Annotated in this window: 49 protein-coding genes and 6 pseudogenes (2 of these 55 cut by a window edge); 39 read left to right on the top strand and 16 right to left on the bottom strand. The window is 35.8% G+C overall.

Annotation, left to right across the window (positions count from 1 at the left end; genetic code table 11):
- The 3 genes and pseudogenes from LIT25_11970 to LIT25_11980 all read left to right on the top strand — a co-directional run.
- On the top strand, positions 1-10 hold the end of the coding sequence (locus tag LIT25_11970; GenBank protein USK35938.1) for a hypothetical protein. 173 nt of this gene lie to the left of the window's left edge; the window shows 10 of its 183 coding nt (coding positions 174-183); its start codon lies off the left edge, out of view; the stop codon is at positions 8-10.
- A 313-nt stretch (positions 11-323) separates the two neighbouring features.
- A pseudogene (locus LIT25_11975) lies at positions 324-777 on the top strand (phosphatase PAP2 family protein).
- Between the two features lie 595 nt (positions 778-1372).
- A complete protein-coding gene (locus tag LIT25_11980; GenBank protein ID USK35939.1) occupies positions 1373-2794 on the top strand; it encodes an FAD-dependent oxidoreductase in 1422 nt (473 codons plus the stop codon).
- Positions 2795-2882: 88 nt separating this feature from the next.
- Here the strand turns inward: LIT25_11980 and LIT25_11985 are convergent.
- A pseudogene (locus LIT25_11985) lies at positions 2883-3059 on the bottom strand (DUF2238 domain-containing protein).
- 163 nt (positions 3060-3222) lie between these two features.
- Between LIT25_11985 and LIT25_11990 the strand changes: the two are divergent.
- A complete protein-coding gene (locus LIT25_11990; protein ID USK35940.1) occupies positions 3223-4356 on the top strand; it encodes a galactosyldiacylglycerol synthase in 1134 nt (377 codons plus the stop codon).
- Between the two features lie 173 nt (positions 4357-4529).
- Here LIT25_11990 and LIT25_11995 read toward each other — a convergent pair whose 3' ends face one another.
- On the bottom strand, positions 4530-5399 hold the full coding sequence (locus LIT25_11995) for a metallophosphoesterase (protein USK35941.1): 870 nt from the start codon (positions 5397-5399) through the stop codon (positions 4530-4532).
- Between the two features lie 169 nt (positions 5400-5568).
- Positions 5569-6126: a hypothetical protein gene (locus tag LIT25_12000; GenBank protein USK36251.1), complete on the bottom strand. Its 558-nt coding sequence runs from the start codon at positions 6124-6126 to the stop codon at positions 5569-5571.
- A gap of 161 nt (positions 6127-6287) precedes the next feature.
- On the opposite strand from LIT25_12000, the gene LIT25_12005 reads away from it, so the two are divergent.
- Positions 6288-7406: a UDP-glucuronosyltransferase gene (locus LIT25_12005; GenBank protein ID USK35942.1), complete on the top strand. Its 1119-nt coding sequence runs from the start codon at positions 6288-6290 to the stop codon at positions 7404-7406.
- 106 nt (positions 7407-7512) lie between these two features.
- Positions 7513-7788 (top strand): annotated as a pseudogene (locus tag LIT25_12010) (alkaline phosphatase family protein).
- Here LIT25_12010 and LIT25_12015 read toward each other — a convergent pair.
- Positions 7782-8153: an endonuclease/exonuclease/phosphatase family protein gene (locus LIT25_12015; GenBank protein ID USK36252.1), complete on the bottom strand. Its 372-nt coding sequence runs from the start codon at positions 8151-8153 to the stop codon at positions 7782-7784. The pseudogene LIT25_12010 and the gene LIT25_12015 sit on opposite strands and share 7 nt — an antisense overlap.
- A gap of 99 nt (positions 8154-8252) precedes the next feature.
- Here LIT25_12015 and LIT25_12020 point away from each other — a divergent pair.
- A pseudogene (locus LIT25_12020) lies at positions 8253-8591 on the top strand (alkaline phosphatase family protein).
- A 208-nt stretch (positions 8592-8799) separates the two neighbouring features.
- Here LIT25_12020 and LIT25_12025 read toward each other — a convergent pair.
- Positions 8800-9144: a tyrosine-type recombinase/integrase gene (locus LIT25_12025; GenBank protein ID USK35943.1), complete on the bottom strand. Its 345-nt coding sequence runs from the start codon at positions 9142-9144 to the stop codon at positions 8800-8802.
- 196 nt (positions 9145-9340) lie between these two features.
- Between LIT25_12025 and LIT25_12030 the strand changes: the two genes are divergently transcribed.
- Complete coding sequence (locus LIT25_12030; GenBank protein USK35944.1) at positions 9341-9649, top strand: hypothetical protein; 309 nt, start codon at positions 9341-9343, stop codon at positions 9647-9649.
- Positions 9650-10334: 685 nt separating this feature from the next.
- Here the strand turns inward: LIT25_12030 and LIT25_12035 are convergent.
- The gene (locus tag LIT25_12035; GenBank protein USK35945.1) at positions 10335-10880 is read right to left on the bottom strand and encodes an XRE family transcriptional regulator; all 546 of its coding nucleotides are present in this window, start codon (positions 10878-10880) and stop codon (positions 10335-10337) included.
- 151 nt (positions 10881-11031) lie between these two features.
- Here LIT25_12035 and LIT25_12040 point away from each other — a divergent pair, with 151 nt between their 5' ends.
- The 4 genes from LIT25_12040 to LIT25_12055 all read left to right on the top strand — a co-directional run bounded on the left by LIT25_12040 (position 11032) and on the right by LIT25_12055 (position 13746).
- The gene (locus LIT25_12040; GenBank protein ID USK35946.1) at positions 11032-12393 is read left to right on the top strand and encodes a D-serine ammonia-lyase; all 1362 of its coding nucleotides are present in this window, start codon (positions 11032-11034) and stop codon (positions 12391-12393) included.
- 181 nt (positions 12394-12574) lie between these two features.
- Positions 12575-12763 carry a helix-turn-helix domain-containing protein gene (locus tag LIT25_12045; GenBank protein USK36253.1) on the top strand — a complete coding sequence of 63 codons (189 nt, stop codon included), beginning with the start codon at positions 12575-12577 and terminating at the stop codon, positions 12761-12763.
- 185 nt (positions 12764-12948) lie between these two features.
- Positions 12949-13566, top strand: a complete 618-nt coding sequence (locus LIT25_12050; protein USK36254.1) for an IS3 family transposase — start codon at positions 12949-12951, stop codon at positions 13564-13566.
- A 42-nt stretch (positions 13567-13608) separates the two neighbouring features.
- Complete coding sequence (locus tag LIT25_12055) at positions 13609-13746, top strand: hypothetical protein (GenBank protein ID USK35947.1); 138 nt, start codon at positions 13609-13611, stop codon at positions 13744-13746.
- Between the two features lie 361 nt (positions 13747-14107).
- Here the strand turns inward: LIT25_12055 and LIT25_12060 are convergent, their stop codons facing one another.
- The 4 genes and pseudogenes from LIT25_12060 to LIT25_12075 all read right to left on the bottom strand — a co-directional run bounded on the left by LIT25_12060 (position 14108) and on the right by LIT25_12075 (position 18083).
- Positions 14108-14929, bottom strand: a complete 822-nt coding sequence (locus LIT25_12060; protein ID USK36255.1) for an endonuclease — start codon at positions 14927-14929, stop codon at positions 14108-14110.
- A gap of 36 nt (positions 14930-14965) precedes the next feature.
- A pseudogene (locus LIT25_12065) lies at positions 14966-15886 on the bottom strand (S8 family peptidase).
- A 250-nt stretch (positions 15887-16136) separates the two neighbouring features.
- Complete coding sequence (catA, locus tag LIT25_12070) at positions 16137-16784, bottom strand: type A chloramphenicol O-acetyltransferase (protein USK35948.1); 648 nt, start codon at positions 16782-16784, stop codon at positions 16137-16139.
- A 684-nt stretch (positions 16785-17468) separates the two neighbouring features.
- Positions 17469-18083, bottom strand: coding sequence for a TetR/AcrR family transcriptional regulator (locus LIT25_12075; protein USK35949.1), 615 nt, complete (start codon positions 18081-18083; stop codon positions 17469-17471).
- Between the two features lie 171 nt (positions 18084-18254).
- On the opposite strand from LIT25_12075, the gene LIT25_12080 reads away from it, so the two are divergent.
- The 5 genes from LIT25_12080 (at position 18255) to LIT25_12100 (ending at position 22988) form a co-directional block, all read left to right on the top strand.
- Positions 18255-18941 carry a CoA transferase subunit A gene (locus LIT25_12080; protein ID USK35950.1) on the top strand — a complete coding sequence of 229 codons (687 nt, stop codon included), beginning with the start codon at positions 18255-18257 and terminating at the stop codon, positions 18939-18941.
- On the top strand, positions 18925-19584 hold the full coding sequence (locus LIT25_12085; protein ID USK35951.1) for a 3-oxoacid CoA-transferase subunit B: 660 nt from the start codon (positions 18925-18927) through the stop codon (positions 19582-19584). The genes LIT25_12080 and LIT25_12085 overlap by 17 nt, the downstream gene beginning before the upstream one ends.
- A 21-nt stretch (positions 19585-19605) precedes the next feature.
- Positions 19606-20361: a 3-hydroxybutyrate dehydrogenase gene (locus LIT25_12090; GenBank protein USK35952.1), complete on the top strand. Its 756-nt coding sequence runs from the start codon at positions 19606-19608 to the stop codon at positions 20359-20361.
- 20 nt (positions 20362-20381) lie between these two features.
- Positions 20382-21566, top strand: a complete 1185-nt coding sequence (locus tag LIT25_12095; protein ID USK35953.1) for an acetyl-CoA C-acetyltransferase — start codon at positions 20382-20384, stop codon at positions 21564-21566.
- A 111-nt stretch (positions 21567-21677) separates the two neighbouring features.
- Complete coding sequence (locus tag LIT25_12100) at positions 21678-22988, top strand: MFS transporter (protein ID USK35954.1); 1311 nt, start codon at positions 21678-21680, stop codon at positions 22986-22988.
- A gap of 332 nt (positions 22989-23320) precedes the next feature.
- Here the strand turns inward: LIT25_12100 and LIT25_12105 are convergent, their stop codons facing one another.
- Positions 23321-23692 carry a VOC family protein gene (locus LIT25_12105; GenBank protein ID USK35955.1) on the bottom strand — a complete coding sequence of 124 codons (372 nt, stop codon included), beginning with the start codon at positions 23690-23692 and terminating at the stop codon, positions 23321-23323.
- Between the two features lie 677 nt (positions 23693-24369).
- Here LIT25_12105 and LIT25_12110 point away from each other — a divergent pair.
- Positions 24370-24930 carry a hypothetical protein gene (locus tag LIT25_12110; GenBank protein USK35956.1) on the top strand — a complete coding sequence of 187 codons (561 nt, stop codon included), beginning with the start codon at positions 24370-24372 and terminating at the stop codon, positions 24928-24930.
- Positions 24931-25314: 384 nt separating this feature from the next.
- Here LIT25_12110 and LIT25_12115 read toward each other — a convergent pair whose 3' ends face one another.
- Positions 25315-26730, bottom strand: coding sequence for a PQQ-dependent sugar dehydrogenase (locus LIT25_12115; GenBank protein USK35957.1), 1416 nt, complete (start codon positions 26728-26730; stop codon positions 25315-25317).
- Between the two features lie 303 nt (positions 26731-27033).
- On the opposite strand from LIT25_12115, the gene LIT25_12120 reads away from it, so the two are divergent.
- Positions 27034-27315 (top strand): hypothetical protein, encoded by a 282-nt coding sequence (locus tag LIT25_12120; protein USK35958.1) that lies wholly within the window; start codon positions 27034-27036, stop codon positions 27313-27315.
- 1005 nt (positions 27316-28320) lie between these two features.
- Here the strand turns inward: LIT25_12120 and LIT25_12125 are convergent.
- Entirely contained in the window at positions 28321-28527 is a 207-nt protein-coding gene (locus LIT25_12125; GenBank protein USK35959.1) for a DUF1657 domain-containing protein, read from the bottom strand.
- Between the two features lie 747 nt (positions 28528-29274).
- Positions 29275-29664 (bottom strand): DUF421 domain-containing protein, encoded by a 390-nt coding sequence (locus LIT25_12130; GenBank protein ID USK35960.1) that lies wholly within the window; start codon positions 29662-29664, stop codon positions 29275-29277.
- Between the two features lie 710 nt (positions 29665-30374).
- Between LIT25_12130 and LIT25_12135 the strand changes: the two genes are divergently transcribed.
- The 6 genes from LIT25_12135 to LIT25_12160 all read left to right on the top strand — a co-directional run bounded on the left by LIT25_12135 (position 30375) and on the right by LIT25_12160 (position 36682).
- The gene (locus tag LIT25_12135; protein USK35961.1) at positions 30375-30542 is read left to right on the top strand and encodes a hypothetical protein; all 168 of its coding nucleotides are present in this window, start codon (positions 30375-30377) and stop codon (positions 30540-30542) included.
- Positions 30543-31229: 687 nt separating this feature from the next.
- The gene (locus tag LIT25_12140; protein ID USK35962.1) at positions 31230-32615 is read left to right on the top strand and encodes a hypothetical protein; all 1386 of its coding nucleotides are present in this window, start codon (positions 31230-31232) and stop codon (positions 32613-32615) included.
- 213 nt (positions 32616-32828) lie between these two features.
- Complete coding sequence (locus tag LIT25_12145) at positions 32829-33071, top strand: GNAT family N-acetyltransferase (protein ID USK35963.1); 243 nt, start codon at positions 32829-32831, stop codon at positions 33069-33071.
- 293 nt (positions 33072-33364) lie between these two features.
- Complete coding sequence (locus LIT25_12150) at positions 33365-34216, top strand: SDR family NAD(P)-dependent oxidoreductase (GenBank protein ID USK35964.1); 852 nt, start codon at positions 33365-33367, stop codon at positions 34214-34216.
- A 95-nt stretch (positions 34217-34311) separates the two neighbouring features.
- Positions 34312-35598 carry an FAD-dependent monooxygenase gene (locus LIT25_12155; GenBank protein USK35965.1) on the top strand — a complete coding sequence of 429 codons (1287 nt, stop codon included), beginning with the start codon at positions 34312-34314 and terminating at the stop codon, positions 35596-35598.
- A gap of 487 nt (positions 35599-36085) precedes the next feature.
- Entirely contained in the window at positions 36086-36682 is a 597-nt protein-coding gene (locus LIT25_12160; protein ID USK35966.1) for a TetR/AcrR family transcriptional regulator, read from the top strand.
- Between the two features lie 165 nt (positions 36683-36847).
- On the opposite strand, the pseudogene LIT25_12165 reads toward LIT25_12160, so the two are convergent.
- Positions 36848-37135, bottom strand: a pseudogene (locus tag LIT25_12165) (integrase core domain-containing protein).
- A 109-nt stretch (positions 37136-37244) separates the two neighbouring features.
- On the bottom strand, positions 37245-37568 hold the full coding sequence (locus LIT25_12170; protein ID USK35967.1) for a DUF4158 domain-containing protein: 324 nt from the start codon (positions 37566-37568) through the stop codon (positions 37245-37247).
- A 1011-nt stretch (positions 37569-38579) separates the two neighbouring features.
- Here LIT25_12170 and LIT25_12175 point away from each other — a divergent pair.
- The 14 genes from LIT25_12175 to LIT25_12240 all read left to right on the top strand — a co-directional run.
- A complete protein-coding gene (locus LIT25_12175; GenBank protein ID USK35968.1) occupies positions 38580-41156 on the top strand; it encodes a DUF4855 domain-containing protein in 2577 nt (858 codons plus the stop codon).
- Positions 41157-41423: 267 nt separating this feature from the next.
- Entirely contained in the window at positions 41424-44795 is a 3372-nt protein-coding gene (locus tag LIT25_12180; protein ID USK35969.1) for a discoidin domain-containing protein, read from the top strand.
- A 500-nt stretch (positions 44796-45295) separates the two neighbouring features.
- Positions 45296-46306, top strand: a complete 1011-nt coding sequence (locus LIT25_12185) for a Gfo/Idh/MocA family oxidoreductase (GenBank protein ID USK35970.1) — start codon at positions 45296-45298, stop codon at positions 46304-46306.
- Positions 46307-46341: 35 nt separating this feature from the next.
- On the top strand, positions 46342-47313 hold the full coding sequence (locus tag LIT25_12190) for a Gfo/Idh/MocA family oxidoreductase (GenBank protein USK35971.1): 972 nt from the start codon (positions 46342-46344) through the stop codon (positions 47311-47313).
- A gap of 103 nt (positions 47314-47416) precedes the next feature.
- The gene (locus LIT25_12195) at positions 47417-48250 is read left to right on the top strand and encodes a sugar phosphate isomerase/epimerase (GenBank protein USK35972.1); all 834 of its coding nucleotides are present in this window, start codon (positions 47417-47419) and stop codon (positions 48248-48250) included.
- Positions 48251-48364: 114 nt separating this feature from the next.
- The gene (locus tag LIT25_12200) at positions 48365-49471 is read left to right on the top strand and encodes a Gfo/Idh/MocA family oxidoreductase (GenBank protein ID USK35973.1); all 1107 of its coding nucleotides are present in this window, start codon (positions 48365-48367) and stop codon (positions 49469-49471) included.
- Between the two features lie 64 nt (positions 49472-49535).
- Positions 49536-50294, top strand: coding sequence for a sugar phosphate isomerase/epimerase (locus LIT25_12205; GenBank protein ID USK35974.1), 759 nt, complete (start codon positions 49536-49538; stop codon positions 50292-50294).
- Positions 50295-50318: 24 nt separating this feature from the next.
- On the top strand, positions 50319-51182 hold the full coding sequence (locus LIT25_12210; protein USK35975.1) for a sugar phosphate isomerase/epimerase: 864 nt from the start codon (positions 50319-50321) through the stop codon (positions 51180-51182).
- A 214-nt stretch (positions 51183-51396) separates the two neighbouring features.
- On the top strand, positions 51397-52221 hold the full coding sequence (locus LIT25_12215; protein ID USK36256.1) for a MurR/RpiR family transcriptional regulator: 825 nt from the start codon (positions 51397-51399) through the stop codon (positions 52219-52221).
- Between the two features lie 349 nt (positions 52222-52570).
- On the top strand, positions 52571-53839 hold the full coding sequence (locus tag LIT25_12220) for an ABC transporter substrate-binding protein (GenBank protein ID USK36257.1): 1269 nt from the start codon (positions 52571-52573) through the stop codon (positions 53837-53839).
- Positions 53840-53902: 63 nt separating this feature from the next.
- Positions 53903-54826 (top strand): sugar ABC transporter permease, encoded by a 924-nt coding sequence (locus tag LIT25_12225; GenBank protein USK35976.1) that lies wholly within the window; start codon positions 53903-53905, stop codon positions 54824-54826.
- A complete protein-coding gene (locus LIT25_12230; GenBank protein USK35977.1) occupies positions 54826-55755 on the top strand; it encodes a carbohydrate ABC transporter permease in 930 nt (309 codons plus the stop codon). The genes LIT25_12225 and LIT25_12230 overlap by 1 nt, the downstream gene beginning before the upstream one ends.
- A 207-nt stretch (positions 55756-55962) precedes the next feature.
- Complete coding sequence (locus LIT25_12235; GenBank protein USK35978.1) at positions 55963-56562, top strand: DUF624 domain-containing protein; 600 nt, start codon at positions 55963-55965, stop codon at positions 56560-56562.
- Positions 56563-57093: 531 nt separating this feature from the next.
- Positions 57094-57671, top strand: the 5' portion of a protein-coding gene (locus LIT25_12240; protein USK35979.1) for an N-acetylmannosamine-6-phosphate 2-epimerase. It continues 142 nt past the right edge of the window; 578 of the gene's 720 nt are visible here — the first part of the coding sequence; it begins with the start codon at positions 57094-57096; its stop codon lies beyond the right edge, outside the window.

Here is a 57671-nt window from a genome sequence, read left to right on the forward strand (position 1 = left end):
AAATCAATAAGGCTATGTATTAAAGCAATCCTTTATGGATTAATGGTATTTTATTAATTTCAAGGCGTTCTTTGGGACATTCTTTATACACATTTGTGTTATGAATTTCTCTGAAGAACGACTTTTTTACGTTTATTAAATTTCTCCAGAAAAGATCTTTAGATTAGTCAGGCCAGAAATTTAATTGGATCAATTAATAGTTAAACATTTGAGATTCTGACTAGACCGCATTCCCTTATTCCAAAATTCATTTACCCGATTTTTACATATTTCTTACTTAGGAGGGAATTTTATTTGTATCTATATAATAAGGAGATAATTTTATGGACTACAAAGTATTTCAGTCAATCAATCAGCTTTCCGGACGTTGTTCTCCAATTAATTTGCTGTTGATTAAATTGTTTTATTTTAAACCACGTCCGTTTGTGAAACGTCGCGTCGGCATACTTATTCCTTCAAAAATGGATTCTTCATTTCCAAGTAAACATACTCTGCTTGTATTTGCTATATCTACTTCTATCTTTCTTTATGACCGGGTCAATCATGTGGGTATTATCTGTGGTGACGGGTTTCTCGCGTATTTGGGTTGGACATCATTATCCGTCTGATATTATCGGAAGTGCCTTTATTGCCACCATGACCAGCATCATATTAGATAAAATTGCCCGCTGCGTAATTTATTTTGGCCGTCAATCGCAGCTATATTTAGTCGAAATCATGTGTGATTATTCTTTGTTTTTATACAGTAACAGTCTTACCAAGAGAAAAATTTTTTAGGATTTTACTGTTTCCAATTTCTTCACATAAAAATTTATTTATTTGTTGTTTATGTCAATATATTAATTTTAAGATAACTTACGTGGGTACGATAAAATAAAGAAATTGAACAAAGTTTCAAGACTTTACTTGGATATTTTAATGAAGCTGGAATCTCTGTTGATTGGCAAATTGAGTCTTATTTCCTTCCTAAAGGCTACTATACTAGGAAAAGCAATATACCAATCATCGAAAGCCATCAAAAGATCCATCGTGTCACATAATCGAAAGATATTTATGTTTGTATATTAGATAAATTTTATAATAATGTACCCATTTATTTTCGGCACTAAATGGATCAGCACGATTTATAATCGGCTTAGGTTAAATAATGAATTAACATAAAATCTCTGAAGAAATGTACCCAACGTCCAAGAGTAATATTTAATAAGGGAGGTATATCGTTCAAAAGTACCTCTACAAGAGATTATATACGGACGTGTATCCCAAACTTTGTATTACAATTCCAGAAATTCTAGAATGATACTTTGTCTTTTAAAAAAAAACAATTTGAAACAGTAAACACTCGCACAATCTACCTGTAGGGAGCAGAGTTATGACTAAAAGATCTCAAACTTCAATTAGTAGAAGAGATTTCATTAAAATATCAAGTGTTTTTTCAGATATAGCCTTGCTTCAAGCATGTCAAATTAAATTCTCAAATGTATTTGAAGGTACTTCTATTAACAATCCAAAGAAAAATGTCGTGATTGTTGGAGCAGGAATTAGTGGTTTAGCTGCAGCTGCACATCTTTCCAAAGAAGGAATAAACGTAACTGTACTAGAGGGGAGAAATAGAATAGGTGGAAGAATATGGACGGATCGTTCCATAGATAACATTCCATTAGATATGGGAGCTTCTTGGGTTCATGGAATTAAAGGTAATCCTATTTATGACTTAGCTAAGAAAAACAAAATAGATACATCTATAACTAATTATGATTCGCATTGGATTTTCAACTTTAATGGTGATGAATTAAGCGAATCGGAAGAAATAAAGTTAAAGAAACAATCAGAAAAATTTGTTGAATTTATCGAAGAACAACGTTCCAATTTGCATCAAGATAAGTCTCTTACCAGTTTTATAAACCACTTTATTACAGAAGAAGATTTATCTGAAAAAGAGCAACTGTTATTGAATTATTATGTTAATACTACAATAGAACACGAATATTCTGGAAGTAGCTATAATCTTTCTGCCTTAAACTTTGATAGTGGTGAAGAATTTCTGGGAGAAGATGTAATATTTCCAAACGGATATGACCAAATAATTCAGTTGTTAATTAAGGATATTAAAATAAATATAAATGAACGTATCTATAAAATTAACTATGAAAAAGATTTTGTGAAAGTTTATTCAGAAAAAAGTTTATTTTCAGCAGATTATGTAATTGTAACCGTTCCTCTTGGTGTTTTGCAGAAGAATGATATTTTGTTTATTCCTGAATTGCCTGAGCAAAAGAGAAAAGCAATAAATAAACTAGGAATGGGGATTTTGAATAAGATTTATGTTAAGTTTCCAAATGCTTTCTGGAGTAAGAAACCTCACTTATTGGGATATGTTTCTGAAGATAAAGGGCAGTGGGGAGAATTTTTGAATATATATCATTACCTTAATGAACCTATTTTACTTGCTTTGAACGCAGGAGATTTCGGTAATGCAGTGGAAAATAGGCTTGATCAAGAAATTATTTCAGAGCTGATGATTATTTTAAGGAAAATATTTGGTCCTTCTATTCCAAATCCTATCTCTTGGAAAATTACACGGTGGGGGAAAGATCATTTCTCCTATGGAGCATATTCCTTTATTAAAGTAGGAGCGTCAGTCGAAGATTATAAAATACTCTCAGAATCAGTTAACAATAAATTATTTTTTGCTGGAGAAGCTACTGTAACTGATTATCCAACCACTGTTCATGGGGCCTATCTTTCAGGAATTAGAGAAGCTAATAAAATCCTCGAAGAAATTTCCAAATAACAGATTAGCAGAATTTGTAGAGAATAATCAAAAAGTAGGGGAAGAACATTACAAAAAATTAATTGAACATGCATTTGTTAGCATGGTTTGTAGTGAGGCTAAACTTATTGTACTTTGCAATTATGATGATTAGTCCTGCAACGGCTCGAAATAACTCTGATGCCCATGACATATATCCTGTAGGCTTGATAACAGACCATATAAGAACTACCGTAACAACCAGTAGTAAAAATAGATGAATCTTTGTACTTCTAAATTTATTCACTTTTTTCACTTCTAAAGAAAGGTTATATACTTGAGTATTTGAAAAACAGCAGTTGCCGTACAGACCAAGTGAAATCATCCATCAATTCCAAATGGATATTGTTTAATCATAAGCTAAATTGCAAATCCTAAATTTAAAAAGAAATTAAGTAAGGGTGTGCATTGTGAGAAAAAAAGTGCTATTACTATCGGAAGCCATTGGTACTGGCCATACAAAAGCTGCGGAAGCGTTGATGCAAGGAATTTCCCATATTGCTCCTTCTATCCATACAAAAGTTTTAGAGGTAGGGCAGACACTTCATCCTTTTACTACAAAGCTGCTGGTTAACTCATATCTCAAAATGATCATACAGTCTCCTTCATTATGGCGGAAAATGTATCACTATAACCAAAACAAGCCTCTTTGCAATTGGAGGAAATTTGCCATTTATCAACTGTTTCATCGCCATATTGAAGCTCTTCTTAATCAGGAAAAACCTCACCTTATTATCTGCACCCATCCATTCACTAGTTCATCTGCATCCCGACTAAAGAGGCTGGGTCATCAGTTTACTCTTTGCACTTTAATAACAGATTTTCATGTTCATGGTGCATGGGTTCATTCTGAGGTAGATGTCTATTTGGTATCGAGTGAGGATGTGCATGATCAATTAATAAATATGGGGATTCCCAAAAATCGTATTGCTGTCACGAATTTTTGGACCAAGAAAAATAAACAGGAAATGCGAAAAAAATTAAAATTAAAAAACATTCCTTCCGTAATGATCATGGGAGGGGGATTGGGATTAGGCGGAATTCAGAAACTTGCCCATTCTCTATTGAAATGGAAAGAAAAAATTCAGGTAATAATATGTACTGGAAACAATGAGAACCTTAGAAGTTCCTTATCAAGAGATGGAATGTTCCATCATCCTCATGTTCATATTTTGGGGTTTGTTGATCGTATTGACGAGTGGATGGACGCTACTGATTTCCTCATAACAAAACCTGGTGGATTAACCTGTTTCGAGGCATTATCAAAGGGGCTGCCTTTATATATATTTCAACCGATTCAGGGTCATGAAGAAAGAAATTGCGATTTTTTAGTAAATAATCATTTGGCTATTAAAATCGATAACACAATTGATATCGACAATATAATCGAAGAATTACTCTTTTCTCCCCCAAAAATGCAGGTTACACATGATAGAATGATGGAATTTCAACAAAAAGCAGACTCGCTGGCAAGCGCCGAATTTATTGTTGACCTCCTTTTTCGATCAAATGTACCTGCAAATATTCGATGTCAAAATAAATAATAACTGTTCTCTAATTGAGTAAAACGAATCAACCTTTTGCATAATCTAGTATGTATTGATAATACCGATGCGGATTAGTTTGATGCTTGGCAAAGAAATGATATGTTTTTTGATAAAAGTGGTTTTCAAAATGTTTTTAAAATTAAACCACCCTATCATATTCCAAGGGTGGTTTAAACTGCATCCGCTGGTTTCTCTATATTTTCTGAAACTTTATCTAAAATCGATATAGGAATTAAATTGTGAATCGTAATCTCAGGGCGGCTTCCTACTCGAATATTCACTCCGGTTTGCCCTAAACCTTCACTTATATAAAACGGTTTTCCATCGTGATGATGCAAACCTTTTACCATGTTCATCCGAACTAATTTTCCCATTTTAATTAAATGATATGGTTTTGGCCAATGAATTTGCCCGCCGTGAAAATGACCAGAAAGCAAGTAATCAAAATGATTGTTTTTCATGCTAAGAACTATATTCGGATCATGCGTTAATACAAGATTATAGCCATTCAAAATTCCACGATATGATTTGTCAATGTCACTTCGATTTGTACTAAAGTCATCGATCCCAATAATGTTCAATCGCTCGCCATTAATCATGAGTACGTCATTCTCGTTTTGCATGGTTTTACATCTATATTCCTGTAATGTTTGCTTTAAATTAAGGAAGTCGGGATGACGCAGTACATAATCATGATTCCCAAAAACTGCATATATTCCGTGCTTTGGTTTTAATTCATTAAACACTTTTAAATAAGGAACTAACTTTGGGATGCTTCGTTTTCGGTCTAAAAAATCACCTGTTAAAGCAATTAAGTCAATCGATTGATTTCGAAGACTTTTATATAGTTTTTCAGGAGTAATAGATATATTTTCAAGATGCATATCGGAAATATGCAATACGCGAACTTCTTTTGATTGATCAGAAATGGCATTATTTATTGAAATATTGTTAATCGCAACAGTTTGAGTATTTTTATAACCTTTATAAAATAATAAAAATATGAAAATCGCAATAATGAGTGGTAACAAAATAAACAATGATATCCCCTCCTCCAAAACAATTATAGGCAAAAGGAGGGGGTATTGTAACCTGTAATTAATGGAGATACTTCCAGTGACATTATTTCTGCACAAACTGTCAAAATCATTTCAGGTGCACTCAATGGATCAGTTTCTGACAATTAAAATTCTTTTGTTAGAATTTCTCTTATATGTTTCCGTATTTTTTTAATAAGGAATTCTTTGACATAAATAAGTAGTTTGGAGACGGAATTTTTTGCCGTTTTGTTGATCGTCTTGTTGTTGAAATGTAATATATGGGAAAAAACGCCAATTGTTTGAAGAGGTTATAGGTGGGACTCAAAATAGTGAAAATCTCAAATCCTAACCTTGTACACCCCTTGTTAAGCAAGGTTATGCCAATAATCCCTTTAATCTCATCTATATCTTTATGCTGGTAAACATATGTCGCTAAATGAGGTAATGATTCTTTTACCCTTTTATATAATATCATGGCTTTTTTTAGATCATTGTCAACAGTTAGGAGCTCTTTTAATAATTGAACATTATGAAGATGAATTTTCACGAGTACATCATTCTTTTTGATCATGGTTCCATCTGATAGAACCACTTCATGGCCTTTGTAACGTGTCAGCCTTACTCGGAATAAAGCGGGCTGCTCTTTCGTTTTTAAGTATTGCAAACGAGTAAATGAAAAGTACAAAGGGTCTAATATACTCCAAGCTGAAAGTATATAATGCCTTATTCTCATGGTTCTTCTCCTTGTAAATGGTGTTAAACCCTTTTTTATTAACTCTAATTATTTTAACTAAAATTCCTCGATAATATGATGGAAATTAGAGGGGAGGTAGAATGATTCCTCACGAATAACACAAACTACTTTAAAATGAACGGGGGAAATAATTCGTGATAAAGGTACTTTTCTTGCCATTCTTGCAGATATCCTCTGGTCATCATCATGTAGCAGATGGAATGATAGAATCCCTATCTGAAAAAAATGGCATATTTGACTGTGAAAAAATTGATATTTTATCTTATCGTTTCGGAAAAATAGAAGCTTTAGTGTCATCAATTTATTTAAAATGGATCCACCTCTTTCCTAGGTTGTATAGCTGGATATATCGAAAATCCGTTTATGAAAATGAAATGGACCATAATCGATACCGCATGTATGAACACTTGTTTTTACTTTCGATGGAAAAATTAATTGAAGAAAAAAAACCTCACCTCATAATATGCACGCATGCATTGCCTTCTTATATGCTGAGCCAATTAAAAAGGAGGAAAAAGCAAACGATTCCTGTCGTCAATGTTTATACCGATTATTTCATTAATCACATATGGGGAATCGAGGAGATCGATTATCATTTTGTACCAAGCAGAGAGTTAATGGACTATTTAATAGACAGGGGAATTGAATCTGAGCGGATTTTTGTAACTGGGATACCAATCCATTCAAAGTTAAAGGAATTGAAAAAGGAAACGAAAGAACGTAACCAATTTTCGATACTAATTTCAGGGGGTAACCTTGGTGCCGGAGCCATCCAATCATTTATTCAAAAGCTTCATCCGGCAGGTAATATTCATTACCAGGTTTTATGCGGTAAAAACAAAAAACTTTTCCAATTTATTACGGAGATGAATGATCCAATGATCATTCCATTATCATACATTTCATCAAAAGAGGAAATGAATCAATTGTATCATGAGGCGGATGCGATTATAACGAAGCCCGGCGGAGTCACGATAAGCGAATGTTTATTTAAAAAAATCCCTATTTTTGTGTATCATGCCTTGCCTGGTCAGGAGGAAATCAATTTATGCTATCTGAAGAAGCAAGGTCTCGTGTTTCAATTAGAAGATTGGAATTCACAATCTAATCTTGAAGAACAAATTCTATCCATATTGGTTTGCGAACAACATCAAAACTCGTTAAATGAACAACTAAATGCCTATCATCAACAACTATCAAAGCAGGATCTATCAGTAATGATTGAAAATATTTTAACTAAGCATAGAATATAGGCCATGTCTAACATGAAATATCTTTTCAAATAGAAGGGATCAATATTCTCTCTAGCTCTTTATAAAAAGGGATTTTGTTGTAATTTAAATTATAGGGTGTGAAGAAATGGCACCGGAACAATCTCAGAAAAAAAGAATCGTCATGCTTATGATTGATACATTAATGGATCCATCTATACAGGCTGCAATTAAGAATGGAAAAGCTCCAGCCTTAAAATTTTTTATTGAAAATGGCCGATACTTCTCAAATCTTGTTAGTCCATTTCCAACTATGTCAGTCAATGTTGATAGTACTTTATTAACAGGTGTATATAGTGATAAACACAAAATCCCAGGCTTACTTTGGTATAACGAAAAGGAAAAAAGAATTATCGATTATGGTGGTGCGTCTTGAAATTCACGGGTTATTTTTCTCCATCCTTTTGACTCTGGTTTCATATTCCAATCACCCATAATAATCATTGGATGAGGCGTCTTAAGATGTTGGTTGACAATAAAGTCGGTTTGCTTTTGATGCAGAATGGGATTAAGGCTTAAATGGGTTACATTGATTTGAAATAATTTTTTGTTTATCTCAATCGTGGCGTCGAGCAATGACCTTCCTTCGATGAGTCCTGGTATGAAATTAAAAAGATGCCTCTTTTCGTTTACGATTGGATAGCGAGACAGAAGGGCATTTCCATACTGCCTTACAATCGTTGAGTTTTTAGACGTTATAGACAAAGAAGGGCTGAAAGTCTGATTCATGTTTAATTGTTTTGCAAGCCAACTAATCTGGTCTTCATAATCACTTCTTTTTGAAAAATGCTTATCAACTTCGTTCAGTTTCATCCTGATGGGGATTATTCCGATGAGTATGAGCAATCTTGGTTTATAGAGGGGGAAAAGGAGATCTTAGACCTCACCATTACAGATAAAAGTATCGTATATGGCGATTACCCTGATGCCTTAGCAAGATTATATTCATCTTTTTTCTCGCATGAGGGTGAATTTATCATTGTAACCGCAAAACCTGGTAATGAATTCTTAGGGGAGAGTTCTCCGACACATGTTGGCGGGGCAAGTCACGGAGGTTTGCACAAACAAGATTCTTTAGTGTCCATGATTGTTAGTGGTACCGATTCAATTCCAAGGCATATGCGCATATTAGATATTAAGGAATGGCTTTTGACGTTAATCTCATAAAAATACCTTATAGCTTTCCTTTTAATTCGAAAATGATCGTTAATTTACCAATTATATTTTCCCTCTCTTATCACACAATAAAAATGTCTTCAAATGTAATTGTATGACAAGGAGGATAATGGATGAACAATTTTCAAATGCTTTCTTCAATCTTTAGAAGGCGTCCCATGATAGTATTGTTACGCCAGTGGTACATTCTTGTTTCATTTTATTCGTAAAGTTTATTCATATATGATTCATATTTTTCCATAGATGATTGATCTATTTTCTTACTTACATGAGCATAAACATCTGATGTAATTTGAATGCTCCCGTGTCCAAGGCGATTTTGTACATATTTCGTGTCTGCACCTGATTCTAATAATAGGACTGCATGAGTGTGTCTTAAAGAATGAATGGGAAGTTGATCAATACCTGATCTCTTTAATATTCTGTTGAATGCATTGAAAAGAGAAGACTTAGGTAACGGACTTTGGTTGAAATTGCAAACTCCACAACAGACCTTTAATTTTATAGGGGGTAAGTTTCTAAAGAATCGCCCCCAAGCAGACATTGATCATGGGAAATCCATTAGCAAGTGCAGAATTTATCGTTAACAAACTTCTTTGAAAATTTTTCAAAAAGAAATTAGATGTCTAAATAAGAATCACCCTAAAGATTTCCAACATAATCAAATCATTTTTTGTAAAAACTAGATATTGGAAGGTGAAAAATTCATTTTCCAATTCTTTTTAAGGAAGTGATTGAAATTGAATAATTTTCAGTGGATTAATACGCTTTTTAATTTAGGGAGAAGCCAACCCTTTTTAAATATGTTTGGCAGAAGAAGAAGAAATAGAGGGATGGTCTGGGCTTCTATAGTAGGTTTAGGAATTAGTGCAGCTGTATTTGGATTAAGAAGAAATCAAAACAGGAATTTATTGAGCCCCATTCAAAATTTAGTTAATAATTTTCGACAAAATAATTTACAAAATCCTGTTTCAATTTCAAATAAAACTGCATTTGCTGAGTTTTCAAATGAATTAACACCAAATATAAATATGAACAAAAACAAATAAACAAGAAAGCCCATTTAATCGATCATAAAATAAGTTAATATTCTTATTTCATCGGAAACCGATTCTAAGTAAAAATGATCAAACTTTTTTATAAAACAGTGATTACATTAAACATAATAAGAGCCTGTTTTGATCAAACTTTTTTCAAAAACAGGCTCTTTTATATTTGGTAAATCAACGTTAATAGAACTACTTTTAATCAAACATTTTTATAAACCAACAAAAGTAGTTTAATTTACAATAAAGTCGTTTAAAAAATAATAAAGTTGTTTAAAAAACGACAGTCATGCTATTCAACAATCGGGCCAGATCGTATTATGAGCTTAACTAGTTATTTCTGGTTGACCTCTTTTTTATGAGGATTATTCTTGAAGTAGCCGGGGTAGAACGTACGGGCCAGTGGGACTTGATCCCGTCCGCAAAACTGTTCACCCCCTACTTGTAGAAACATGTGTGAGGCTGGTTGGGACATTGATCTCGTATAACAAGCGAAGAAATGATACTACAAGGGTGTTTAGGGGTACCGGCAATTATAAGTCTCTACTTTTTTCTCCATAAAAAATACCCCCTCCTAGTAGACAGATTAATGCCCTTTTTTAAAAGTGTCTACTATTACGGGAGCATACCAATTCAAGGAAAGCGCCCGATTGTGGAAGAAGATCATTACATTTAACATTTTTCTACATTAAAACACAGGCGGGGTAACTGAAAATAATACAACTGCATCTTGACTAAAATTATTTTCCCATTTATGTTTCAAATTTGCTGGTATTTTCACACTATCACCAGCATCTAAGAGATATTCTTCTTCACCTAAATACACCTTAATTTTTCCTTCCAAAATAAATGCTACTTCCTCGCCTCTATGTTCTAGAAGATTTTCTGACGAAGAAGTATTCGAAGGAACTTTCATAATCGCTGTTGCTAAATTACCCGTAAAATTAGGTGACAATAACTCATAAGACAAATTATCAATGATCATTTTCTTACGTTTACTAGACCTAACGATTAAATCCTCCGTAATTGTTTCTTCAAGTAAAAAACTAAAAGTTGGAACATTCAGGGTTTTAGCTAAGACCTTTAGGGTTTGAACTGAAGGATTCGCCAAACCTCGTTCAATTTGGCTTAACATTGAAGGTGTAATTTCAGCTAATTTTGCTAACTCTCTACTACTCAATCCTTTAGCTTTTCTATATTTTTCAACTTTCTTACCAATATCTATATTTTCCATAATCGATACTCCTCAACGAAATGTTAAATTAAATTTAAATAAATTAAATTAAAATTAACATAAAGATAATTGTGTGTTAAACTGTATTAAAATTTATTTAATTATAATTTATAACACAACTCGTTACAAGAAAATTAGGAGGATCAAACAAATGAAAGAGATTGAAAGCAAAGAAATACAAACATGGAAAGACCAATATCCTTTACTAAACAAGCTCATTTCGATGGATGAAGTATTTTGGCTCAATCCAAATGTCGAAAAATTTCAAACGGGAATTAAAAAATCCCCACTTACTCAAGAAGATGTAAGAGATGCAGAGGAAAGGTTGAAACGTTTTGCTCCATATATCGCCAAGGTTTTCCCTGAAACAAAAGGATCGAATGGTATCATAGAATCTCCTTTAGTGAGAATTCCTGCCATGAAACAATCCTTAGAACAGGATTATCAACAACCTATATTAGGAGAATTATTACTAAAATGTGATAGTCACCTTCCTATATCAGGATCTATTAAAGCAAGAGGCGGGATTTATGAAATTCTCAAACATGCAGAAGAATTAGCTTTTCAACATCAATTGTTAACGATTCAAGATGATTATTCGATTTTTGATAGTGATAGGTTTCGAACCTTTTTCTCACAATATTCAATCGCAGTAGGCTCGACTGGAAATTTAGGACTTAGTATTGGCATCATCAGTGCAAAGTTAGGTTTTAATGTTTCTGTTCATATGTCAGCTGATGCAAAACAGTGGAAAAAAGACTTGCTTAGAAGCAAAAATGTCAAAGTTATTGAATATAAAGCTGATTATAGTAAAGCTGTAGAGGAAGGTCGAATCCAAGCAGATAGTGACCCAACATGTTATTTTGTGGATGATGAAAATTCTCACGACCTATTTTTAGGATACGCAGTAGCTGCATCTCGATTGAAGAAACAATTAGAAGAGCTAGAGATAATAATAGATGAAAATCATCCTTTGTTTGTTTACCTTCCTTGTGGAGTAGGTGGAGGTCCTGGAGGCGTAGCTTTTGGTTTGAAATTATTGTATCAAGACCATGTTCACTGTTTCTTTGCAGAACCTACCCACTCACCGTGTATGTTACTCGGTTTAATGACTGGACTTCATGATAATGTTTCTGTACATGATGTTGGTATCGATAATGTAACAGACGCGGATGGACTTGCTGTAGGAAAGCCATCTGGGTTTGTGGGTAAAACTATGGAACCTTTTTTAAGTGGTAATTATACGGTTAGCGATGAACAGTTGTATAAGTTGCTAAAAGAACTAGTCGATACAGAGGGGATCCATTTAGAACCTTCTGCACTAGCAGGCATGATAGGACCAAGTAAATTATGTAAAGAGGGCATCGATTATTTACAGAAGCATAGTTTAACGGAAAAGATGAGTAAGGGTACACATATTATTTGGGGGACTGGTGGAAGCATGGTTCCTGAAGAGATGATGACACAATATTATCAAAAAGGGTTGAAATTAGCGTTAGAGGAACAGAAGTAATTTAACACGGGGTAGTTTAACCCCGTGTTTTTATGTTTGAAATTTCAGTTCTTGTTAAACTCCCTCGGTAAGCTGAGGATTTCTAACGAATGCTCGCTTATTCGATATATCATTTAAGAAAAAAGCGGTGGATTTATATCATTAAAAGAAGAATTATGCTGCTGTTTCCAGAGAATTAAACATTCATCGAAAAAACATACAACGGTGGGTTAAACAGTTTAGAGAAGATGGGATTGTTGGTCTTAGAGAGAAACGCGGAAGAAAAAGTGGGTTTGGTAAAGTCTCTTTATCTACCAATGAAAGTCCTCAAAAGAAAATAAAGCGATTAGAAGCTGAGAACGAACTGTTAAAAAAGCTTTTAAATATGTGAAAGGGAGAATTGATTTAGAACCTAGTAACCTATTTCAAATCATTGATGATTTATCAAAACAAACTCATTCTATACAGCTACTTTGCCATCTGGCTAAAGTATCAAGAAGTGGATACTACAAGTGGGTAAAGCGAAAAGCATAACCTTCGGAAAAGCAGGTAGAGGATGAGAAATTAAAGCAGCAAATAATAGAATGCCATCAGAAACATAAGGGCATCTATGGCTATAGAAGAATACAAATTTGGCTAAAGAGGACCTATGATATTCACATTAATCACAAAAAAGTCCAACGATTACTAAGTGAGCTAGGTATTAAAGCAATTATCAGGAAAAAACGAATTTATTATGGTAAGAAAGAACCTTTTCTTATCTCAAATAATTATTTAAATAGAGCCTTTTACGCTTCTCGCCCTAATGAAAAGTGGGTAATTGATATTACGTATCTCATTTTCAATGGACAGAAACTATATTTGTCTGCCATCAAAGACCTATATAATAACGAAGTTGTTGCGTACCAAATTAGTAGACGCAATGATTATAAACTAGTCTTGGATACGTTTAAAAAAGCCATAAAAGGAAGGAATGTAAAAGGAATCCTTCTCCATAGTGATCAAGGATACCAATACACGTCCCATAACTATAATCAGCTACTCACAATAAATAAAATGAAAGCTAGTATGTCTAGAAAGGGCAATTGTTGGGATAACGCTAGTATGGAAAGTTTCTTCAGTCATTTAAAAACAGAGTGTTTTAACCTGTATACTTTTAAAACTTCACAAGCTCTTTCTCATAGAGATCTCTGATGGGGAACATCTTACAGATTACATGACGGAAGGAGATCGTATATGTCTTTTGATGTCATAATTATCGGTACTGGAACGGGTAATTGTATTGAGAAGGGAATTGTTCAAGAAAATGGCGCTTTAATTGAAGAATATAGACAAAAAATTATTAAACTTTTTTATAAAAAGGTGTGCCTATAAAATATGTTTAGAGACGTTTTGATCAATCTTCTTTCAAAACAGTCTTTTTTATTTTTACTAAATCAAGTTGGCTAGTTCAATCAAACTTTATTTTAAACCAACAGCAGGGCAAAGAAATAAAAGAAGCCTGTATCAATGATTACTTGGTAATCTATGATACAGGCTTTTTAATTCAATAGTTAATTGTAATTATATATATTTAACATAAAGCCTGTTGCAAGTTGCTGCCGGAACCTTTAAAGATCGTCTGGTACTTTTCTGACAAAGTATAAAAATTACAAAAGGAAGCCGAATGGCTGCTCACCTTTCAATCTTTTATTCTAGAAAGACCCCTTTACAAAGGAGTTTCCAATCAATCACTTTATTTTTCTATTGTTACAATACTCTCTGCCATCTCTGGAAAATCAATAAATGGGTTCCGATTGCCTTGAAGTTCATGGATAGCTAGGTTGCGATGCTTTTCATAGATGGATACCGGAAATGTTTGATGCCATTTTAGCAATAAAGAGACATTCTCTAGTTCTTTTTTAATGGTGTTTGGATAGCGAATTAGGAAATAGAGTGTTGCTCTGGCAACGATTCCTTTGCCGTATTCTGGTTCGAACTTACTTTCTTCAGCCTTGCCGCAGCCATCTTTGATTCCAAGAATCCATCCTTCACCTTCAGGGACATAATCGGGGAAATCATAGTAAGGATGGTTGCTGCGACTGCTATTGCAGGTGGGTTCGCAGGCAAATAGATGATGCAAGTCTCCTCTCATCGGTTCTTTTTTATCGAACCATGATTGAGGAACTACATGTTCACAGTTTAATAGATCTTCCGATAAGCTGTCGATTAACCCTTTTGCCTGCAATTCATGGAGCCGAATATCCTCCTCTATGACAGAAAGTGGATTCATCCCTTTTCCAGAATAAAGGCTTTTTAATGAACCGTTTTCCTGCAAATCAACCCATGGGTACACATAACGGTGCGGGCTGTAGTTTAACTGATCTGTATGTGTTTTTTTAAGCAATGTATGAAGGCTGTCTGACAGATTAGCATCCGTGAATGAAATGCTCTGATAGTATTGGTTCCTGACTTCCTTATCATTCTTTTCGTCATAATAGGGTCGATTTTCTTTATATTTTAAAAAGTCTGACTTGGCTGTTTCCCATTCACTGTTTAGCAATTCTAGCTTTTCCATTATATTTTCAACGCCTGATAATTTTTGGTTGAACACATCCGATAAGTAGTCCTCTGCTGTTAAGTACAGCAAACCGTTGCCTTCGAGTTTTGGCGAGTTTCCTAGAGGAACCGTTCTCTTTATTAATTGCGCATACAGCTCAGGCTCTGTCAAATTTCGCTCAAAGTTTTTGTTGGCAATCTCTTTAATGAGCGCAAGTGCACCGGATATATGCGGTGTTGCCATCGAAGTTCCGCTTAGTTTTGCATACTTTCCGTTTAAATGTGTTGAAAGGATTTCTTCACCAGGAGCTACTAAGTCGACTTCATTATTCGAATTTGAAAATTCAGAATAATCGTGTTGCAGATTAATGGCTCCGACGCTGATGACTTCATTGTAGCAGGCAGGATAGGCCAATTCATCTGAAGAATCCAGTCCATCTCCCTCATTTCCAGCAGCACAAACTACTAGAATTTGCTTAGCGATTGCGTTTTGAATAGCATGATGCAACTCAGATACATCCTCAGAACCACCAAGGCTCATGGAAATGATATCCGCCTTTTGTTCAACTGCATAGTTAATTCCATTAATGATCCAGTCGTATTGACCTGATCCATTTTTATCAAGCACCTTTATAATCAGTAAACTTGCTTCAGGTGCAACCCCAACTACTCCTGTATCGTTATGGACGGCGGCAATTGTGCCAGCCACATGGGTTCCATGGCCATTAAAATCAGTGTATACATCAGGATTTCCATTATCATCACCAGTGAAATTCCGTCCCCCGATAATTCGCTCACTCAAATCAGGATGGGTGACATCGCAGCCTGTGTCCAATATTGCAACCGTGATTCCCTTCCCTTTCGATTTCTCCCAGATTTTTGGAGCCGCAATAAGCTCAATACCTTTTGGCACCTCATACACCGATTCGACCTCTGCATTCACTTGATAAGGAATTAAATGTAATTTCCGCTCCATTTGTATCCCTCCCAGAATTAAGTTTCTGTGTATTCTTGGTGTTACTAATAGTTTAACAATTCAGAATCCGTATAAACAGTTACAATGGATGTGTTTTTATCGAACGAATGTTCTTTCGAAGAAATGTACTTAAACTAAAGTAGCAGTTTAGCTGAAGCAGACCTAATGTACAGTTTGGTCGAACGATGATGCAAATAAAAAGATGCTTTTCTTGAATAAAGAAAAGCATCTGATTGTTTTATATCCAATGTTACAACCATTCATGGGATTCATCCGCAAACTTTTGAAGGTAATTCATAAATAATCCTGCATGATAACCGTCGCAAACAGCATGGTGAACCTGTAAAGAAACTGGAAGGAACTTAACAGTTTCCATTTCCACAATCTTTCCTGCTGTAACAATTGGTAAAAGATAATTGTTATCATTATTAATGTTGAGATTAAAAGCAGTGAATGAACTCCAAGGAATCATTGATATATTAAAAGTATTATCAGGAATAGGAGTTTTAGGAAATAATTTTCCAGCATCATTATATTCATTTATATCAGCTTCATAATTTTTATGAAACTGATTAAAACTATCAAAAGTGTTAGTCCAAATACTTGAGAAGGTTTCTGAAACTTCATCAAATATTGTATAACTTGGGTTCATTTTTTCCCAATATCCTAATTTTCCTTGATTATTGAAACAAGTTCTATAAGCACTATTTGAATTTATTACTTTTGTAACCAAATATATAAAACAAGGATAAAATTTATATCCTCTTTTCTTGATATTTTTGTAAAATATACTAATATCCAAGTCAACTGTCATACTAAATGTTGTCTGCTGATTCAAATAATGCTCAAAATATTCTTTTCGGTGCCATTTCTCTATATCAATCATTTTAAAACTCATTTATATGCCTCCTAAATATGTTTTGGATGATAATTAGGAGGCTAATTTCTCTGCTTTTTTCATTAATTACACCCTTATCTAATTTTATCTATACATAATTATAACAAATACTCGCTACTCCTCAAATTAGTATCCGTCAACTATGTATTATCCTTATTGAATTATAGGGGGCTTTCCTTTAATAACGATCTTCAGCAATCAGGCGCGATTGTGGAACAACATAGGTAGAAAATGATCAAACTTTATATAAAAGCTACATTAGCGAGATTAATAGCAAACCATTTTTGTTATAGTTGGCACCGAAAATGTTATAGATGCACCGTTTTTGTTATGGTTAGTACCATTTTTGTTATATTAAAACGATGAATCCCTTGGCACACAAGTTCTAAGGGCATCCGAAAACAAGATAAAACATGTAAAATAACAAAACAGAACGTGTGACAAAAATATAATTAATAAAAAATTTAATAAGCGATTACTAGGAGTAACATTAACATTTAAAATAATAGCCCAACCAAATTCCTAATTTCAATAAACCGATTCAATGGATGAGCTGAATTCTAAACTCAAAAAATAAAGAGTAGGTTCGATGCTATGGTGCATGAACTCTTTGATATCTTGGTGAAAATTCAATCTGACTAGGCGAATCAAATCCTTGTCCAATAAGGAATGATGCGGACCCACTTAAATGCGTTTATTCTTCATTTTTAATCCCTTAATGATTGTTTTGGTCAGCGGGATAGATAATGATTCTAAGCTTTGATCCGAATCGTGTAGCCCCCAATGATAGATGATTCCCATTAGGCTTTGGGTGATCAGTGTTGAAAGATCATCTACGGATTGGCTAGTGTCAATGGCGCCTTGTTCCTTCGCTTCTTCAAGTAATGTACGGATGATTTGAAAAAGGTGGCGATTTGCATCTAAAAAATAAGTGTGTTCTTTTGATTCTAATGCGGAACTGTATATGACTTTCATTAGATCTTTACCCATTTCTTCCTCTAGAAAACGCATTAATTTCCGTATGAAAATAAATAACTTCTCAAACGCGTCCATATCTTTTGGAAAAGACTGAAAGACTTCAAGATAATAATTATCAACTTCGGTGAATCTTACTAATAATATGTCCGATTTAGCTGTAAAGTGTTGATAAAATGAACCTTTTGATGTGCCGCTTTTTTTTACGATTTCGTCGACTGTTACTTTGTTAAAACCTTTTTCACTAAACAGTTTTAAAGACGTTTTTAATATTTTTTCGCGCGTTTGTTCTCCCCTGCGTTGCTTTCTTTTTGGCTCAAACATGAAAAAACCTCCAAATAAACATTGACAGAATATTTAAATCTTTAATAATATTAGACTGTAGTCTAATTATAGGGTTGGTTGTCTTTTAAAATCTAACCTAGATTACGAATAATCACAACCATTTCCTAAACAAAAAAGACAGCGCTTACTTTATATTCTGGAGGGGAAATAATGGATAAAGTTATTGAATCTAGTGAAATAAGAAAGTATTTCAAAAGTAGTGATGTCATTTTAACAGGCGGCTTTGGTTTATCAGGCACACCTTTGACGATCATTGATGAACTATTAGAAGCAGATATTACCGATTTGACGATTGTCAGTAATAACTTAGGTGATGAAGGACAAGGATTGCATAAATTATTCATGCAGGGAAAAATCAAAAAAGCCATTGGCTCATTTTTTTCCATCAATAAAGAGGCTGTTATTGCTTGGTCTAAAGGTAAGTTAGAAATCGACTTGCTACCTCAAGGTACTTTAGCTGAAGCCATTCGTTGCGGTGGTGCTGGTATTGGAGGATTTTATACTAGAACCGGTGTTGGAACTGATTTAGCCGAAGGAAAAGAGGAAAGAGATATCGATGGAGAAAGATATATTTTTGAAAAAGCGATTAAAGGTGATGTCGCTATTGTGAAAGCGGCTAAAGCAGATAAAATTGGAAATTTAGTGTATCATACGACAGCCAGAAACTTTAATCCAATGATGGCTACGGCAGGAAAAATAGTTATTGCTGAAGTTGACGAAATTGTTGAAGTGGGTCAACTAGACCCAGAATATATTGTGACGCCTCATGCTTATGTGAATTATGTCATCAAAAGCAAATATTCAAAAATAGGGAGTGATTATGTTGAGTCAAGATAAAAGACATGTAATTGCTAAAAGAATTGCTGAAGAATTAGAAGATGGTCAAATTGTTAACTTAGGAATAGGGATTCCGACACTGGTTACGTCCTATTTAGGAGATAAAAAAGTATATTTACAAACGGAGAATGGCTTGTTAGGAATGGGACCCCCTCCTTCGGAAGGAAATTTAGATATTGATTTAATTGATGCAGGAAAAGAGCCAGTTACGTATTTGAAAGGTGCATCCTTTTTTAATAGTGCAGATTCTTTTGCTTTGATTAGAGGCGGTCATGTGGATGTAGCGGTTTTAGGCATACTTCAAGTGGATATTCATGGTGAAATTGCCAATTGGGCTGTTCCTAATCAACCGATCTTAGGTGTCGGGGGAGCGATGGATCTAGTAACTGGAGCAAAGAAGGTTATTGTTGCTGCTACTTTATTTGCGAAAGATGGAACGTCTAAATTAGTCAAAGAATTATCATATAAAACAAGCGGTATTCGAAGAGTAGAGCTTTTTGTTTCTGATTACGCTGTTTTTAAATTTACGGATGAAGGCATCAAAGTGATTGAAATGATAGAAGATATTTCAATAGAAGAATTAAGTAAAAAGGTTGGTTTTACATTAGAGTATTTACATAATTTATCACCTAGTCTGTTATAGATGAATAATGGGGGAAAACTTATGAACAAGCAACGAACCGTTTTAGTAACAGGTGCGGCTGGCGGTCTAGGTAAAGCTATCGCAAAGGAATTTATTAAACATCATGACTTTGTATATATAGCCGATCTTAATAAAGAAGCAGCAGAGGAAACCGCACGAGCTCTAGGAGAAAATGCTAAAGGGATTTATTTAGATGTGACGGATGAAGCCGTTATTCAATCAGCAATAGCGGACATTATTAATGAGAAAGGATCGATTGAGGTATTAATTAATAATGCCGGACTTCAATATCGTGCACCATTAGAGTCTTTTCCTTTAGAAAAATGGAACTTACTTATTAATGTCATGTTGACAGGTGTATTTCTGATGACGAAACATGTTTTTCCACATATGAAAAGGGAAGAATACGGGAGGATTGTTAATATATCATCCGTTCATAGGAAGCTAGCCACACCAGAAAAAATTGCCTATGTGGCTGCCAAGCATGGTGTAATAGGCGTTACTGGCGTAACTGCTTTAGAAGGTGCGCCATATAAAATAACGGCTAACTCGATTTTACCTGGCCCAGTGAGAACAGAATTGTTAGTAAAGCAGCTTGATAGCTTAACAGAAAAAGGAATGAATGATAAAGAAGCGCTTGAGGCAATTATGTATCCAAGGCAAGCGATGAATCGTTTTATCGAACCTGAAGAGGTTGCTTCAGGAGTCGTTTATTTAGCATCAGAAGCTGCAGGTGGTATTACGGGAGAACACCTTAGTGTCGCAGGCGGCATGTAAAAAAATGAGGAGGAAAACAGATGACAACCTATATTATTGATGGGGCAAGAACAGCTTTTGGTACTTTCGGCGGTTCATTAAAAGATGTGAACGAAATTGATCTAGGCATAGCAGTTACTACTGAAGTAATTAAAAGAAGCGGCATTTCAGCTTCAGATATTGATGAAATCATATTTGGAAACATTATTCATACAAGTAGCAACTCTGCTTATTTAGCAAGGCATATTGGTTTAAGAAGTGGCATGGAAGAGTCATCATCTGCCCTTACACTTAATCGATTATGTGGTTCAAGCATGCAGTCGATCGTATCTGCTGCACAGGCAATTGCATTAGGGGATGCAAATGTCATTGTTGCAGGCGGAACAGAAAATATGAGTCTATCTCCTCATGTATTAAGAGGAACACGCTTTGGCTCACCAAATAAGGCGCCAGTCGTAGATGATATGCTTTGGGAAACATTAACCGATCAATATGTTGGTTGTGGAATGGGCATGACAGCCGAAAATTTATCAGAAAAGTATAATATTTCTCGTGAAGAACAAGATGCGTTTGCGGTTCATTCACAGGAAAAAGCGATTCAAGCAAGAAATAGTGGTCGTTTCGCGGAAGAGATTGTACCAATTTCGATCAAAGGGAAAAAAGGACAAGAAAATGTCTTTAAGGTCGATGAACATATTAGAGAAGGTGCAAGTGTAGAAGGCTTAACCAAACTAAAGCCGGCTTTTAAGAAAGCCGGGACGGTGACACCAGGAAATGCGAGCGGTATTAACGATGGGGCAGCAGCAGTCATGCTAGCATCGGAAGACTATGTCAATGAACATGATTTAAAACCATTAGCAAAGGTTGTTTCGTGGGGCGTAGCAGGAGTTGATCCAAAAATTATGGGAATTGGACCCGTTCCAGCAAGCAAAAAAGCATTAGAGAAGGCTGGTTTAAGACTAGATGATATTGGCTTGTTTGAATTTAACGAGGCATTTGCGGCACAATCTTTAGCCGTAATTAAAGAGTTAGGTGTCGATCAGGATAAAGTAAATGTAAACGGAGGGGCTATCGCATTAGGTCATCCGGTTGGTGCAAGCGGCTCAAGAATCACCTATACTTTAGCACTTGAAATGAAGAAAAGAAATGTTAAATATGGATTAGCTTCGCTTTGTATTGGTGGCGGCCAAGGTATTGCCATTATTTTAGAAAATGTGAATATCTAATTAAAGTTAATAGTAAAAGAGTCGATCAGAAGCAAAATTTTATCAATAGATATAGAGACAGGCGTTTTAGTTTAATGATTAAAAATTAGTATGAAAAGGGAGGGAATAATCATGAATCAATCTATTAGTATAATAGAAAAAAGAACAACCAGTAAAACAATGAAGCGCATTCTTCCATTTATCTTGATTCTTTATATTATTGCTTACTTAGACCGGGTTAACTTAGGCTACGCCGCTTTAGAAATGAATGCGGAATTAGCTTTATCTGCTGAAGTTTTTGGTCTGCTTTCTGGTATATTCTTTATTGGCTATTTCTTTTTTGAAGTCCCAAGTAACATGATTATGCATAAAGTGGGAGCTCGCATGTGGATTGCTCGTATTATGATTTCATGGGGAATTGTCGTGGTCTTAACTGGTTTTGCGCAAACGACGACTCATCTATACATTCTACGTTTTCTTTTAGGCGTCGCTGAAGCTGGATTTTTCCCAGGTATTATTTTGTATTTAACTTATTGGTTTAGAGCCCGAGAAAGAGGACGAGCAACAGCTGTCTTACTATTAGCTTTACCAATAGGTGGATTAATTGGCGCACCGGTGTCAACGTGGATTCTTGATAATATATTTTGGTTCGATATGGCAGGATGGAGATGGGTGTTTATCCTTGAGGGAATCCCGGCTATTATTTTAGGTTTCGTTGTTGTTTTTTACTTAACTAATAGACCTGCTAATGCTAAATGGTTATCTAAGGAAGAAAAAGATTGGTTAGAAGGTGAATTGAGCGCTGAACGACAATTAAGTGCACAAATAAATAAAGTCTCAAAACTAGACATGCTGAAGGATTTAAAAGTTTGGAAGTTATCTCTGCTTTATTTCTCTACTTATACAGGTCTCTATGGATTGTCATTCTGGATGCCAACCATCATTAAATCCTTATCAGAAAATGCATCGACCAACTTAGAGATAGGATGGTTAGCCATGATTCCTTCACTAGTAGGTATCCCATCTATAATTTTTGTTGGTTGGAATTCGGATAGGACTAATGCGCACAAAATGCATTTAATAGTTTCCTTTATTATCGCGGTTATAGGGTTTATCGGATGTGGCTTTTCAGACAGCGTCTTTATGATGGTGCTTATGTTAACGGTTACATCTGCAGGACTATATGGATTTACTGGGTGTTTCTTTGCCTACATGACATTTTTCTTCACCGAGTCTACTGCACCTGTTGGCATTGCTTTAGTCAATTCATTTGCAGCATTAGGTGGATTTGTAGGACCAATGATTCTAGGTGCTGTAGCATTTACTCAAGGGATGTTTATCATATCAGGCCTACTCGCAATCGGTCTAATCACCTTATTGACATTAAAATTGGCAAGTAATATAAATGAGAACATTGTTAAAGAAATCCCAGCTAGACAATAAAAACTGATTTAAATGAAAAGAAAAGGTTTTGAAAAAAGAAACACCAGAGAAATTCTTAAGAATTTCTCTGGTGTTTCTTTTGGTATAGTAAGGAGTATGCGGATAAGAACCTTAATGTATCAATGTTTTCCGATATATTAATAAGGGGGCCTAACGGCAAAACGCAGAATGTTGACGGTACCCCTATATGGTGTGTGTTAGTTGTAGTATCATAGTCTAAAATTTTGGCAAAGCATCAACCGCATCCGCTAAATCACTCGTTGTCGCAATGTTGCTATGTCCAGCCAATCTTCTCATCTTTTCAAATATATGTTCGCATTCTATCCACTACATCATCTGTGTTGATCTACAAGAATGGTATTACCATCAGGATCTTCAATTGTAAAACTTGCAGGACCTTCGCTTGTTTCATCTGCTTCTGACAACATCTTAATTCCTTTTGCTTTAAGCTGCTTTTGAAGGTCCCGGATGTCTGTGAATGAATCAAGATTTTCGGCATTTTCATTCCAGCCTGGATTAAACGTCAGAATGTTCTTTTCAAACATTCCCTGAAATAGACCAATGACGGTACTTTCATTCTTCATTATAAGCCAATTTTGGGTAATATCCCCACCTAAGGCTTGAAATCCTAGGCTTTCGTAAAATGATTTTGATTGATTAATGTCTTTTACACTTAAACTTATAGAGAATGCGCCTAGTTTCATATTTCCTCCTCATATAAAATAAATAATTTAGAAAGTTTTTTGCATTAATTAAGTATACATCATTACTTTGAAGAACACATCAGATAAAGAATTTTCAATCTTTTAAAAAGGCTGTTATGATCAAAGAACAAATGAACTATTCTGACCCTTTAAAAATGGCAGTGCCCTTTTGTTTAAGTATTCCAGTATTCCGTGCTTTTTTGAGATCCTATGAATAAGCCAAAATTCAATAAAATAATAATAGTAGTTTCTAATTTTACTTTTGTTATGTTCATTTTCAGGGAATGAAGAATAGGTTCAGTTATGCTGCTTTGGCTGTTAAAGGTAGTACTTTTTTTGGACAATATAACGTATTGATAAAATTATGGATAACTTTAATTCGTTAAATGTGAATATTCCGTATTAGATGATTTTTTCATTAAGGTAGAGTCACGGTATATGTCATGTCTCATATACCAAAGAAGAACTTTGAGAAATATTCAATTTAAAGAAATCATTCTACATAATAAAGGTGTGTACTTTTGTTTAGAAGCAAAAAATAGTTAGATTAGTAGGGAATTATTTCATCTACTTATTATCATGGGGTATTGCTCGATGGATTTTTAATCATAGTTCCACCTCTAATCAATGGTTAATATATTGTATTGTATAAAAACCGTTTTGAATGAGGTGGACCGATGTATTTTTTTAAATCAATTTCAGATGATGTTCGATTTGCCCAATTAGAATTTTGTAAACATACAAAAGCGAAGAGGCTTGTTTTAGGATCTTTTCTCGCCTGTATGGCTACTGTACTTCAAGCAGCAGGCGGCTTTTTACCAGGGATCGGATATTTTATCAGCCCATTTGCCACTTTACCCATTCTGATTGGTGCCATGTTTTCCCTTCATATGGGAGTGATGTCTTATTTTCTTACCATCCTGTTGCTATTTATTCTGTTCCCAAGTGAACTAGTCGTTTTTCCTTTTACAACAGGGTTGTTAGGGATTGGTATAGGCGCAGCTTTTTCCTTTTTCAAGAAGAGATTAAGCATTATTTCTATTGGTGCCATTCTCTTAACGATAGGAATTATGAGTCTACTAAATGTTTTCAACTTTCCCGTTCTTGGTCCAGCCGTATCCGATTCCTTTTCACTCCTTACAGCAGGAAGTATTTTTTTATTTTCTTTCCTTTATAACTGGTTATGGGTTGAGATGGCTTTATTCTTTTTTAAAAAATTAAAGGCCATTATAATTTAGTGACTCTCCAAATCTCTTATAAATTCCGCGGGATAAGTAGGAACAAGGGAGAATGGCACCCGTCCATGTTTGTGCATTTGCTGTTTCAGATAAAAGATTTTGGGTTTTAAAATTTTCTCCCATAAGAGGAATATGTGAACCGGTATATAAGAGCGATTATATGCTCAACAAGTTAGTGAGAGCCAGATACGGCAGAACTTTGTCCGTTCTATTGTATGAGAAATACAAATATTTGGGATGAAATCAAGGTGTTCGGCTTTTAAATACCCGGAAAAATAAACAAACGAGGGAGTATGATTGCTCTCTTGTTTGTTTTATATTTCGATTCAATTAAATCCAAGAAAGAGATTTTTCTGGTATTAAGTCGAATTTTATAGTTGTGAATCATGGAACAATTTCAAAAACAGTACCTTGGTTAAAATCAGTTACATTCATAGAGCCATAAACCCCTAAATATAGTCTGGTTTGATTCAGATTCGTTCCCAAACTAACATAAAAAGCTGATTGAGACCCAAAATTATAATCGGTTTCAATAACACTAAAATCATTTAGTTTACAATCTGTTCTTACCTTGGTATAAGCTAGAGCCCCTCTAACCGGAGGTTGAGATTCTTCATCCCGGGCAAAATCGGTAAACACAACGCTTCCCGTTAAATCGGGAATTCCATTCCCCATATATGACTGGACTCCTGTAAGTGCAGTTCCTCCAAACTTATCGGGTCGGGGATCTTTATGAAAATAACTAGTTAGAGGCTGAAGACGCCGCACTGAAGTTTTTACCGCTTCATTGTAATAAGCAATTGTTTTCTCATCCAAAGTCGGATTTGTAGAGCAGCCCCTTATAATCGAAGTAGGAAAAGCACCTTCCCACCCTCGCCAGCCAAAGTTAATAAATCCTTCTTGGTCAGGTTCAGAATTCATTAAAGAAGCTTGAATAAGCTGAGTAACCGGTATTGGTTTATAATGAACGAATGAAAAAATTGACTCTGCCAGATCCTGTCCGACATTTCCCACATATTTGATATACTGATTATAAATCCTTTGAAATGAAATGCCAGGTATATTGCGTACCCCTTTGGCAATTACTGTAAGCGTTTCCTGAATAGGTGCGGGAAGTTCATTAAAACGTGTGACTGCAGGTGGATTATTGGTAAAGGTATTCTTAACTACATCAATTTCAATTATTTTACCGGCGATTTCCATATCATTCTGGCTTAAATTAAATGGATCATAGCCTGATCCACCATCTCCGGTTGTTAAAACAAGTTTTCCTGTTTCAGGTGAAAAGTTTAAGCTATTGACACCATTATGATTAAAAAATGGTCTTCTTAAGTTAAGTAATGTCCGTCGTTTTTGAGGTTGACCATTCGATTGTAAAATCCATTCTTCAACTGTATCAATATGATCATATTGAGTTTCTCTATTTATCCACCTTAAGTTTAAGGTTCTGGGGTCACACGGGTTAGGCTTAAAAAATTCAGGAAGAGCACCTGGACCTTGTGTTCCAGCTACTGAATAATGAAGATAAAACAGACCGTTATAATAAAATTCGGGATGAAATGCTAGCCCTAGCAATCCCCGTTCATCATATCCACCATCAGAAACACCTAGCCTTATGATTCGCGGGCGAATATCTAAAAAAGTCCTTATAACTCCGTTTCCTATGTAAAAGATCTCTCCTACCTGGGTTGCAATAAATAATCTTTCAATTGAGTCACCCGGAGGTATAGTTGTTTTCAAAACAGTGGGTAAATTTATCTTACTAACAATGGGCCGTAAACTAACTTTAACTTTTATCATCTGACTATACACTCCTTCTTATTGTTTTCTTTTATAAGAATATTGTTAGAACTGTTCTATTAGTACCAAATTAAGGCCGTGGAATCTGACAAGGCATTGCACCATTTTCCGCACCAGCGTACTTAAAGGGTGCATTTCTTCAAGAAGGAGAAGTGCACTTTTTAATTGAATTAAAGAACAGGGATACCCTTTTTGCATAGGATAAAGGTGGCATCCATTAATTTTAGGATGATGGATATTGGATTACTGATGACATATATGATTACGAATATTAAGAGTAAAAAATTTATGGGAGAGATATATATGAAAATAGAAAATCAAATACAATACCGTGAAGATTTGTTGGAATGGTGTAATAATATTTATTTTCACTGGGAAAGTTTAAAACCAAGGTTTTCAAAACTCTTTGATTTAAAAAGCCTAGAGGAATGGGAAGAGTCATACCGCGAATTAAAAGGAAAATTACAGACAGATTTAAAAGTGGATTTCGATGACTATCAGGCAGCAAAAACCTATATGAACAGTGGGAACTGCTACACGAAGAATAACAGGGTTATCAAAAAAAAGAAGATGAATCTGATGTGAGAAAGATGGCTGAGTTACCCTCTGATTCTAATAGGGGAATAGTAATGATAAGTCAGGAGGCGAACGATACAGTAGAAGAACTTGATAAAGAATGGGTTGAACTCATTCAAATGATTATTAATTTGGAAATTCCAATACAAGAAATAAGAAATTTTGTATCAGACTATAAACGGTAATAAGTTGATAAACACACTTAGGTTGCCTATAGGGTAGCCTTTTATTTTACATGTGTACCGCCAGCGAAAAGGATAAACCACGCAAAGCAAATTTCGATAGTAAAATAAGCAAAGCTAGTATCTTTTTTTGGTATTTAGGAGTGTTGGCTATAATATTTTGATACACAATGAGAAAAAAGGCTTTTTATTTTCCATTCTAAGGCGTGGTTTTTCCTAAATGAATAACCAAGGAAAAAATCTTATAATGCGTTAAATGTAGAAATGAAATAAAGATTGAAGGTTTCTAAAACATCTTTGATCAAAAAACTTTATTTTAAAATACGTGTTTTGAAATGTAGCCAATCTAAGGTTATTTATCTCCTATGTAAGAGTCTATTTTATGATATCCACCATCGCCTAAAGATGTGGTTTTTAAGGAGTTTTTTAACAAGAAAAATTAAAACTTCTTTTAATCACACATCGAAAAAGCAGACAAAATAGAAAAAAGCAGGCAAAAAACAAGCCTACTAATGAGTTTAATTCTAATCTTAGTGGGGGAATACATGGAGTTTTTAACAAAATCAAATTCCATAGGTTATAGCGTAAAAAAAGAATCAAAATAATTTATGTTTTTACATAGCAATGGTGCTTTGTCAAAAATTAAAAAGGTTTTTTCAATGGGAGAATGATTCTTTTTTATGTTAGGTAATAAAAAGTGTCCAATATGAAAAGGGGAGTTTTCATCGGACACTTTTGGACGTTCTAATAACACAAGAAAAAAAGGAATTGAAAGAACACTGGCATTAATATTATTCCCATTTCCCACACCAAAATTGATTTTTTATATTTTTTATTGTTGCTTGTATTGTGGTTCTTCCTGTTGAACTTGCTGAACACGTGGAGATAGTTGGTCAATGATAAGTTGTGCTTGTTGAGCCGTATTTTGATACAGTTGTTGTGCCTGTTGATTGTCAGTGTCAAGCGCAAATCCTTCTAAGCTTGCTTGTGCACTTTTTAACCCTGCTATCGTTTGTTGTAGGTTTTTGATTACTGTCATTTGAGATTCCTCCTTTTAAGTTAATCGAAACAATATATAGAATGTCGATCATTGAAAAGAAATATGTTTCCCAATTTTTGTTAAGGGAAATGAAACTAAGCTTTCTTTACTGTTATAAAAATTTAATGAATCCCCTTGTTTAAAGGGGATTCATTAGACAGAATGCCGAGATTTTGTTATTCGAATATTTCTTGTACTTAGAACGGAGTAATATTAATTATATGCAAAAATGTTTCATATGTAGATTTCAAATACAATTACAAAACCACCTATACGGTGGATTCAGAAGTGTAGCAAAGATATAAAATTGGGACAATTGTCTAAATTCATTGTATGTTGGAAATTTTAATGTGTGCCAGATCTATTTATCTTCACTGGTTTTTGATTTTTTCTTCTAGGAACTTATTAAATTCTTTCTTAGTTATTACATTCGATTTCATTGCCTCTTTTACTAAATCAATTAATTCTTTGGTAAGATTTTGATCATTGTTTTCTTTTGTCATTTTCTTCTTCCTTTTTTAACTTATTTTATCAAAAGTAAATAATGCATATTCTATACAAATCTAGTTAATCTAAAACTAATCTTTCCATCTTGTTAGTTTTCTGGGGTTAGTTATGTCCAAATAAATTAAGCGTTCTGATTACCGGTGAGTCCTTGATAGTCTGTTTCAATGCTTAAGTGTCTAGGCGTCAAATTAACAACAGCTTGGTTTGGCAATATACTAAGATCTCCATTCGGTTCGAGAATCACATAATCGAATCCTGTATATTCGGATATCCTGCGGTCCGGATGGCTGACAATAGTTCCACGAGAGGAAAGCGAGTTTTCTGTAATTCTCTTTTGGAGATTTTCCCATGCTTTACCAAAATGCTCGGCTGGCCGATGAACAAACGGTTTAACAAGCGAAAAAGATTTAATTTAGAAAATAACAGGTACATAACGACGATGGTTATGATTCCTATAATAGCCTGTTCAATCCCATCGGCTTTGATGGGGGAAACGGACAATGTGACGAGAAATACAATAGCGGCAAGATCTGGAGGAGTCAACTGAGCCAACACAGTCTTTCCCATACAACGCATCGCTATAATTACCAAACCAAAAAGTAGGATTAATTTCCCAACAAGAAAGAACATTTCCAACCCTCATTTTTATATACTTATCCATGAAAAATACAAATATTATTTTGGTCACATAAAATTGAAAACATACTTAATGGTATATTATTTTCCAGTATATATAAGTACAATCGTCGAAAAATAAAGACGGAAGAACATTTTCTTCTAAATAAAATAAAAAAGAGGTACTTACAAAATGAACAATTTACGTTGGTTAACGTCCTTTTGGTCGCAATAATAGATGGATGTTTGGGAAGAGACGTAATAATAGAGGTATGATGATTTCGTTATTGGGTCTAGGAGTTGGTGCTATTACTACTTATGGAATGACAAGAGGACGTGGAAGTGAAATGGCACAGACAACCGTACAACCCATTCTAAGTAGGATCAATAATAGACAAATAAAAAGCGTTTTGCCTAATCAATAAAATATAAACATACTTTTCTGACGTATAAGTTTGAAAAAAACTATAACTGTGACAATGTATCCTTTTCACATTTAGTTGACTAATGATTCTTCTCAGAATAAAATTTTGCGGGATACATTTACAAAAATACTAGCGCATAGCTAACAGATTACATTAAAAATGCTTATCCAGTTCTTTTGAACCTTATGTTAATAACGTTTTAATGGGAACTATACATTTCTAAAGGAATTCACAATGTATGAATAACAAAATGACATTTTCTTATACTAAGGTCGAAACCAATTTAAGGAGGGATAACGAATGACTGAGCAAAATCGATCTGCTATTGATCAAGGACGTAACAGAACAAAACGTGGGGTTGAAGCAGCAGGCGATGCAGCCAAAAATGCAATTGATGCTGTTGAAGATGTTGGAAAAGCAGCGGTTGACCGTATTTCCGATACAGTTAAAGATGTTACAGTAAGATGACTTGTTTGAGTCTCTGTTATAATAGTTAATCAAAGAAAAAAGAGGTATATATAGGAATAAGATCGTCAAGAGACGGTCTTTTTTTAAGTTCTTCACCTTACATAAGTACAGTTCCCACTTAGGTCATGTCCGTATTCCATTGACTCCTATTAGCTGGTTTAGTTCAACAAGCTAACAGCAGCAACCGTAATTTTAATCTTGATCTTCCGCAATCGGGCACGTTTCCACAGGAACGTGTCTTTTTCACATTAATAAGAATAAATAAGGACTTTTGTGGATCCTATACTTATAATAATTTAAGGCGTTTACGTTATTTTTACGCTTTTTACACATATATTCAACAATCTTATTTTATGATTAAACAGGTTTCAAAAAATTCTAACAAAAAAGGAGGTAAAAAATAAAAATAAGGAAAATTGTTGATCTATTTTTGAGTTTTTTATTCCCGTCAGTTACGAATGTATTTTACTCAACCTCATAAACCTGTATTTATAGACAAGTTGGAGTTTGTTGGAATGGACGCTCTGATACCGATGATGAAAGTTCAAAGATGTACAGTGAAGCATCAGTTGTCGTTACATACAGCAATGGTTCTCATTTTTACTTTAATAAAAAACTAACATAACAATTCAAAATCTATAATGTTAGTAGTTGTGATCAAAATTTAGCAGGAAGGATGTCGAAATAATGAAAAAGCGTTTGTTTACTAGTCTTGCAATTTGCCTTTCGACAGCATTAGTTACAACATCTGTTCAAGCGAGTGATCAAGTTCCCGATAAGAGCATTCATTCAATTGCTCAACAGAAGGTTGCTGATACGAATTTTAAAGTTACCGAGTCTGGTGAAGCACTACTTGACATTACCGCACTTGCCCTAGGAGTTGATTGGGGAAAAAAAGGAAAAGAGTCTGCAGTAGTAACTGTTAAGGTAGATGGTAACTATGTTCAAGATGTTGTTCTTTTCATGGGTCAGGAAAAATTTACATATGAGGTTAGTCTTGGGCACGTTTCGGCTGGCAAACACAAAGTGGAAGTATTTTTAAATGATGAGAAATCTCCAGATGGTGTTAAAAAGGTAATAATCACCAAAATAAACGTTAAGACAATTCCTTTAACGACTGAGGACGCTCTTATTTATAAATATTCGCCAATTCTTTATGGACGTAATTTATCGGAAATTCCTGGGAATTATGAAAATAATGCCACTGATATACCTCTTCTAATGTATCATAAGAAATCAAAGGACAATGTCGGAAATATAACCATTGAGTATAGTATGATTTGGTCGAATGAGGACGGAGGAACGAATACACCGGCACTAATGGCGAGGTGGGGAAGGACCACAGATATTGAATGGGTTTACCGTGTGACTCTAAATCCAAATGGAGTGATCCTTTCTGAAAAATATCAAGGACTTAATCATGCTACTGTACCTTTTACAGGAGTAAAAGAAGGTCACCACCCTCTTTTAGTGACATCTACCGCAAATAACATGGTAAGTCAGTTGGATGATCCGGCCGTATCAACCGGCTATCGTTTTTTCTTAAATCCAGCGCAAACATTACCTGAAAACCGAACGAGAGAAGTATTAATGGATGCAAATCCATGGATCTATGAAATCATGGCAAAGGAAATGAACCGGGAAGAAAAAGTTGAGAAGGTAGCTGATCCGAATACTCCTGAGATCTCAGATCAGAAAAATTATTTATTTATCGAGCTTAATCAACAAAGAAAAAATTCCTCAGCTGGAACAGCCATTTCTGTAAAATTAAAGAATGATGAAACCTTGTATACTTCAAATCATGACATTCCCGACTGGTCGATTAACCGTAACGGTCCTGCAGCGACAACCGTTGAACTACCTGCGGGTACGGATGTTAATGATATCGAAGTAATTAAAGCTGTATCTGTACCTATTAATAATTCACTAGATTACAATATAAAGTTAACGAATATTAACCGTGCCTTTTTCCTTGATAAAACCTATCAACCCCAAAGCTCATTTTTTCAATGGGACGGTGAAAAGACATTAACACCTGAAAAACCTGAATGTATCCTTTGGAATAGTAATTAAGGGACCCCCGAAATACAAAAAAAGACAGAAAATCCCAACAATAGTTTTTCATTAATCAATTGCTTTTCTCCCCCTCCTCATTACGATAGAAAGAGGAGGGGGTTTTTTTATAGGTTCATTTGGCCCTTTATCAGAATGGGATTCAAGAAAGGCATCAATCGTGAACAAGTCATAGGAGCAAGTTGAGTTATTGGTCCTCCAGGATTTAATATAATGAATACATTAGATGGTTATGAAACAGAAGCAGCAAAAGGCTGTTTAGAAATCTCTAAGAATAACCGAATGGTTCGCACCATTTTTGCTTCAGCAGACAAGCAAAACAAACAATCTTTGGAAATATTAAAAAAATTGGATTCGCCTTTAAGAAATGAAGTGATTTTAAGTCCTCATAAGAGGTTGAATAAAACCCCATTTTTTTATGTTGCTGCTTGGTTTCAGCAGAAGCCGAAATGTTGATTCATCAACAAGAAAGGCGTCTGCAGCGGATGTACTCCGACAACGTAACTTTTGGATTAGGTTCAACTGTTAAACACAAAAAAGTTGTATGAAACAGAAGGCTTCATGGACATAACGCTTTTGTTTAATCGATTACTCTTTAAGTCACTAAAAAGCTTTTGGAAAAACTTTCATTTTTTTATTGAAGACTTATAAAAAATGTTTTATTCTATAAATGAATGAATTATTCATTCATTGTTAAAAAGCATTTTTTCTTTCTTTCAGTAAAAATCGATATAAGGGAGCGATTTACAATGGGCGAAAAGAAAGTATGGTTTGTAACCGGAGCTTCAAGAGGGTTAGGGCTTGCTTTAATAAAGCAATTGATAAAGAGTGGCGACTATGTTGCCGCAACTTCAAGATCGTTGAATGATTTAACGCAGGCAGTAAGCGATGATACGAAACAATTCCTCCCATTAACAGTTGACTTAACAAATGAAGCGAGCATACAACAAGCAGTCGAGAAAACAATGGAAACTTTTGGGAAGATCGATGTCATCGTCAATAATGCTGGTTATGGCTTAGGCGGAAGCATCGAAGAACTGACAGATCAAGAAATCCGTCTAAATTTTGATGTAAATGTATTTGCCCTATTGAACGTCATCAGAAAAACACTGCCTTATTTAAGGGAGCAAAGGTCAGGACATATTTTTAATATCGCTTCTCTTTCAGGATACGTGGGCAGTCCCGGTTTTGGCAGCTATAGTGCTACAAAATTCGCCGTAATTGGTTTATCCGAATCCCTTGCCGCCGAAGTTGAACCATTTGGCATAAAAGTAACTGTAGTGGCACCTGGCTTTTTTAGAACTAACTTCTTAAGCAGCAGCTCGGTAATGTATGGAAAAAATCAAATTGAGGATTACAAAGCAGTACATGAGGTAAAGGATTTTCTTGAAAATATGGTAGATGGGAAGCAAGAAGGCGATCCTGAAAAAGCAGCTTTGGCCATGATTCACATAGCTAACGAACCTGAGCCTCCCCTTCATTTATTGTTGGGCGCAGACGCCTATCAAATGGCTTCGGATAAACTTATTGCCTTACAAAAAGAATTTGATAAGTGGAAAGACATCACTTGCTCAACGAAGTTTGAAAACAAGCCTATTTGAAATTTGAATGCAAAGCATTAATGCCAGTACATCTTTAAAGGTGCAATTCCGGGAAAAATGTCATGATGACAAATCTAAAAACGGAGGGCAAGAATATGGCGGATTCAAATTTTGCACTGACACAAGGAAAAACAGAACGAGCGATTGTGATTGGAGGAGGCATGGCTGGATTGATGACAGCGAGAGTCCTATCTGATTATTATGAAGAGGTTCTCATCGTCGATAAAGATGAATTCCCCGAGAAGCCTGAAAACCGTCCCGGTACGCCGCAAGCCTTTCATCCCCATCGTTTCACACAACGCGGCAAGTCAATTACAGAACACCTCTTTCCTGGTTATGAGGAGGATTTATTGGCACTTGGTTCTCCCTCTTCGTTCAATAAAACCATTCATAACATGAATCATTACGGAAGCATGGTTGGTCAATATCCACGGAAAGATGTCAAATTTAGCAGAGCGATGCTCGAGTGGGTCATCCGCAATCGGGTGAAAGAGATTCCCAATGTTCGATTGTTTCCAAATCATGATGTAATTTGTTTTTCATCGAGTGAAGACAAAGAAACAATCACAGGAGTCCAAGTTCGGGACCGTAGGCAAGCCGGTAAGGAAAGACGATTAACGGCTAATATGATAATTGATTCGAGCGGACGTTTCTCTAAACTCGCAGAATGGCTTGAAGATTTAGGTTACGAGGTGCCAAAACCCGACCTCCTCAAAGTCAATCTCGGCTATAGCACTCGGCGTTATAAGGTACCTTATCATCTAACACATTTAGTAGAAAAATGGGATGTCATCAATATAGCAGGTCAACCTGCTAACGGAACACTCACAGGAGTTTTTTCCTTTATTGAAAACCATGTAGCTGAAGTATTGCTTTACCGCCCAGGCGGGCAATACCCCCCTATAAATGCTGAAGAATTTGAAAAGGCTGTTTCCGAACTTCCGAGCCCAGCCATTGCGGAAATAACGCAAAAGCTTGAACCGGTCACTTCTCCGCGAAGTTACCGTGTGTCGGAACTTTACTGCCAACGCTATGAAAAAATGAAACGCTGGCCAGCCGGATTGCTGGTCCTTGGAGATGCATTTTGCATTTATGATCCCATTTTCGGCCAAGGAATGACTGTTGCTGCAATAGAGGCAGAACTGCTTGAATCATGTTTTCACAAACAACGCACTGATCCAAAACCCTTATTTGAGCACAACGTTCTGCAAAAGATAAAAGCTACGATTGAACCCGCCTGGTGGCTGAACTGCGCCAATGACCTACAATGGGAGGGCGTCGAATATGAAGGGCATGAACCATTGAAAGGAATTTCTTTTGGCCGGAAATATATAGATCTGTTTCTCAAACAAGCTACGATCGAACAGAATTGGGAATTATAAGGACTGTATTGGTCAGTCAATACGTTGTCCGCCTCACCTTGTGAAATCTTGAATCCCAAAATGGCAATGGCCATTCTAACCTCTTCTGAGGAAGGTAAGCAAGTGCTCACTGAACTTTCGCAAGAATATGGGCAGCCATCGGAAAAGGCGTTAGCTGAAATTTTTCCTTCCTTTTCCGGGGCAACCTACCCTTCTATGAGTATATAAACATCTTTTCAAGTTAATAGAGAGTTAGCTATCCTGATCTTCCTTTCTTATAGAATGCCAAGCCATCAATGGTGAAGCTGATTTCAAGAAACGCAGGGATTCATCTTAAAGACATGTGGGCTTTTTCCGGATTAGTGAATTAAGAATTAAAAATGATATACCTCTTCTGGGCAATGTTTTTCATCATTAGCAACCATCATGACTGAGAATGATTGAATGGAACAAATAAATAATGTTTCGTTATGATCCTAACGAAATTTACCTAAGGAGTGAATGATCTTTGACACCTTTAAACGAGGAACAATTGCAGCAGATTCGTGATGAACGTAAAGAACAAATTATGGAAGCAGCCCTTAAGGTCTTTGCTCGAAGAGGCATCATCGGAACGAAAATGAGTATGATTGCAACCGAAGCCGGCATTAGCCCGGGTCTACTTTACCGCTATTTCAAATCAAAAGATGAACTTTTTACTACACTTGTTAAACAGGCAATAGAAGAGTCGGCTTCTGAAATGCAGAACGTCTATAAGCTGCCTGGATCGCCAATCGACAAAATCAGGACTCTGACTGAGGCTACACTTGACGAAAATGGTCAGCTTTACTTTATGCTCATTCACCAGGCACGTACATCAGACGAAGTACCAGAGGAAGCGAAACGGCTTATCGAACAATATTCCATGAAAACGTATGTCGACCAATTGGAACCTTTATTTGTGGAAGGGCAGAAAGCAAACCAAATTGCCTCAGGCGATCCCAGGAAACTGATTTCCTGCTATCTTGCCGTTCTTTCCGGCCTTATGACATTGAATATTCACGAGGATGAAAATTACCAAATACCAGAAGTCGACCTATTAATGCGGATCGTGACCGGTCCTTGACAACGCGACGATGCCCATCGTTTTTATAATCGCCTAGGATTTTTGGCGAGTCATGAAGGTATGAAGCTAATCTTGTAAATTGAAAACTTTAATAATGCTTACTTCATTAAAGGGCGCTATCCTTGAATTGAACTGGCCCATAGAAATGAGACATGAAAAAAGCACCTATGCTGCCTGTTCCCGAAATTCTATCGGGGACAGGTAGTTTAATTTTGCCTGAAGTCGTATTTTATTGTAGTAATAGATGAATTTTCTTACTTTTTCCACTACAATAGGGTTTGTAAGATCCTCTCGTGGCTGAGAGTAGAATTCTTCCGACTTTATCGTAGAGTGGAAGGATTCAATGACGGCGTTATCGAAGCAGTTGCCTTTCCGAGACATGCTTGTGATAATGCCGTTTTCTTTTGCTGAATTCTGAAAAGCACAAGAGGTATATTGCGATCCTTGATCACTAAAGGTTCAACTTTCCATTTACGAAAGAGACTGTATGCTTGGTTTTTTAAATAGTCTATATCATGTGTAAACTGAACTTGTTCTTCTAACCAATGTCCAAAAACGCTCATTATCTGTACGTGTAAGTTCCTGAATACCAAAATAATCCCTTATATTTTTTCGATGCCGGGTATAAGTTTTTTCTTTTCCACCCCCAACTATATTCGTCAAATCGATCAGGCGAAATACCCAATTGTTTAGCTATGTATTTGATCATTGTTTTAGGAACATCTTGTTTTTTACTCGGAAATTTAGCTTCCTGTTGAAAATATTTTAGTAATACAGCAAAGCGCAAACGATTCGTTTCTGTTTTATTCCCCATAGCTAAATGCAGTTCATTTGGCATTAACATAAAGTTTGCTAAAAGCTCTTCTTCAGTCCAATTTTTCTTCACTGGTTCTCCCTCTGATCTACATGTTTTATTATTAATATAATTTCAAACATAGAGAACCATCAAGGTAACTAAGAAGATAAGCATAACTAAACCATTTCCCTTTTATTGTAATCTATCTGACGGACTAGAGCAGTAACCCTGTGATTAGGCCTATTTAAAGTATTCGTCAATTATTTTTTTGATTTGGACAAGAATATAGGGTGAAAGTGGATTTAGATGGGAAGTCAGGGGAGTTTTAGTATTTCTATACTTTATGACTGTTCTCTTTCTGTAATGGCTGATCCTTCGTTTCTGCAAGAAACGACTTGCAGTTTCTTATTGCTAGATTCATGTGTAATTTAATAAGTCGTTTCATATTAGAAATTTCTTGAGGCAGGAGAAAAAATCCTGTCTTTTTGGTATTTAATTAGAATTATCAAGACGAGGATAATCCTTAATAACTAGTTAAATATTCATGGTTTGATTTGACTGCATATATGATCGAATATATTTTTCTTAACAAGTACGAGGTACACTGAATTTGCGAAAAAAGGGAAGACTGACGTCTCTCAATAATATGATTTCTTTCTCGTTCTCATCTTTCAATGGGACTCATTTTTTAACCATAAAACTACCAAATATATTCCATTATAATCATGTGATTGTTGTTGGTGAAAAAAAATACCCATTTTTATTTTTAAAAAGGATTTTTTCTTTACAATTCTAAAATCGTTGATATAATAATGAAAACGGTATCAATTTTCAGATAAAAATGAATAGTTAGAAAAAACGATACGTGTAAGAAATATTTGAATCTCTGCAAACTCTCTCCATCTAGTAAACAATCTACCTTTTTGAGAGTTTGTCAAATACCATACATACGTTTTTTGGACTGATGACCAATTTACAGCTTTGTTATTTCTCTTCTATTGCTATTGATACGAAAGGAGGTGAAATGGTTGAGCATTTTTTTTTGATTTTAGCAATCAAATAAAGATCGATTAATGGGGAGTATGAAAGGAGCGTAAAATGATGGGATCAATAAAGAAATGGGTATCCTTCACTGTTTTAGCAGTAATGATGCTGGCGCTGATTCCTATAGCACAAGCAGAAGAAGAACAGCCGAAGCTTCGTAATCTTGCGAAAGGTTTAGACTATGAATGGTCGGAGGGACCTGAGTCTAAATATCCTGATTCTGGGAACGAACTAACCGATGGGAAATACGGCAAATTGCAGCTGTCAGATCCAGCATGGGTGGGGCACGTGCAAAAAAAGACACGTGAAGTAGTGTTTGATTTAGGAGAGAAAAAATCTATTTCAAACATAAAGGCACATTTTTTACAAGATTGGCCAACAAACTCAATTCTAGTTCCGTTGACGGTCTCAATGTACGTCTCCGACGACAAGGAAAATTGGGGGACGCTATCCCATAAGTCTACAGAGCTTCTGTGGGGAGATGGGCCGCCACGAGAAGAATACTTTGTTTGGGATGGAAGCAAAGACGGTATTCCGAAAAATGAATCCAATGCAAAAATGGCTTATGCCCGGTATGTCAAAGTAACATTTACGATGCATACAAGGGCATGGACATTCCTCGATGAAATCGAAATATTGGGGCAGGATGGAAAGGTTGAAGGTGCCGAAAGTATTCCTCCTGAGCAGCCTGCATACCAACAACCGGGGGATGCTACAGCTGGAGTTCGCAACCTGTCATTACTATATAACGGACATTATAAAAGCGGAGAGGGAGATTGGACGAAGGATAGAATTATTCCTAATATCAGCTATGTGGATCAAAACGGAAACCCAGTCGACTGGTTCTTTGACAGCGTCCTTTATCTTGGTTTGACTTCCCCAGCAGGACGAGGATTCGGCGGAGGGGCGAACCTTCAAGATTGGAACTGGTATCTTAATAAGACTTTTGCCCAAAATGGCGATATGCAGCAGTTAAATGAAGCAGTCAAAGAAGTCGGATTAAAATTGAATGAGCCTGATCATAAAATGAAAGTAATTTTGATGGTGCCAGATCCTGGGGAATATATGACCGACTTTGGTGATGTAGATGGTGATGGCATATCTGAGAACTTCAATGCTTCAATAATCGGTGAGGAAAAAGCACTGGCAAACAGAGAAAAAGTTATCAATTGGTGGCTGACAAAGGTTAAACAAAACTGGATGGAAAATAATTATTCCAATCTGGAGCTTGTTGGCATGTACTGGTTGGAAGAACAAATAAGTACTAGCGAAACGGGGCCAGATTTACTCCGAAAAGTGAGTCATCTCGTTCATAATGAAGACTTGAAGTTGTTCTGGATCCCACACTTCTTAGCCTACAAGAGTCATATGTGGAAGGATGTCGGCATTGACGCCGCTGCTTTTCAGCCCAACTATTTCTTTGAGGAAATGAGCCGTACACGCATCGAGGATGCTGCATACCTGGCTAAGCAATATGGGATGGGGGTAGAAATGGAATTTGATGACCGTATGCTAACAGATGATGTATTCCGTCAGCGATTTATTGATTACCTTAACGGCGGCGTTGAATACGGCTATATGCAGCATGCTTTTAAAGCATATTATCAAGGAAATAATGCTATTTATAACACTGCAATAAGCAAAGACCCTAAAACACGGATTTTGTATGATTGGCTTTACCAATTTGTGAATGGGACTTACATTAAGGATCAAACAGCACCAGAAGTAAATGCGATGATAAACGGTAGCGTGCTTCAAAATGAAATCAGCGTACATGATACAGAAAAACTCCATTTTACCTGGGAAGTGAAGGATGACAATAGTGGAATTTCCAAAGTTTCTGCTTTCTTTAATGGCAAGACATACAATGAAGGAACAGACATTGATTTTGCAGGGAAGCCTGGAAAACATGAACTTATTATAACTGCAGCTGACTTAGCTGGAAATGTTAATAAGAAGTCTTATTTGATTAATGTTACGACAAGTGCAGCTGATATGAAGACACATGTCCTGCGCTTTGAAAAAGCGGGGGAATTTGAAAGCCAAGGTACTGCTCGTTCCTTACAAGCCCATTTGGATGCGGTAAAGCAATTCGAAGAAAATGCTGAAAAGTTTATATATCACCTAAAAAGTTTTAATGCATTGCTGGATGATCATAAAAAGAACCAGTTAATTTCGGAAAAAGTATACGATATTTTGAAAGCAGACACGGGTTATTTGCTTGGTAACCTTGCGTTAAATAAATCTGCAGAATCGTCAGCAATTGAACCTTTTAGACCTGATTTAACTCCTGATAAGGCGGTAGATGGCAATTATAGTACGAGGTGGTCGAGTGCTTACGCAGACGATGCCTGGTTCTCTGTCGATCTTGGCGAGCAAAAAGCAATAGACACGGTAGTCATACAATGGGAAGGTGCCTTTGCAAAAAAATATAAGATTTTAGTTTCGGACGATAAGGAAAATTGGACAAATGTAATCAAAGATAACAGCGGAATAATTGAGGGACAAGGCGGAAAAGAAACATTGAGTTTTGATAAAGTAAGGGCGAGATACGTTAAATTTCAAGGGGTAGAAAGAGCGACTGATTACGGATATTCTTTCTATGATTTTGGAGTATACCAGTATGGAAACTAATAGCGAGAACACAGATCTGAATGTAAAAACCGTTTGGCGATATTGAAACCATATGGCCGGCAAATAGAGAATGAAGCAATCTCTAGAGGATATAAAATTCCAGGACTGTTTTACAATCTTTGATTAAGTATAAATACACCCGCCCAATTTCAGAGACTGGGCGGGACTACTAGAAAGGGTAGAAGAAAACATTGCTATCCTATGTTTGGCGAAAAGAATCTTCTGGTAGATGTGAGGGATGAAATACATATTTAGGATGGGGAAACTATGATCTTTAAAAAAACGTTCGGTTTGATTGTATTAATGATGATTCTTACGATTATTCATTCTTTAGTCAGGCCTGAGCAGATTTTTGCTGAAACAAAAAACCTCGCTTTAGGTAAAACGGTATCTGCTTCAGGTAATGAAGTAGAATGGCTTTTTGCGGAGAATGCTGTTGATGGAGATCCTGCTTCAAGATGGTCATCTGCTATAGAAGATGATCAATGGTTAATAGTTAATCTTGGAAAAAATGAAAATATATCACGAGTAGTCATTAATTGGCAAACCCCTGCTGAAAGATACAAAATTTTAGTCTCTAAAGATAAGGAGCATTGGGTAAATGTTAAAGAAGACGATGGGGTACTTACAGCAGGAGGGAAGAAAGATACGATCGAGTTCGATAAAGCAGAAGCCAGATATGTCAAATTTCAGGGAGTAAAGAGAAGACCAGTAGAAGGTATATTATACGGATATTCAATTTTCGAATTTGAAGTATACGAAGACAAAGATCCTTTAACTGAAATAATAAAGGATATTAGAGAAAAAATAAGTATCGAAAAAGGACAAAAAGAAATCGTTCTGCCTAAAACACCTGAAGGATATAAAGTTACTTTATATGGAAGTGATCGACTGCCTGTTATCGATGCAAAAGGCCGTATTAACAAACCATTGGTAGACGCTAAGGTAAATCTTCTTTTGCAGGTTGAAGATGAGAGTGATCCTGATAATAAAATATCTGATAATGTTCTTGTAACCGTTCCTGGACAACATGTACAAACGGAGGATTTAAATCAAGAGCCGAGAGTAATACCGTCATTGCGTGAATGGTATGGCAGAACAGAGAAATTTGCATTGGCAAAGACTTCAAAGATCGTCGTGAATAAAGCAGACAAAGATGCTCTCGGAAGAACAGCTGAATTAACCAAAAATGATATAAAAGAGATTACAAATCTTAATTTGGAGATTACTTACGGTACTCCAAAAGCGGGAGATATATATTTATCCTTAGATGATTCATTAACGTCTCTCGGGGAAGAAGGGTCCATCTTTGATGTTGAAGATTACGTATCCATAAAATCATCGAAAGTTAAAGGTGTATTTTATGGGACAAGGACAGCTCTGCAAATATTACAACAGGATGAAAAACACAAATATATCCCAAAGGGGATTGCAAGGGATTATCCGAAATATGAAGATCGAGGGTTTATGCTGGATGTAGCTAGGAAATTTTATTCCATTGAGTTCTTAAGGGATTATGTCAAGCAAATGTCCTTTTATAAGATGAACCGTTTTCAAATACATTTGAATGATGATGTAGGCACTCCATTTCCTGATGGCACAAAAGCAGCCTTTCGATTGGAGAGCGAAAAGTATCCTGGTCTAACGAGTAAAAACGGTTTTTATACGAAAAAGGAATTTAGAGATCTTCAGCAGCTCGGTATGGATTATGGCATTAATGTCGTTCCGGAGATTGATACTCCAGGACATTCTGGGGCATTTATCAAATATGATCCAACTTTAGGAACAGCCAATAATCTGGACATAACTAAGCCCAAAACAGTGAATTTTGTTAAAGGCTTGTTTGATGAATATATCGATGGTGATAATCCGGTTTTCATAGGACCAGATGTTCATATTGGCACTGACGAATATTCGGGTAATGATAACGAGGCATTCCGAAAATACATGGACACACTTATTAACCATATTAACAGTAAGGGCAAGCATCCGCGTCTATGGGGTGGGTTGACAAAGCATGATGGTGAAACACCAATCAGCAATAATGCAACAATGGATATTTGGTATGAACCATATGGCGGAGCACAGCATGCAATTGATCTTGGATATAATATCGTAAATGTTTATACGAACCTTTTATATATTGTTCCACAATTATATGCGGACTATTTAAATTCCGGGTATCTTTATAACAATTGGGAGCCAAATAATTGGGTTGAAACGGTATTGCCATTCGGACATCCGAACGTTAAGGGTGCAATGTTTGCATTATGGAATGACATTTCCACAGCAAAGGGAGTTTCAATGGCTGATTCCCATCACAGAATTCTGCCTGCAATGCAGGTGGTGTCAGAAAAGATGTGGTCTGGAACAAGTGCAGACAAGGATTTCAACAAGTTTGAAGAAGATGCATCCAAGATCGGAGATGCTCCAAACGTCAACCTATCTCATAAAATTCATGTTGGAAATAAAGATGGAAACGTCGTCAAATACCTTTTTGAAGAGAAGTTCAGGGATTCATCAGGCAACGATTTTGATGGTTCCGGAAAAAATGTGAAGATGGCTGATGGGCTGTTTGGGAATGGGGTAAAGTTTAATGGCGGAGAAAGTTACATTAAAACACCTTTACGATCATTGGGCTTTGGCTGGACCATCTCTATGTGGGTTAAACCAGATGCCGACAATCCGGATGATGCCGTACTGCTCGAATCGCCTGAAGGTCAATTAAAGCTTTCTCAAGGGGATACCGGAAAATTAGGGTTCTCAAAGGAAGGCTATCATAGTGTTTTCGATTACAAAGTTCCTGCAGGTGAATGGACACATCTGCTGTTGACAGGCGATAGCAGTGGTACATCTCTTTTTGTAAATGGCAGTAAATATGCTGAAAGCCTTAAAGATGGCGGAAAGCTTGAAACATTTGTTTTACCTATGCAGAGAATAGGGAGTAAAACAAACTCGTTTAAAGGTGTAATTGATCATGTGTCAATTAATAATAAAGCCGTAGATTTACATGGTAATTTGGCATTGAATAAAAATGCGGAATCGTCAAGAGCAGAATCTTCTACTTATTCATCGGATAAAGCTGTAGACGGGAAATGGGATACAAGGTGGTCAAGTGCTTCAGAAGATGATGCATGGTTTTTAGTTGATCTTGATGAACCAATTGAAATTAACAAGGTATCGATTGCGTGGGAGACTGCCTACGCTAAAAAATATAAAATTCTAGTTTCAGAAGACAAGGAAAATTGGACAAATGTGATTAAAGATAACAATGGGATAGTAACGGGAAGCGGTGGCAGAGACAATATCACATTTGACAAAGTAAAAGCCAGATATGTTAAATTTCAAGGAATTGAAAGGGCAACGATCTTCGGGTATTCTTTCTATGAATTTGAGATTTTTTCTGACAAAAACCTAGTAGGAAATAAAACGGATCTGAAGAATCGTTTGACTGAAATCAATAGTGAAAACCTGAAAGAATCTAAATATACAAAAGAAAGCTGGCAACATCTCGAGCAGGCGCAGCAGGTAACCGAAATCACACTGAACAAACTGGACGCAAACCAAGCGGAGATCGATGATGCATTAGCCGCTTTGAGTAAAGCACGTGACGGGCTGGAAGAAAAGCAATCGTCATAACTGCCTCCAGTTTGAAAGGACGTGTGGAGATCTTTTATTTTTGAAACTGGCAAGGAAAAAATTCCTTGTCAGTTTTATCTAACAGGTTCACAAATTATATGTAGTTTAATTGAAACCGCAGGGGCTAAAGCAGAAGGACTAGCACTTTTTCCTGGTCAACATAATCAACCTAGGATGGCTGGTTAGTCAAAGTTAAATAGAGATAATATCCTCCTTATTAAAAATAAATGGAGGATTTTTCCATTTTTACATTGAATGTATTTCTGAATAGTGCTAATATTTAGGTTAATAGAGATTAAGTTTTCCACTTTTATTAATACATAATTTATGAGCAAAAGTTTTAAAAAGGGCGCAGAGATTCCAAAATCATTAACTCTGTATTCATAAGGATTTATGTTTTACCTATCGGCGAGTAATTTTTACATCATAGATAAATGTTAGTTTTCTTCTTATAGCTTAATAGATTAAAACAATAATATAGGAAGTGAGGAGATTTAATTATGAAACATGTTCTTGTTATCGGTGCTGGAACAATGGGAAGTGTTCATGCTTCGGCATATGCAAAAATGGAGGGTGTTAAATTAGCAGGGATTGTGGATATACGAGAACAGATAGGTATAGAGCTTGCCTTATCGGTCAGCACAAATTATTACAAGACCATTGATGAAGCAATGAACAGCGTTCCGGTAATCGACATTATTGATGTATGTTTGCCGACCTATCTGCATAAAGAATTTGTCATGCAGGCTGCAGACTTAGGGAAAAATGTCATATGCGAAAAACCGCTCGCAAGAACAAAAGAAGATGCACAAGAAATGATTGCTTATTGTAAAGAAAAAGGTGTCAAATTGTTTGTCGGACACGTCCTTCGTTTTTTCCAAGAGTATAAAAAAACAAAAGAAATCGTTGATTCGAATGAAATCGGTAAGCCAGTAATGGTAAGAACCAAAAGGGGCGGGGTATTTCCAGAAGCTTGGAATGATTGGTACGCAGATTTTCAAAAAAGCGGCGGATTAGTACTGGATATGGTAATACATGATATTGATTTCTTAAGATGGTGCTTTGGTGAGGTTGAACGAGTTTATGGAAAAAGTGTATTAGGAAGAAGTTTTAACCGAATAGATTATGCCCTTCTTACACTTAGATTTGAAAGTGGAGTGATTGCTCATGTTGAAGGAACATGGGCACATCAAGGATTCTCTACTTCAATAGAGATTGTTGGCGACAAGGGAATAATAGAATATGATAGCTCAAAAGAACGAAGCATTTATTCACAAATTCGGCAAAAAGAAAATAGCGGTGGTGTAGCTGTTCCGTCGAGTCCATTAAAAGAAGATCCATATTTTCAGGAATTGGCACATTTTCTGGATTGTATAGAAAATGATTTAGAACCACTCGTTTCAGCTGAAGATGCATACAAAGCCCTAGAAATATCACTTGCAGGACTTGAATCTATTAAGAGTGGTAAAGTTGTAGAAATCAAATCTTCATTGTCTATCCCTAGAGTTTAATCATTTCAGAATTAGAAAAAAGGAGGAAATAAGATATGAAGGTAGGAATTATAAGTTTCGCACATATGCATGCGCATAGTTATGCAAGTGCTCTCAAGGAAATAGATGGAGTCATCCTTGTTGGAATTGCTGATGAAAATGAGGCGCGTGGACGCGATGCAGCAGATAAGTTTGGTGTTGCTTATTATATTGATTTCAATGACCTTCTTGCTGAAGACATAGATGCTGTAATTGTTACTTCCGAAAATAGCAATCACCACCGCCATGTAACTGCAGCAGCAAAAGCGGGAAAACATATTCTTTGTGAAAAACCTCTCGGAACGACAATGAAAGAGATGGAGGAAATGGTATTAACTTGTCAAAAACACGGTGTAAAACTTCAAACTGCTTTCCCTGTTCGTTTTAATACATCCATTCAAGAAGCCGAAAAAATAATTAAAGAAGGTAAACTTGGTCGAGTTATTGCAATGAAAGGAACAAATCGCGGGACAAATCCAGGTGGTTGGTTTGTCAATAAATCTCTATCCGGCGGCGGTGCCGTTATGGATCATACCGTCCATGTAGTTGATATCATGCGTTGGTTCTTGAATGCAGAAGTAACAGAGGTCTATGCTGAGGCCGATGCTTTTTTCTCAGATGAAATTGATGATTGTGGAATATTAACGATGGAGTTTGATAATGGTGTGTTTGCCACATTAGATTGCAGCTGGTCCCGCAATAAGACGTATCCCACTTGGGGTGACGTAACACTTGAAGTGATTGGTTCGGAAGGAACTATTTTCATAGATGCATTCGGGCAAAAGATAAATGTTTATAGTGATGCAAATGGAACAAAATGGCATTATTGGGGAGATGATATGGATAAAGATCTTATCAAAGATTTTATCACATGTGTAAAGCTAGATTTAGAGCCATCAATTACGGGGCAAGATGGATTGAAGGCTGTTGAAGTGGCTCTTGCAGCTTATCAGGCTGTTGAGCAAAAAAGTCCGGTAAAACTAGAGTGATTCCATATTTCCCCTTTTTTAGAAGCGCGTGGATGAAATAGGAAATAGGAAATAGGAATATATGCCCTAAACATTAAACAAATTATGGAGGGAGTGTTTTTGTGTGGGTTTTAAAAAAGGAATCAATGCTTGGTGCTTTCCTAAATCAATGGAAATTGAAAAAATATTTTATCAAGCAAAGGATTACAAATTTGATGGTGTAGAATTGAACTTGACCGAAGATGCCGATTCCCCTTTTCATATGGGATCATCTGAAGAGGAATTGTTAAAAATCATTGAATTAGCTGAGCAATATGACCTAGTGCTTCCAACAGTTGCTACAGGCCTTCACTGGAAATATTCCTTAACTTCAAATGAACAGAAAATACGAGAAAAAGGTAAAGCAGTGATCAGCAAGATGCTGGAAGCAGCAAAAATTTTTGGTGCTAAAACCATACTTGTTGTTCCAGGTGTCGTAGATTCATCTGTCTCCTATGACATTGCTTATGAACGCTCTTTAACGGCTATTAAGGAACTAGCAGAAAAAGCTGAGGAGCTGCAAGTCTCTATTGGGGTCGAAAACGTATGGAATAAATTTCTATTAAGTCCATTAGAAATGAGAGATTTCGTAGACAAAACGAAAAGCAATTATGTAGGTGTCTATTTTGATGCAGGAAATATTCTGCAATTCGGATACCCGGAGCAATGGATTAAAATACTCGGAAATCGAATCTGTGCGGTTCATGTTAAGGATTTTAACTGTTCGGTAGGAAATATTAATGGGTTTGTTCCACTGCTTGCAGGGGATGTTCAGTGGGAAAGGGTAGTAACTGCATTAAAGGAAATTAATTATAACGGTTTTATTACACCAGAGATTCCACCATATAAATTCAGCCCTGAGCAAATGATTAGGCATACTTCTAATAGCTTAGAGACAATTTTGAAACTAGAAAACTAATAATTTCTGTTATTTGGACGTCCGAATAGTTCAAAAAGGTAAATAGAAGAATCAGTTTTTTAATAAATGTTTTTTTCGGAATATTTCGATTCTTAAACACTATGGAGGAATTATATGAGTAAGAAATTGAATGTCGGAATCATTGGCTGTGGAGGGATTGGAACCGAAAAACATATGCCTAGTCTTGCGAAGCTGAAACAAGTAGAAATGGTCGCATTTTGTGATATTTTATTTGAAAAAGCACACCATGCTGCCCAAAAATTTGGGGCTAGAGATGCAAAAGTTTATGATGATTTTACAGATTTATTAAAAGATGAAAATATTGATGTCATTCATGTTTGTACACCTAATGATTCGCATGCCGATATTACTGTGGCCTCATTGGAAGCCGGGAAGCATGTTATGTGTGAAAAACCAATGGCAAAAACAGCAGCTGAAGCACGCCGGATGGTTGAAACTGCAAGACGAACTGTGAAAAAACTATCAATTGGCTATCAAAACCGATTCCGTCATGATAGTCAGTATTTACATAAGGTGTGTACAGAGGGAGGACTGGGGGATATTTATTTTGCTAAAGCCCATTCGATCAGGCGAAGAGCTGTACCAACGTGGGGAGTATTCCTAGATAAAGAAAAACAAGGGGGAGGTCCATTAATTGATATTGGGACGCATGCACTTGATTTAACTTTATGGATGATGAACAACTATAAACCAAAAGTAGTGCTAGGTAAAACCTACCATGAACTTGGCAAAAAAGAAAATGCTGCAAATGCTTGGGGCCCATGGGATCCAAAGCAATTTACAGTCGAGGATTCCGCGTTTGGGTTCATTACGATGGAAAATGGTGCAACGATCATACTGGAATCCAGTTGGGCTATAAATTTGCTGGACGCTGAGGAAGGAAGATGTACGCTGGCAGGTACAGAAGGCGGTGCTGATATGAAGGATGGACTTCGTATTAATGGAGAAAGGCATGGTAAATTATATACTAACCATATTGAGCTGGAAAGCAGTGGGGTAGCTTTCTATGAAGGAAAGACCGAAAATGAATCTGATCTGGAATCTCGCTTGTGGATTGAAAGCATATTAAACGACACTGATCCTGTGGTTAAACCAGAGGAAGCGCTAGTAGTTACAGAGATTTTAGAAGCAATCTATGAGTCTTCAAAAACCGGTAAAGCCGTTTATTTTCACGATAAACTCCATGCGGTACAAGGATAACAGCTGATATGTGGTGGGTATAAATTAAATGATGGCAAATAAATAAATCCAAGGTGGTGCAAGAATGAAAATAGGATTACAACTTTATACTTTACGGGATGAGTTATCAAAGGACTTTATTAGTACCCTTAGAAAGGTGGCTGATATTGGTTACCAAGGTGTAGAGTTCGCTGGATATGGAGGGCTTAAGCCAGAAGAATTGAAAGATGTTTTGGAGCAATTAAATATAAAATCTCTTGGCAGTCATGTGAGTGTAGATCGTCTAAAACATGCATTGGATGAAGAGATTAATATAAATCGTTTCATTGGCAGCGAGTACGTAGTTTGTCCAGGTTTGCCTTTAGAAATGAGAAATTCACTAGATGCAATTAAAGAAACTGCACAGCTTTTTACAGAGTATGGAAAGAAATTTGCCGAACATGGAATTCAGTTTTGTTATCATAATCATTCCTTTGAGTTTGAAGAAAAAATTGCAGATGAACTGCTTTTCGATCGTTTAATGAACGCAGCTTCTGAAAAATTTATGGGAATCGAACTTGATGTTTGCTGGGTTTATAATGCTGGATACGACCCATTAATTTACTTGAAAGAATACAACGGACGTATACCATTGCTTCATGTAAAGGATATTATTCATGCCGGTACGAAAGCGGCAGAGACAGTTGAACTTGGAAAAGGTGAAATGGATCTTATTCCTATTTTGGATGCTGCAGTTAAAAATAAAGTACAGTGGTTAATTGTTGAACAGGATGAATGCAGCAATCCGCCTTTAGAGTGTGTTGAGTCGAGCTTCAAGTGGTTGAAAAATACGATTGAACAATAAATCTAAACTCTATGGAGGAAAAAAATGAAAATCGGGTTAAGTTCTTATAGTTTATTTTCTGAAATCCAATCTGGTCAAATGACGATTTTTGATATTATCAACTGGATAGCTGAACATGGCGGGGAGCATATAGAAATTGTCCCTCTTGGGTATAGTCTAGTAGAAAACCCAAGTTTAGCAGAGGAAATTGTTCAAAGGGCGAAAGAGGCAGGAATTGAGATTTCCAACTATGCTATTGGTGCAAATTTTATTACGAATGACGAAGAGGCCTATCAAGCTGAAATTATGAGAGTCAAAAAAGAAGTAGACATTGCTCATCGGCTTGGTGTTACACTTATGCGCCATGATGTCGCATGGCGTTCTATACTTGAATCGTCAATTATGCAGTATGAAGAGGATTTGCCAAGACTTGTTCATGCTTGTCAAGAAGTCGCTGATTATGCAATTCAATACGGGATTACAACCAGTGTAGAAAATCATGGATTTTTTATACAAGCGAGTGATCGTGTTTTACGTCTTCTTGATCTAGTTAATCGGCCAAATTTTAAGACTACAATGGACATTGGAAATTTCATGTGTGTTGATGAAGACCCGATCGCTGCTGTGAAGAAAAATATATCGCATGCTTCTATGCTGCATATCAAGGATTTTTATTTGAGACCCTCAGATGAAAACCCTGGAGAAGGCTGGTTTCAAACAACTTCAGGAAATTATTTAAGAGGATCTATTGTTGGACATGGAGACATTCCAATTCGGAAGATTCTAAACATAGTCAAGGAATCCGGCTATGATGGCTATTTATCAATTGAGTTCGAAGGGATGGAAAATTCCAGGAAAGGTTCACAAATTAGCTTGGATAATGTTCGTCGTTTATGGAGCGAATTGTAAAACCTTTTACTAAGGGTTTGCTGATCTGGTAATACTAGTATGAAAATAAAGCGCATGATAAAATAATGGAATGAATCTCTTTTTTTAATAAGTAATGGAGGAAAAATTCTCCAATGGCTATTTTAACTTTGTCATATCCAAAAGGCAATGCTGAAAAAGGGAGGTGAATATAGAATTGAGTAATGAGAATATAAAAAAAGGTAATCCCTTAATCATGATACAAAGTGTCTACAAGTCATTAACTAAAGCAGAGCAAAAGGTGGCTGATGTAATTTTGGTGGATTCGAAAGAATCTATGTATTATTCAGTCACAGATTTAGCTGAGAAAGCGAATGTAGGTGAAACAACGGTAATTCGTTTTTGCAGAAAATTGGGATTTCGTGGTTATCAGGAGTTTAAGTTGGCAATTGCTCAAAATATTGCTGGTATTGTTGATAGAGCTTCAGAAGAACTACGAGAAACAGATGATTTTAATGAATTGGCGCAGAAGATAACCTTACACAATAAACAAGTAATTAAAGAGACTTTAAGCTTAATACAAGAATCTCAATTTCAAAAAGCGGTTGATGCGATTGTAAAAGCTAGAAGACTATATTTCTTTGGCGTAGGTTCATCTGGTATGACAGCCTCCGATGCCCAATATCGATTTATGCGCCTAGGCTTTAATGCTGAATGTGCAACAGACGCACATATTATTGCAATGAATTGTGCACTAGTTTCGGAGCAGGATGTTGTTGTTGGAATTACGAGTTCCGGGAGCACGAAGGATTTAGTTGATTTAGTCGAGTTGGCAAAGGTAAAAGGAGCTTTTATTATTTGTATAACAAACCATGCGAAATCTCCTATAACTCAATATGCGGATGCCATTTTATTGGCTGCAGCAAGAGAAAATCCATTGCAAGGCGGAGCTTTTTCCTCGAAGATTGGTCAACTTCATGTTTTAGATATATTGACCACGATTATCTCCATTCAACAAAAAGAACAGAGCCAGCTATCACTTGAAAAAACAGCAAAAGCTGTTCTTGACCGTTTGTTTTAAATAGAATCGAAAGTTGCTTATGCAGCTTTCGATTCCACTTCACTATTCAATGGACCCGCATGAAGTATATTTCCATTTAAATTAGTTTGAAAATTAAAATTATTCTTTACTCTAGGTGTGGTCCGCCTTATAATAAAAGTATATTCCACATTTTTATATAAAAAGGGAGGAAATATCCTTTCTTAATCAGAGAGGAGGCAACCACTTGAAAATCTATGATTAAAGTCAAGAAACTGATACTTGGATCTTATTTCAGTAAAGGAGTTTTATAGGTGGTTAGTTTGTAAAATACACTTTAAAGTTTGGGGAGGTTATAAAAATGAAAGCGCTATATCGGAAGTTTGTCTTGATGCTATTAGCAGTATCGTTAGTATTTGTTCTTGGAGCCTGTAGTTCTAAAACATCAAAAGAAGGAGAAAAAGTTGAAATTAGTTTTTGGCATGGCTACGCGGAAAGAGATTCAGAAGCTCTTAACGAAAGAGTGGAAGCATTTAATAAAAGCCAAGACAAAATACATGTCAAAATAGTAGGAAATCAGAATCCAGAAAAGCAAATTACAGCAATTTCCGGCGGTAATCCACCAGACATCGTTCAAACACAGTGGAATAATATTGGACCATGGGCTGATGCAGGGGCGGTACAAGATTTAGATGAGAATATTAAAAAGGATCAATTTGATACTTCAAGGATTATTCCAGCTGCATTAGAAAGAATGGTAGTTAAAGAGAAAACATATGCTTTGCCAATTACAATGAGCATGTCATCCAATTTACTGTACAACAAAGAAGCATTTGAGAAAGCAGGGCTTACAAGTCCTCCTGAGACAATGGAGGAACTGATGGAATATGCAAAAAAATTAACACTTAGAGATAAAGATAATAATATTACTCAAATTGGTTTTGTTCCTGATTATCCATGGATCGATAATGTTTTTTGGCCAATTGTTTTTGGCGGTTCTTTTTATGATGATGCTACAGAAGAAGTTACCCCAAATGGTGATGAAAATATAAAGGCAATTGAATTTCAGCATCAATTTTATGAAGAATTTGGCGAGGCGGAAATAGATAAATTCCGATCTGGCATGGGAAAAATGGATACGAAACAAGACCCGTTATTAACGGGGAAATTAGCGATGATGATCGGATGGGAATATAACTTTGAAGATGAAAGAGGGCCGGAGGGACCAATAGGCATAGCACCATTTCCGTATCCAGCTGACAAACCTGAATTAAAAGGATCAGGAATGGTAAGTCCCGTTGCTATGTTTATTCCAAAAAATGCAAAGCATAAAAACGAGGCGTGGGAATTTTTGAAGTTCTTGCTTTCAGATGACTCTCAAGTAAAAATCGCAACTGCTGATCACAAAATCCCTATTATTAAAGATGTTTTAGATGATCCTCGCCTAACTGAGAATAAGGATATGGAACCTATGTTTCCATTCTATGAGGCAGCAAAAAATGATAATTTAAAAGGTTTCCCTAACAGTATTTATATCAACGAGTATTTACAGGCATTGACCGAAGAAACGGAAAAGGCGCTTAAAGGTACAGTTTCTGCCAAAGAGGCAATGGATAACGTGAAGGAGAAAATTCAACCTTTAGCAGATAAAGCAAAATAATATAAGTATGTTTATTGTATAAGGGGCTGTTCTTTGGCCCTTTTCTTTTAAGGAGGGACAGAAATGAAAGAAAGCCTAGAATCAGGTATTAATAGGAGGAAACGAAAACAATTCTTAATAGGAATTTTATTTACCAGCCCTTGGATTGTCGGTTTTTTTATTTTTCAAATCTATCCAATATTAATGTCTTTTTATTACAGTTTAACGGATTATAATTTATTTTCCGATCCTGTTTGGGTAGGTTTTGATAATTATAAACAGTTATTTTCAGACGAAAAGTTTTTCTTATCACTTTATAATACTTTTTATATCACGGCTTTTGGCTTGATTCCTCATATGGCTTTTGCATTGCTGATGGCAATGTTGTTAAATACAAAAGTTAAAGGGATGTCTATCTATCGGACCATTTATTTTTTGCCAACTCTTGTACCGGCTGTAGCAGGTTCTTTATTGTGGATGTGGATGTTTAATGGTCAATATGGGTTAATTAATGAAGTACTATCCTGGTTTGGACTTGTTCAGCCGAATTGGCTGGTTGATCCGAATTGGACAAAGCCAGCTATTATTATCATGGGCTTTTGGGGAACGGGAACAACTACGATTATGTATCTAGCTTCCCTTCAAGATGTACCAGCTGTTTACTATGAAGCAGCCGAGATAGATGGTGCGAATTTTTGGCATAAATTTAGGCATATTACGTTACCTGCAATATCACCTGTAACTTTATTTCTTTTAATAATAGGATTAATAGGTTCTTTTCAATTTTTCACCCAAGGAATCATTTTTGCTCAATCTGCTCAATCGATAGGCGGGCCTGAGAACTCCATGTTGTTCTATGCGGTCTATTTATATCAAACTGCTTTTTCATTTTTGAAGATGGGCTATGCATCAGCCATGGCTTGGGTACTATTTATCATCGTGCTGCTATTTACAATTATTATTTTGAAAACTTCCGCTAGATGGGTTTACTATGGAGGTGAAAAGTAATGCCGAATTTAGAACTAAATAATGCAAACAAACAGCTGGCGAATACGCTCGAAAAGAATCAGGCCAGCAAAAAATCTATTAAACTGAAAGAAGTTAGAAAGAATAATCGAAACAGAGTCAAAAGAAAAATATTGTCACATCTAGGACTTTCATTAGTAGGTATTCTATTTCTTTTCCCTTTTGCCTGGCTTGTACTTACTTCGGTTAAAACGGCGGATGAAATTTTCGCAATACCTATTGTCTGGTGGCCAGAAGAGATTCAATGGTCCAATTATGTAAATTCTATTCAAAAAATTCCTTTTTTCCAATATACATGGAATACGATTGTCATTTGTTTCTTTTCTGTTGTTGGACAACTATTATCCGCTCCATTAGTAGCATATGGATTAGCACGGATTAAATTCACTGGACGAAATTTTATCTTTATTGTCATTATCGGTACAATGATATTGCCTTTTCAAGTAACGATGATTCCAGTTTATGTTTTGTTCAATAAACTGGGGATGCTTGATTCTTTTCTGCCATTAATATTGCCAAACTTCTTTGGGTCAGCATTATACATATTTATGCTGCGCCAATTTTTCTTAACCATTCCGTTTGAATTAACGGAGTCAGCGAAAATAGATGGAGCATCAGAGTTCAGAATATATTGGCAAATTATTTTGCCATTATCAAGACCTGCACTTTACTCAGTGGCACTATTTACGTTTTTAGCATCATGGGGAGATTTTCTTGGACCATTAATCTATTTAACGGATCCGGAAAAATGGACATTATCCATTGGCTTGAAAGCGTTTATTGGCGAGTTTGATGTTGAATGGGGACTGTTGATGGCTGCTTCAACGTTATTTACCTTTCCAATAATTGTTTTGTATTTCTTTGTTCAGCGCCAATTTATTCAGGGGATTACACTTACTGGTTTTAAATAAATGTTTTTGATTTTGTGCAGCATAAAAGGATAGCTAAATGCTATCCTATTTCTCTAAATTTATCCCGCATTAACTGGCAGTAAAAGACCCCCACTGATTGAAGTTTCACTTTATTTCTTGATAGGTATTGAATAATACCTACCAGGAGAGTATGAATCTTTCAATAATTAGTGATAGGTAAATTAGTATTCTCTAGGAGTTGAAAATATGTCATATAACGGAAAGATATTTCAATTATTGGAAGTGGCGCAAAGATATTCATACTTAAATCTTTTGTGGATATTATTTTCTGTTCCTATTATCACTATTTCCCCTGCAACAGTTGCAGCTCAGGGAGTTATCAAGGAATGGACAGAGGGCATTGAAACCCCGATAACAAGTACATTTCTGTTCCATTTTAAAAGGAATTTGAAAAGATCCATATCGGTTGGGCTAATCCAGTTCATCTTCTTAGGTGTATTTTTCGGATATTTAATGATCTTTTTCCAACTGCCGTCTTTATGGAAAGTTTTTGCTTGTATTATCCTTCTCTTTTTTCTTGTTATCTACTTAATAATGTCGGTTTATTTGTATCCGCTGATCATTCATTTTGAAATGGGCTTTCAACAACTATTTCGCAATTCGTTTTATCTTGCGGTATCGCAGCCATTTGCAGCAATTTTGAATCTATTAATCTTAAGTATAATGCTAGTTGTTTCTTTTATATTGCCCGTATTATTTATTCTATGTACATTTAGTGTATGCATTATGATGAACTATAAAATGACCAATTTCATATTTAATAAGGTTAAGAAAGTAGCAGTTTAACCGAAACAAGACTAGGTAGCCCAAAAGACCATACATCTTATTAATATAGGTGAAACAGAGAGTTGAGTCATATAATACAACAGCTGCAATATGAAATTGCATTCAGGCGATGTGTTTGAAGACAAAAGGGCAGCCTCACCAACATGTGGAGTTTGCCCGGTCGTCGTTAAACCCATTCATAAGTTATTGGACTTGCATCACTTTTTTGGAAATAAACAGCTTAAACAGGCGTTGTCTTTTAATTTTTTCGTTGCAAACAAATAAGCAATTACTTTCTAAATTTTATAGGAGTGTAAATTGTAAAAAAATTCAAATCATTCTTTACTTTATAGATGGTCGACTTTATAATGGAGGTATATTCCGGTTTTTTATATAAAATAGAAAGAAAAATCCTCCTGTAAAAAGGTTAAATAAATATATTTTTTTAGATGTGGTTATCAAAAATTTGTTGTCCCCAATCAGGTTGAGACATTGATGCAAAAATAACAATCTCTCATCCTTTTAATTCATCAAGTGGAAGGGAGCTATCAGATGGAAAGTGAAGTGTTATTAAGCAAGATTAAAGGTAAGTTAATCGTCTCCTGTCAAGCATTGGATAATGAACCTTTGGCAGGATTAGGTATGATGGGAAACATGGCAAGAGCAGCTAAATTAGGTGGTGCTGCAGCGATTAGGGCAAATGGAGGGAGTGATGTTAACGATATTAAAACAAAAACAAGTTTACCGGTAATTGGAATTGTGAAAAAGTATTATTCCGACAGTGAAGTATTTATAACTCCAACTGTAAAAGAAATAGATGAATTAATTCAGGCAAAAGCCGACATTATCGCTTTAGATGCGACCAGTCGCCTGCGCCCTGGGGGCATTTCCTTTGATGAACTTATCCAATATATCAGAGAAAAAAGTTCCGCTCTTATAATGGGTGATGTTTCAACAGTCCATGAAGGTATTTCAGCTAAGGAATTAGGTGTAGATCTTATATCGACAACTTTATCGGGATATACATCTTATAGTCCTCAAATAACAGGACCGGATTTTTCTTTAATTCAGGAACTTGTAAAGTATGTTGGATTGCCAATCATTGCAGAAGGAAGAATTCGGGAGCCGGA

The sequence above is a fragment of the Bacillus sp. F19 genome (genome assembly GCA_023823795.1).
In the GTDB taxonomy this organism is placed as follows: Bacteria; Bacillota; Bacilli; order Bacillales; family Bacillaceae; genus Bacillus_P.

Coding starts and splice junctions, on each gene's coding strand:
- LIT25_12080 (USK35950.1), top strand. CDS start 18,255: ATGGATAAAGTTATTGAATCTAGTGAAATAAGAAAGTATTTCAAAAGT.
- LIT25_12015 (USK36252.1), bottom strand. CDS start 8,153: ATGAATCAGACTTTCAGCCCTTCTTTGTCTATAACGTCTAAAAACTCA.
- LIT25_12150 (USK35964.1), top strand. CDS start 33,365: ATGGGCGAAAAGAAAGTATGGTTTGTAACCGGAGCTTCAAGAGGGTTA.
- LIT25_12235 (USK35978.1), top strand. CDS start 55,963: ATGTCATATAACGGAAAGATATTTCAATTATTGGAAGTGGCGCAAAGA.
- LIT25_12120 (USK35958.1), top strand. CDS start 27,034: ATGAAAATAGAAAATCAAATACAATACCGTGAAGATTTGTTGGAATGG.
- LIT25_12130 (USK35960.1), bottom strand. CDS start 29,664: ATGTTCTTTCTTGTTGGGAAATTAATCCTACTTTTTGGTTTGGTAATT.
- LIT25_12085 (USK35951.1), top strand. CDS start 18,925: ATGTTGAGTCAAGATAAAAGACATGTAATTGCTAAAAGAATTGCTGAA.
- LIT25_12055 (USK35947.1), top strand. CDS start 13,609: ATGTCTTTTGATGTCATAATTATCGGTACTGGAACGGGTAATTGTATT.
- LIT25_12145 (USK35963.1), top strand. CDS start 32,829: ATGAATACATTAGATGGTTATGAAACAGAAGCAGCAAAAGGCTGTTTA.
- LIT25_11980 (USK35939.1), top strand. CDS start 1,373: ATGACTAAAAGATCTCAAACTTCAATTAGTAGAAGAGATTTCATTAAA.
- LIT25_12225 (USK35976.1), top strand. CDS start 53,903: ATGAAAGAAAGCCTAGAATCAGGTATTAATAGGAGGAAACGAAAACAA.
- LIT25_12110 (USK35956.1), top strand. CDS start 24,370: ATGTATTTTTTTAAATCAATTTCAGATGATGTTCGATTTGCCCAATTA.
- LIT25_12100 (USK35954.1), top strand. CDS start 21,678: ATGAATCAATCTATTAGTATAATAGAAAAAAGAACAACCAGTAAAACA.
- LIT25_12140 (USK35962.1), top strand. CDS start 31,230: ATGAAAAAGCGTTTGTTTACTAGTCTTGCAATTTGCCTTTCGACAGCA.
- LIT25_12155 (USK35965.1), top strand. CDS start 34,312: ATGGCGGATTCAAATTTTGCACTGACACAAGGAAAAACAGAACGAGCG.
- LIT25_12175 (USK35968.1), top strand. CDS start 38,580: ATGGGATCAATAAAGAAATGGGTATCCTTCACTGTTTTAGCAGTAATG.
- LIT25_12090 (USK35952.1), top strand. CDS start 19,606: ATGAACAAGCAACGAACCGTTTTAGTAACAGGTGCGGCTGGCGGTCTA.
- LIT25_12125 (USK35959.1), bottom strand. CDS start 28,527: ATGACAGTAATCAAAAACCTACAACAAACGATAGCAGGGTTAAAAAGT.
- LIT25_12095 (USK35953.1), top strand. CDS start 20,382: ATGACAACCTATATTATTGATGGGGCAAGAACAGCTTTTGGTACTTTC.
- LIT25_12025 (USK35943.1), bottom strand. CDS start 9,144: ATGTCTGCTTGGGGGCGATTCTTTAGAAACTTACCCCCTATAAAATTA.
- LIT25_12115 (USK35957.1), bottom strand. CDS start 26,730: ATGATAAAAGTTAAAGTTAGTTTACGGCCCATTGTTAGTAAGATAAAT.
- LIT25_12075 (USK35949.1), bottom strand. CDS start 18,083: ATGTTTGAGCCAAAAAGAAAGCAACGCAGGGGAGAACAAACGCGCGAA.
- LIT25_12215 (USK36256.1), top strand. CDS start 51,397: ATGATACAAAGTGTCTACAAGTCATTAACTAAAGCAGAGCAAAAGGTG.
- LIT25_12060 (USK36255.1), bottom strand. CDS start 14,929: ATGGAAAAGCTAGAATTGCTAAACAGTGAATGGGAAACAGCCAAGTCA.
- LIT25_12205 (USK35974.1), top strand. CDS start 49,536: ATGAAAATAGGATTACAACTTTATACTTTACGGGATGAGTTATCAAAG.
- catA (USK35948.1), bottom strand. CDS start 16,784: ATGAGTTTTAAAATGATTGATATAGAGAAATGGCACCGAAAAGAATAT.
- LIT25_12040 (USK35946.1), top strand. CDS start 11,032: ATGAAAGAGATTGAAAGCAAAGAAATACAAACATGGAAAGACCAATAT.
- LIT25_12200 (USK35973.1), top strand. CDS start 48,365: ATGAGTAAGAAATTGAATGTCGGAATCATTGGCTGTGGAGGGATTGGA.
- LIT25_12180 (USK35969.1), top strand. CDS start 41,424: ATGATCTTTAAAAAAACGTTCGGTTTGATTGTATTAATGATGATTCTT.
- LIT25_12230 (USK35977.1), top strand. CDS start 54,826: ATGCCGAATTTAGAACTAAATAATGCAAACAAACAGCTGGCGAATACG.
- LIT25_12185 (USK35970.1), top strand. CDS start 45,296: ATGAAACATGTTCTTGTTATCGGTGCTGGAACAATGGGAAGTGTTCAT.
- LIT25_12210 (USK35975.1), top strand. CDS start 50,319: ATGAAAATCGGGTTAAGTTCTTATAGTTTATTTTCTGAAATCCAATCT.
- LIT25_12190 (USK35971.1), top strand. CDS start 46,342: ATGAAGGTAGGAATTATAAGTTTCGCACATATGCATGCGCATAGTTAT.
- LIT25_12220 (USK36257.1), top strand. CDS start 52,571: ATGCTATTAGCAGTATCGTTAGTATTTGTTCTTGGAGCCTGTAGTTCT.
- LIT25_12135 (USK35961.1), top strand. CDS start 30,375: ATGACTGAGCAAAATCGATCTGCTATTGATCAAGGACGTAACAGAACA.
- LIT25_12105 (USK35955.1), bottom strand. CDS start 23,692: ATGAAACTAGGCGCATTCTCTATAAGTTTAAGTGTAAAAGACATTAAT.
- LIT25_12035 (USK35945.1), bottom strand. CDS start 10,880: ATGGAAAATATAGATATTGGTAAGAAAGTTGAAAAATATAGAAAAGCT.